General features: G+C 71.9%; 51 protein-coding genes (2 of these 51 running past the window's edge). 27 read left to right on the top strand and 24 right to left on the bottom strand.

Annotation, left to right across the window (positions count from 1 at the left end):
* On the bottom strand, window positions 1–1,235 hold the 5' portion of the coding sequence (gene egtB / locus KUF83_RS05015) for an ergothioneine biosynthesis protein EgtB (protein ID WP_217453311.1). Its footprint begins 106 nt before the window's first position; the window shows 1,235 of its 1,341 coding nt (coding positions 1–1,235); the start codon lies at window positions 1,233–1,235; the stop codon falls past the left edge of the window.
* Window positions 1,232–2,548, bottom strand: a complete 1,317-nt coding sequence (gene egtA / locus KUF83_RS05010; RefSeq protein WP_217453310.1) for an ergothioneine biosynthesis glutamate--cysteine ligase EgtA — start codon at window positions 2,546–2,548, stop codon at window positions 1,232–1,234. The genes egtB and egtA overlap by 4 nt, the downstream gene beginning before the upstream one ends.
* Window positions 2,549–2,806: 258 nt before the next feature.
* Here egtA and KUF83_RS05005 point away from each other — a divergent pair, with 258 nt between their 5' ends.
* Window positions 2,807–3,685, top strand: a complete 879-nt coding sequence (locus tag KUF83_RS05005; protein WP_217453309.1) for a TIGR02452 family protein — start codon at window positions 2,807–2,809, stop codon at window positions 3,683–3,685.
* Here the strand turns inward: KUF83_RS05005 and KUF83_RS05000 are convergent.
* The 6 genes from KUF83_RS05000 to KUF83_RS04975 form a co-directional block, all read right to left on the bottom strand.
* Window positions 3,670–4,116 (bottom strand): type II toxin-antitoxin system PemK/MazF family toxin, encoded by a 447-nt coding sequence (locus KUF83_RS05000; protein WP_217453308.1) that lies wholly within the window; start codon window positions 4,114–4,116, stop codon window positions 3,670–3,672. The genes KUF83_RS05005 and KUF83_RS05000 overlap by 16 nt on opposite strands.
* 214 nt (window positions 4,117–4,330) lie before the next feature.
* A complete protein-coding gene (locus KUF83_RS04995; protein ID WP_217453307.1) occupies window positions 4,331–5,821 on the bottom strand; it encodes a flotillin family protein in 1,491 nt (496 codons plus the stop codon).
* A gap of 145 nt (window positions 5,822–5,966) precedes the next feature.
* The gene (locus KUF83_RS04990; RefSeq protein WP_217453306.1) at window positions 5,967–6,185 is read right to left on the bottom strand and encodes a hypothetical protein; all 219 of its coding nucleotides are present in this window, start codon (window positions 6,183–6,185) and stop codon (window positions 5,967–5,969) included.
* A 27-nt stretch (window positions 6,186–6,212) separates the two neighbouring features.
* On the bottom strand, window positions 6,213–7,667 hold the full coding sequence (locus KUF83_RS04985; RefSeq protein ID WP_217453305.1) for an amidase: 1,455 nt from the start codon (window positions 7,665–7,667) through the stop codon (window positions 6,213–6,215).
* Window positions 7,668–7,829: 162 nt separating this feature from the next.
* Window positions 7,830–8,684, bottom strand: a complete 855-nt coding sequence (locus tag KUF83_RS04980) for an HAD family hydrolase (RefSeq protein WP_217453304.1) — start codon at window positions 8,682–8,684, stop codon at window positions 7,830–7,832.
* Window positions 8,685–8,821: 137 nt separating this feature from the next.
* Window positions 8,822–9,385, bottom strand: a complete 564-nt coding sequence (locus tag KUF83_RS04975) for an NADPH-dependent FMN reductase (RefSeq protein ID WP_217453303.1) — start codon at window positions 9,383–9,385, stop codon at window positions 8,822–8,824.
* A 115-nt stretch (window positions 9,386–9,500) separates the two neighbouring features.
* Between KUF83_RS04975 and KUF83_RS04970 the strand changes: the two genes are divergently transcribed.
* The 3 genes from KUF83_RS04970 to KUF83_RS04960 all read left to right on the top strand — a co-directional run bounded on the left by KUF83_RS04970 (window position 9,501) and on the right by KUF83_RS04960 (window position 12,565).
* Entirely contained in the window at window positions 9,501–10,163 is a 663-nt protein-coding gene (locus KUF83_RS04970; protein WP_217453302.1) for a TetR/AcrR family transcriptional regulator, read from the top strand.
* Between the two features lie 98 nt (window positions 10,164–10,261).
* Window positions 10,262–11,308, top strand: a complete 1,047-nt coding sequence (locus tag KUF83_RS04965; RefSeq protein ID WP_217453301.1) for a LacI family DNA-binding transcriptional regulator — start codon at window positions 10,262–10,264, stop codon at window positions 11,306–11,308.
* Between the two features lie 18 nt (window positions 11,309–11,326).
* A complete protein-coding gene (locus KUF83_RS04960; RefSeq protein WP_217453300.1) occupies window positions 11,327–12,565 on the top strand; it encodes a 4-hydroxybenzoate 3-monooxygenase in 1,239 nt (412 codons plus the stop codon).
* Window positions 12,566–12,602: 37 nt separating this feature from the next.
* Here the strand turns inward: KUF83_RS04960 and trxA are convergent, their stop codons facing one another.
* Window positions 12,603–12,977, bottom strand: a complete 375-nt coding sequence (gene trxA, locus KUF83_RS04955; protein ID WP_217453299.1) for a thioredoxin — start codon at window positions 12,975–12,977, stop codon at window positions 12,603–12,605.
* A gap of 123 nt (window positions 12,978–13,100) precedes the next feature.
* On the opposite strand from trxA, the gene KUF83_RS04950 reads away from it, so the two are divergent.
* A complete protein-coding gene (locus KUF83_RS04950) occupies window positions 13,101–14,537 on the top strand; it encodes an NAD(P)/FAD-dependent oxidoreductase (RefSeq protein ID WP_217453298.1) in 1,437 nt (478 codons plus the stop codon).
* A gap of 156 nt (window positions 14,538–14,693) precedes the next feature.
* Here KUF83_RS04950 and KUF83_RS04945 read toward each other — a convergent pair whose 3' ends face one another.
* Window positions 14,694–15,335 carry a peptide deformylase gene (locus KUF83_RS04945; RefSeq protein WP_217453297.1) on the bottom strand — a complete coding sequence of 214 codons (642 nt, stop codon included), beginning with the start codon at window positions 15,333–15,335 and terminating at the stop codon, window positions 14,694–14,696.
* Window positions 15,336–15,650: 315 nt separating this feature from the next.
* On the opposite strand from KUF83_RS04945, the gene KUF83_RS04940 reads away from it, so the two are divergent.
* The 3 genes from KUF83_RS04940 to KUF83_RS04930 all read left to right on the top strand — a co-directional run bounded on the left by KUF83_RS04940 (window position 15,651) and on the right by KUF83_RS04930 (window position 19,591).
* Window positions 15,651–17,060, top strand: coding sequence for a PepSY domain-containing protein (locus tag KUF83_RS04940; RefSeq protein WP_217453296.1), 1,410 nt, complete (start codon window positions 15,651–15,653; stop codon window positions 17,058–17,060).
* Between the two features lie 207 nt (window positions 17,061–17,267).
* Window positions 17,268–18,572, top strand: a complete 1,305-nt coding sequence (locus KUF83_RS04935) for a hemolysin family protein (RefSeq protein WP_217453295.1) — start codon at window positions 17,268–17,270, stop codon at window positions 18,570–18,572.
* The gene (locus KUF83_RS04930) at window positions 18,569–19,591 is read left to right on the top strand and encodes a hemolysin family protein (RefSeq protein ID WP_217453294.1); all 1,023 of its coding nucleotides are present in this window, start codon (window positions 18,569–18,571) and stop codon (window positions 19,589–19,591) included. The genes KUF83_RS04935 and KUF83_RS04930 overlap by 4 nt, the downstream gene beginning before the upstream one ends.
* A gap of 185 nt (window positions 19,592–19,776) precedes the next feature.
* On the opposite strand, the gene KUF83_RS04925 is transcribed toward KUF83_RS04930, so the two are convergent.
* Entirely contained in the window at window positions 19,777–20,124 is a 348-nt protein-coding gene (locus KUF83_RS04925; RefSeq protein WP_217453293.1) for a tetratricopeptide repeat protein, read from the bottom strand.
* 228 nt (window positions 20,125–20,352) lie between these two features.
* Here KUF83_RS04925 and KUF83_RS04920 point away from each other — a divergent pair, with 228 nt between their 5' ends.
* Window positions 20,353–21,318, top strand: a complete 966-nt coding sequence (locus KUF83_RS04920; RefSeq protein WP_217453292.1) for a pirin family protein — start codon at window positions 20,353–20,355, stop codon at window positions 21,316–21,318.
* Window positions 21,319–21,598: 280 nt separating this feature from the next.
* Window positions 21,599–23,059 carry a DUF1996 domain-containing protein gene (locus tag KUF83_RS04915; protein WP_217453291.1) on the top strand — a complete coding sequence of 487 codons (1,461 nt, stop codon included), beginning with the start codon at window positions 21,599–21,601 and terminating at the stop codon, window positions 23,057–23,059.
* 236 nt (window positions 23,060–23,295) lie between these two features.
* On the opposite strand, the gene KUF83_RS04910 is transcribed toward KUF83_RS04915, so the two are convergent.
* The gene (locus tag KUF83_RS04910) at window positions 23,296–24,237 is read right to left on the bottom strand and encodes a squalene/phytoene synthase family protein (RefSeq protein WP_217453290.1); all 942 of its coding nucleotides are present in this window, start codon (window positions 24,235–24,237) and stop codon (window positions 23,296–23,298) included.
* 92 nt (window positions 24,238–24,329) lie between these two features.
* Entirely contained in the window at window positions 24,330–25,250 is a 921-nt protein-coding gene (locus KUF83_RS04905) for a lytic polysaccharide monooxygenase (protein ID WP_217453289.1), read from the bottom strand.
* 138 nt (window positions 25,251–25,388) lie between these two features.
* Here KUF83_RS04905 and KUF83_RS04900 point away from each other — a divergent pair, with 138 nt between their 5' ends.
* The 3 genes from KUF83_RS04900 to KUF83_RS04890 are packed head-to-tail and all read left to right on the top strand — an operon-like array spanning window position 25,389 to window position 27,663.
* A complete protein-coding gene (locus KUF83_RS04900; protein ID WP_217453288.1) occupies window positions 25,389–26,069 on the top strand; it encodes an ABC transporter permease in 681 nt (226 codons plus the stop codon).
* Window positions 26,066–26,731 carry an ABC transporter permease gene (locus tag KUF83_RS04895; RefSeq protein WP_217453287.1) on the top strand — a complete coding sequence of 222 codons (666 nt, stop codon included), beginning with the start codon at window positions 26,066–26,068 and terminating at the stop codon, window positions 26,729–26,731. Before KUF83_RS04900 ends, KUF83_RS04895 begins: the two co-directional genes overlap by 4 nt.
* Window positions 26,728–27,663, top strand: coding sequence for an ABC transporter substrate-binding protein (locus KUF83_RS04890; RefSeq protein WP_217453286.1), 936 nt, complete (start codon window positions 26,728–26,730; stop codon window positions 27,661–27,663). The genes KUF83_RS04895 and KUF83_RS04890 overlap by 4 nt, the downstream gene beginning before the upstream one ends.
* Before the next feature lie 46 nt (window positions 27,664–27,709).
* On the opposite strand, the gene KUF83_RS04885 is transcribed toward KUF83_RS04890, so the two are convergent.
* The 7 genes from KUF83_RS04885 to rhaI all read right to left on the bottom strand — a co-directional run bounded on the left by KUF83_RS04885 (window position 27,710) and on the right by rhaI (window position 36,770).
* Window positions 27,710–28,864, bottom strand: a complete 1,155-nt coding sequence (locus KUF83_RS04885; protein WP_217453285.1) for an ABC transporter ATP-binding protein — start codon at window positions 28,862–28,864, stop codon at window positions 27,710–27,712.
* Between the two features lie 22 nt (window positions 28,865–28,886).
* Window positions 28,887–29,534 carry a lactate utilization protein C gene (locus tag KUF83_RS04880; protein WP_217453284.1) on the bottom strand — a complete coding sequence of 216 codons (648 nt, stop codon included), beginning with the start codon at window positions 29,532–29,534 and terminating at the stop codon, window positions 28,887–28,889.
* Window positions 29,531–30,997, bottom strand: coding sequence for a LutB/LldF family L-lactate oxidation iron-sulfur protein (locus KUF83_RS04875; protein WP_217453328.1), 1,467 nt, complete (start codon window positions 30,995–30,997; stop codon window positions 29,531–29,533). The genes KUF83_RS04880 and KUF83_RS04875 overlap by 4 nt, the downstream gene beginning before the upstream one ends.
* A gap of 52 nt (window positions 30,998–31,049) precedes the next feature.
* Complete coding sequence (locus KUF83_RS04870; RefSeq protein WP_217453283.1) at window positions 31,050–31,805, bottom strand: (Fe-S)-binding protein; 756 nt, start codon at window positions 31,803–31,805, stop codon at window positions 31,050–31,052.
* Window positions 31,806–31,934: 129 nt separating this feature from the next.
* Window positions 31,935–33,428 carry a rhamnulokinase family protein gene (locus KUF83_RS04865; protein WP_217453282.1) on the bottom strand — a complete coding sequence of 498 codons (1,494 nt, stop codon included), beginning with the start codon at window positions 33,426–33,428 and terminating at the stop codon, window positions 31,935–31,937.
* Entirely contained in the window at window positions 33,425–35,464 is a 2,040-nt protein-coding gene (locus tag KUF83_RS04860; protein ID WP_217453281.1) for a bifunctional aldolase/short-chain dehydrogenase, read from the bottom strand. Before KUF83_RS04860 ends, KUF83_RS04865 begins: the two co-directional genes overlap by 4 nt.
* Before the next feature lie 145 nt (window positions 35,465–35,609).
* Window positions 35,610–36,770 (bottom strand): L-rhamnose isomerase, encoded by a 1,161-nt coding sequence (gene rhaI / locus KUF83_RS04855; protein ID WP_217453280.1) that lies wholly within the window; start codon window positions 36,768–36,770, stop codon window positions 35,610–35,612.
* A gap of 282 nt (window positions 36,771–37,052) precedes the next feature.
* Here rhaI and KUF83_RS04850 point away from each other — a divergent pair, with 282 nt between their 5' ends.
* The 10 genes from KUF83_RS04850 (at window position 37,053) to KUF83_RS04805 (ending at window position 47,933) form a co-directional block, all read left to right on the top strand.
* Window positions 37,053–38,570, top strand: coding sequence for a sugar ABC transporter ATP-binding protein (locus tag KUF83_RS04850; protein WP_217453279.1), 1,518 nt, complete (start codon window positions 37,053–37,055; stop codon window positions 38,568–38,570).
* On the top strand, window positions 38,567–39,607 hold the full coding sequence (locus KUF83_RS04845) for an ABC transporter permease (protein WP_217453278.1): 1,041 nt from the start codon (window positions 38,567–38,569) through the stop codon (window positions 39,605–39,607). Before KUF83_RS04850 ends, KUF83_RS04845 begins: the two co-directional genes overlap by 4 nt.
* A complete protein-coding gene (locus tag KUF83_RS04840; protein ID WP_217453277.1) occupies window positions 39,600–40,637 on the top strand; it encodes an ABC transporter permease in 1,038 nt (345 codons plus the stop codon). The genes KUF83_RS04845 and KUF83_RS04840 overlap by 8 nt, the downstream gene beginning before the upstream one ends.
* Window positions 40,638–40,671: 34 nt before the next feature.
* Window positions 40,672–41,757 carry a rhamnose ABC transporter substrate-binding protein gene (gene rhaS / locus KUF83_RS04835; protein ID WP_217453276.1) on the top strand — a complete coding sequence of 362 codons (1,086 nt, stop codon included), beginning with the start codon at window positions 40,672–40,674 and terminating at the stop codon, window positions 41,755–41,757.
* 29 nt (window positions 41,758–41,786) lie between these two features.
* The gene (locus KUF83_RS04830; RefSeq protein WP_217453275.1) at window positions 41,787–42,107 is read left to right on the top strand and encodes an L-rhamnose mutarotase; all 321 of its coding nucleotides are present in this window, start codon (window positions 41,787–41,789) and stop codon (window positions 42,105–42,107) included.
* Window positions 42,108–42,174: 67 nt separating this feature from the next.
* Entirely contained in the window at window positions 42,175–43,596 is a 1,422-nt protein-coding gene (locus KUF83_RS04825; RefSeq protein ID WP_217453274.1) for a BNR repeat-containing protein, read from the top strand.
* Window positions 43,597–43,679: 83 nt separating this feature from the next.
* Entirely contained in the window at window positions 43,680–44,705 is a 1,026-nt protein-coding gene (locus tag KUF83_RS04820; RefSeq protein ID WP_217453273.1) for a LacI family DNA-binding transcriptional regulator, read from the top strand.
* Between the two features lie 138 nt (window positions 44,706–44,843).
* A complete protein-coding gene (locus tag KUF83_RS04815; protein WP_217453272.1) occupies window positions 44,844–46,145 on the top strand; it encodes an alpha/beta fold hydrolase in 1,302 nt (433 codons plus the stop codon).
* A gap of 162 nt (window positions 46,146–46,307) precedes the next feature.
* Complete coding sequence (locus KUF83_RS04810; protein ID WP_217453271.1) at window positions 46,308–47,042, top strand: PIG-L deacetylase family protein; 735 nt, start codon at window positions 46,308–46,310, stop codon at window positions 47,040–47,042.
* A 51-nt stretch (window positions 47,043–47,093) separates the two neighbouring features.
* Entirely contained in the window at window positions 47,094–47,933 is an 840-nt protein-coding gene (locus KUF83_RS04805; protein WP_217453270.1) for a pentapeptide repeat-containing protein, read from the top strand.
* Here the strand turns inward: KUF83_RS04805 and KUF83_RS04800 are convergent.
* Entirely contained in the window at window positions 47,901–49,442 is a 1,542-nt protein-coding gene (locus KUF83_RS04800) for a cytochrome P450 (protein WP_217453269.1), read from the bottom strand. The genes KUF83_RS04805 and KUF83_RS04800 overlap by 33 nt on opposite strands.
* 108 nt (window positions 49,443–49,550) lie before the next feature.
* Between KUF83_RS04800 and KUF83_RS04795 the strand changes: the two genes are divergently transcribed.
* Together KUF83_RS04795 and KUF83_RS04790 are read left to right on the top strand one after the other, a co-directional pair.
* Window positions 49,551–50,159: a TetR/AcrR family transcriptional regulator gene (locus tag KUF83_RS04795; RefSeq protein WP_217453268.1), complete on the top strand. Its 609-nt coding sequence runs from the start codon at window positions 49,551–49,553 to the stop codon at window positions 50,157–50,159.
* A 98-nt stretch (window positions 50,160–50,257) separates the two neighbouring features.
* Window positions 50,258–50,983: a DUF2470 domain-containing protein gene (locus tag KUF83_RS04790; protein ID WP_217453267.1), complete on the top strand. Its 726-nt coding sequence runs from the start codon at window positions 50,258–50,260 to the stop codon at window positions 50,981–50,983.
* A 33-nt stretch (window positions 50,984–51,016) separates the two neighbouring features.
* Here KUF83_RS04790 and KUF83_RS04785 read toward each other — a convergent pair whose 3' ends face one another.
* Entirely contained in the window at window positions 51,017–52,093 is a 1,077-nt protein-coding gene (locus KUF83_RS04785) for a hypothetical protein (protein WP_217453266.1), read from the bottom strand.
* Window positions 52,094–52,168: 75 nt separating this feature from the next.
* Window positions 52,169–53,416 carry an aromatic acid exporter family protein gene (locus tag KUF83_RS04780; protein ID WP_217453265.1) on the bottom strand — a complete coding sequence of 416 codons (1,248 nt, stop codon included), beginning with the start codon at window positions 53,414–53,416 and terminating at the stop codon, window positions 52,169–52,171.
* Window positions 53,417–53,648: 232 nt separating this feature from the next.
* On the opposite strand from KUF83_RS04780, the gene KUF83_RS04775 reads away from it, so the two are divergent.
* Window positions 53,649–54,143: an FBP domain-containing protein gene (locus tag KUF83_RS04775; protein WP_217453264.1), complete on the top strand. Its 495-nt coding sequence runs from the start codon at window positions 53,649–53,651 to the stop codon at window positions 54,141–54,143.
* Window positions 54,144–54,289: 146 nt separating this feature from the next.
* Here the strand turns inward: KUF83_RS04775 and KUF83_RS04770 are convergent, their stop codons facing one another.
* Complete coding sequence (locus KUF83_RS04770; protein WP_217453263.1) at window positions 54,290–54,676, bottom strand: hypothetical protein; 387 nt, start codon at window positions 54,674–54,676, stop codon at window positions 54,290–54,292.
* 200 nt (window positions 54,677–54,876) lie between these two features.
* On the opposite strand from KUF83_RS04770, the gene KUF83_RS04765 reads away from it, so the two are divergent.
* A protein-coding gene (locus KUF83_RS04765; RefSeq protein WP_217453262.1) for a phosphotransferase family protein crosses the window boundary here: on the top strand, window positions 54,877–55,597 show its 5' portion. Its footprint extends 281 nt past the window's final position; only the first 721 of its 1,002 coding nucleotides appear in the window; the start codon lies at window positions 54,877–54,879; its stop codon lies off the right edge, out of view.

Genomic DNA, 55,597 nt, shown 5'->3' with positions numbered 1-55,597 from the left:
TCCACCGCGAAGGAGCCGCCGCGCAGCACCTTGTGCTCCGACCCGAAGAAGACCTCCGAGTACTCCCGGTAGGGAAAGGCCGAGAAGCCCGGGTAGGGGAGCAGGTCGCTGGACGTCCACTCCCACACGTCACCGATCAACTGCCGTACGCCGAGGGGCGACTGGCCCTCCGGGTAGCTGCCGGCCGGTGCCGGACGCAGATGACGCTGGCCGAGGTTGGCGTGCTCGGGGGTGGGGTCGGCGTCGCCCCACGGGTAGCGGGTGGAGCGGCCGGTCTCCGGGTCGTGGCGGGCCGCCTTCTCCCACTCGGCCTCGGTGGGCAGCCGCCGCCCCGCCCAGCGCGCGAACGCGTCGGCCTCGTACCAACTGACGTGCAGCACCGGCTCGTTCGGCGGCACGATCTCGGTGACGCCGAAGCGCCGCCGCAGCCAGTCGCCGCCCTCGCGGCGCCAGAACAGCGGTGCCTCGATGGAGTGCGCCCGGATGTGCGCCCAGCCCTCGGACGCCCACCAGCGCGGATCGCCGTAACCGCCGTCCGCGATGAACGCCTGGTACGCCTCGTTCGTCACCGGGGTGGTGTCGATGAGGAACGGCGGCACCAGGCGCTGGTGCGCGGGCCGTTCGTTGTCCAGCGCCCACGGCTCGGTGGAGGTGCCCATGGTGAACGGGCCGCCGGGAACGAGTACTTCGGCCGGCCCCCGGTACGCCGGGTCGGGTATCGGGTCCGGAGCCGTCAGGGCGGTCGGGCCCCGGCGGAGCTGATGGGTGATCAGCATCGTCTCGTCGTGCTGCTGTTCGTGCTGGGCGATCATGCCGAAGGCGAAACCCGCCTCGGTCAGGCGGTCGCCCCGGCCCTGGAAGGCGGCGCTCTCCAGGATGTCCAGCGCGCGTTCGCGTACCTCGGCGGCGTAACTGCGGGCCTCGGCGGGCAGCAGCAGCGGCAGTGACGGCCGCTCGGAGCGCGGATGCTCGAACGCGTCGTACAGGCCGTCGATCTCGGGCCGCATCGCGTCGCGGCCGGCGAGTGTCCGCAGCAGCCACAGCTCCTCCTGGTTGCCGATGTGCGCGAGGTCCCACACCAGCGGGGACATCAACGGCGAGTGCTGTGCGGTCAGTTCGGGGTCCTCCACGCAGGAGGTCAGGAGCGCGGTGCGGTCGCGGGCCGTGGTCAGCGCCGCCAGCGCACGCTTCCTGAGCGTCTCCGGGTCGTCGAGCGAGGTGCCGGGGTCGGTCATGGGCGGATGTCCTTCCCGTGGAGCAGGTCTTCCGTGCCGTGCGGCGGGCGGCCGGTGCCGGCGACGTGGTCGAGCAGGTCGTCGGCGGGGCAGCGGCCCCGGGCCACATAGCGGTCGGTGAACTCCGCGACGGCCTTCCGCACCCCGTCGCTCGCGCCGATCCGGGGCAGGGCGTCGGCGGCCGCCGCGAAACAGGTGACGGCCGCCTCCCGCAGTTCGGGGTCGGCCAGGCCCGAGCGGGCGGCGGCCGTCCACAGCGGGTTGCACGGGGCGGGCGCCGAGCCGGCCCGTTCGGCGAGCGGTTTCACCGTCCGGTAGGCGGTCTCCGCGGCCTCCGGGTCGTCGAACAGCGCCGCCGTCACGGCGAGCGGCACGATCCAGCCGTCGTCGCCCGGCTGCGCGTCGATCATGCGCAGCTCCAGGTGGCCGCGCGGACGCACCGGCGGGAACAGGGTCGTCTGGTGGTAGTCGAGATCATCCCGGCCGGGTGGTGCTGCGGACCGGGTCCACGCGCGGAAGGTCAGGCCTTCCGGTACCTCCCAGGGGCCGCTGGGTGCCCGTACGCACATCACCGGCGCGTCCAGCACGTGCCGCGCCCACGCCGTCCGCGGGTCGCCGTCGAGGGACGGGGAGCTCGTGCGGCCCGGGTCCATCGCGGCCCACAGGGACTGCCGGGTGGAACGCCAGCCCGTGAGCCGGCCCCCGGCCATCGGCGAATTGGCGAACGCGCCCACCAGGACCGCGCCCAGCTGGTGGGCCAGCAGCCAGCGCCGCCCGTGGCCGAGCGGGCCGGGCTCCTCGTACCCGGCGTCCAGGCAGACCTGGACGGAGGCCGAGGAGCACATCATGGCGCGGCCCTCGGGGCCCGCACGGTCGAGGCAGGTCTCCATGGCGTCGTAGCGCGGCTCATGAAGGAACCGGGTGGGTTCGTTCCAGGGTTCCTGGCCCAGTCCGTGGAGAGCGAGACCCCTGTCGCGCAGTACCGTGCGCACGGCGTCGAGGTCCGCGGAGACGGATCCGACGCACTCCATCAGGGAGTCGGCGGGAGCGGAGCTGAGCTCCAGCTGGCCGCCCGGTTCGACGGTGAGCGCCGAACGCAGGGACAGGGCCCGCAGAGCGGCGTAGGCCGCTTCGAGACGTTCCGGTGGTACGGGGAGCCGCGGGGAGCGCGGCTCGTGGACAAGCCATTCGAGTTCCACACCGAGGCGGCGGGGCGGTCCGGTCTTGAAGCAGATGCCACGGACCAGCGCCTCCACTTCGGCCTCGGTGACGGCGGAGCGGCGCTCCGAACAGTCACTCACCGAATCTGACATGTCGGGATCCTCCTGAGACTCCATCCATGCCGTCGGTCCGGCGTCGGTTGGGCCGGGCCGACAGTCGCTCGTCCCACCCAAGACCACTTACGCCGGTTCGCACAAGGGTGCGTATCGTCGCTTATGGGGTCGGGAAATCCTGTTGCGGCGCAGTACCAGGATCGCTCACCATGCGTTCATGAGCACGACGGGGGACGCCACGGGGGCGTCGGGGGAGATCGCGCGGGACGCGGTCATGGCGCCTACAGGGGTGGCGCCATGAGCGCCCGCCTGCGGGGCATCGCGCGGCAGACGCAGGAGATCGTCGCGGCGGGTTCGTACCGCGCGTCCGACGGACGCGAGGTGTCGATCGCCGCGGCGGTGGCCGCCGCGCGGGAGGGCACGCGGATGTACGGGCCGGGGCCCGTGGAGACACCGCGTTCCGGCCCCGGCTCCGGCGGCGCGTCGCCGCCCGCTGCCGCGGACACGGCCCGGATGGGCCCGGTGGACACGCTCTTCGAGGTCACGGGCGAGAGCAGCCTGGAGGCCGCGCATCGGCTGACCGGCCCGGTAGCGGTGCTGAACTTCGCCTCGGCACGCAATCCGGGCGGCGGCTATCTGAACGGCGCGCAGGCCCAGGAGGAAGCCCTGTGCCGGGCCTCGGCGCTCTACACGTGCGTGGTGGAGGCCCGTGAGTTCTACGACCACCACCGGGCACACCGCGACCCCTTCTACACCGACCGGGTGATCCACTCTCCGGCTGTCCCGGTCTTCCGCGACGACCGGGGACGACTCCTCGACGAGCCGTACACCGCCGGATTCCTGACCGCCGCCGCGCCCAACGCGGGAGTAATCCTGCGCACGGCGCCCGAGCGGGCGCCCGACCTGCCGCGTGCCCTCGCGGCCCGCGCCGAGCGGGTCCTGGAGACGGCGGCCGCGCACGGCTACCGACGGCTGGTGCTCGGCGCCTGGGGCTGCGGCGTCTTCCGGAACGACCCGGCACAGGTGGCGGGCGCCTTCCACGCCCTGCTCGGCGACGGCGGCCGGTTCGCCGGCTCCTTCGATCACGTCGTGTTCGGCGTCCTCGACCGGACGACGGGCGCCGTGGTCCGCAGCACCTTCGAACAGACGTTCAGGACTCTTCAGCGCCAGCCGTAACGCTCCCGCAGCCGGTGCACCACCGAGTTGAACCGCATCCGGTCCAGCGCGCACGCCTCCCGGCGCATCCCCTTCTCGTGCAGCCGCAGCACCCGGTCCACGTCCACCCACGAGTCGCGCCCCGACCGGTCCCACGGCCCGCTGCCGATCGGCACCCACTCCCGGTCGTTGGCGTGCCGCTTGCTGGACAGCTGCACGGCGAGGAACGTACCGGCGTCCTCCCGGGCGACCACCAGCACCGGGCGGTCCTTGCCCCGCCCGTCGTTCTCCTCGTAGGGCACCCACGTCCAGACGATCTCGCCCGGATCCGGATCCCCGTCGTGCGCGGGGGAGTACTCGGTACGCACCTGGCCGACCCGGCGCGGATCCGCCTCGGTGGTGGCGGAGGGGCCTGAGCGGCCAGGGACGTCTTGCTCGGCGAAGGCAGTCACGGGCACACGGTAGCCCGCGCCTCTTCGGCCGGAATCCGCGCCCCGTCAGGTCGCAGGACGCGGACAACGGCCTCTGCACAGCGACGAACTGCCTCTTCACAGGGCCGGGGAGGAACCGGGCGACCGGCCGAACGCGATCCGCGGCCGACCGGGCGACCGGCCGAACGCGATCCGCAGCCGACCGGCCGACCGGTCACCGCACCGTTCCACCGTTCTACGACTCCCCGTCCACCGGCACCTTCTGCGGAGCGGGCGGCGCCGCCGGAAACCCGTTCACCGGCGAAGTGTCCTTTCCGGCCTGGCCGTTCTGGTTCATCGACGCCAGCAGCTGCCGGGCCAGCCCGAGTCCCGTGCCGCCCATGGTGAGCGCCTTGGCGAACATGTCGGACATCCCGTCGGCGCCGTTGAGCAGCACCATGTGCTCGACGTTCCCGAACGCGCTCGCGCCCGCCTTGACGATCTCCGGCCAGTTCTCGGCGAGTTGCTGTGCGACCACAGCCTCCTGGTTCTCCGCCAGCGCGGCGGCCCGCGCCTTGATGGTCTCCGCCTCCGCCAGTCCCTTCGCCCGGGTCGACTCCGCGATCGCGAGGCCCTTGGCCTGCTGGGCGGCGGCCTCCGCCTCACCCGTTGCCCTGGTCGCGGTCGCGGTGGCGGAGCCGCGCGCCCTCGTCGCCTCGGCCTCGGCGCCCGCGGCCGTCGTGACCCGCGTCGCCTCCGCCGCCGCCGCGAGCTCCGTCTCCTTCGCCTTGGCCTGCGCGGCGGAGATCCGGACGTCGCGCTCCGCCTCGGCCAGCGTGCGCTTCTCGTACGCCTTCGCGTCGGCGGGCTTGCGGACGTCCGCCTGGAGCTGCTGCTCACGCCGGTGCGCCTCCAGCTCGGCGACGCGTGTCTCCTGGACCACGACCTCCTGCCGGGCGGCCGCGTCGGCGAGCGGGCCTGCCTGACGGGCCTTGGCGGATGCGTTGTCGCGCTCCGCCTGGTATCCGGCCTGCAGGATCTCGCTGTCCCGGGTCGCCTCCGACATCCGGGCGGCGGCCTGCTGTTCGGCCTCGGTGGCCAGCCGGTTGGCCTCGGCCTGCGCGATCCGGGCGTCCCGCTGCACGGCCGCCGCATGCGGCATGGCCAGGTTCTTGATGTAGCCCGTCGGATCCTCGATCTCGTGGATCTGCAGCGAGTCGACGATCAGGCCGAGCTTCTCCATCTCCGTACCGCACGCGGCACGGGTCTGGCCGGTGAGCTTGTCGCGGTCGCGGATCATGTCCTCGACGGTCAACCCGCCCACGATGGACCGCAGATGACCGGCGAACACGTTGTGCACCCGCTCCGACATCAGCTTCTGCTGGTCGAGGAAGCGCCGGCCCGCGTTGGCGATCGACACGAAGTCGTCGCCCACCTTGAAGATGACGACGCCCCGCACCCTGAGCGGAATGCCCTGGTGGGTCACGCAGTCCACGGACAGCTCGGTCTCGTTGAGGTCGAGCGAGAGTTTGCGCACCGCCTGGACGCCCGGCATCACGAGCGTCCCGCGCCCGGTGACGATACGGAAACCCATGCCTTCCTCAAGGCCTTCGGTACGGTGCTTCGAACCGGAGATGATCAGTGCTTCGTTGGGCTCCGCGACCCGCCACATGAGCTTGAAGACCACAACGACGAAGATGAGCGCGAGGACCGCTGCCCCCGCGACGACGCCGACAACCATCGGCATGCGCCCCCTGTTGGATGGTGCCCTGTCGGCACCGAACGAAGGGAGTGTGCGCCCGCGCGGACCCGTGGGTACAGACGTGGCCGCGTCCTTGGTACAGCCTTGACACACACGACACGCTCACATGACGCAGACGCCCCTGGCGGCTTCAACCGCCGTACGCGGGCGACACGTACACCGTCCGCGGCGGCAGGTACTCCACCACCATCACGACCGTGCCCGTCTCGATGCGGTCCTTCGCGGCGGCGGGGTACGCGAGGAAGTGCTCGGCGCCGCCACGGACCCGGACGATCACCTCGCCGACGAGCCCGGGCCCCACCGTGCCGGTGACCCGCCCCATCAGCCCCACCATCGACGCGTCGTCCATGGTGCCAAGACTACGGGCCCGCGGGGACTACGGGCCCGCGGGCGGACCGAACTCCGGTACGGCGCCGTCCTGTTCGCCGGCCGGTTCGCCGTCCGGCCACCGCTCGTACCACCGCTGGTCCGCCTCCACCTGCGCGGCGAGCGAGACGAGCAGCGGCTCACTGTTCGCCGGGCCGAGCAACTGCGCGCCCACGGGCAGCGAGCCGTCGACGAAGCCCGCGGGGATGTTCACCCCGGGCCAGCCCAGTACGTTCCACGGCCAGGCGTACGGGCACGCGGCGATCATGGCCCGGTCGGTGCCGAAGCCGCTCAGACCGTGCAGGGCGCCGATCCGCGGCGGGGGAGCGGCCGTCGTCGGCGCCAGGATCACGTCGTACCTCTCGAAGAGCGCGCCGATCCGCCGGTGCAGGCGTGCCTCGGCGCGCCGGGCGGCCCGCAGCGGGGCGCCCCCGAGCAGCCGCCCCAGGCGGGCCGCCTCGCGGGTGCGCCGGTCCAGGAGAGCCGGGTCGGGCACCTCCCGTACCCGCTCGGCGATGCCCGCGGTGGCGCGCGGCACGAAGGCCAGCCCGATCTGCCCGTACCGCGGGTCGGCCTCCTCGACCTCGTGCCCGAGCGCGGCCAGCCGCTCCGCGAGGGCGACGACCCGCGCCCGTACGTCGGGGCGCAACCGCGCGGGCAGCGCCGTGAACGGAGGCTTCAGGGAGAGCGCGATCCGCAGTCGCCCCGGATCCCGGCCCACCGCGTCCGTCGCGCGCAGCGCGGGCGGGCGGTGCAGATCGCGGGCGTGGCTGCCGCTCGCCGCGTCCAGGAGCAGCGCGGCGTCCTCGACCGTACGGGCCAGCGTGCCGTTGACCGTGATGCCGTGGAAGGACTCCGGGCGCGGCCAGGTCGAGATGCGACCGCGCTGCGGCTTGATGCCGATCAGGTGGGTCCAGGAGGCGGGGATGCGCACCGAGCCCGCGCCGTCCGAGCCCAGTGCGGCGGGGACCAGGCCCGCCGCGACGGCGGCGGCCGAACCGCCGGACGAGCCACCCGGTGTGTGCGCGGTGTTCCACGGATTGCGGGTCTCACCGAAGGCCGGGCCCTCGGTGAAGGGCCACTGACCCAGCTCGCAGGTGTTGGTCTTGCCGACGACCACGGCTCCGGCCGCCCGCAGCCGGCGTACCGCCTCGCCGTCCTCGGCCGACGGCGGGAACTCCCCGCAGCAGCCGAAGGCCGTCGGCTCGCCCGCCACGTCCATGTCGTCCTTGACCGCCACCGGCACCCCGAGCAGCGGCCGGTGTCCGCCCGCCGCCAGCTCCTTGTCGGCGGCGTCGGCCTCGGCGAGCGCCGCCTCGGCGCGCACCAGCCGGAAGGCGTTCAAGGTGCCCTGCGTGGCCTCGATCCGGGCGAGGGCCTCCTCCACCAGCGTCCGAGAGGACACCGAGCCCTCGGCCAGGGCGCGGGCGCGCTCCGCGAGACCCGCGGCACGGTCGGGAGTCATACGGCCACCTCCGGAAGCACGATGTCTACCGAACGGTAACGTCCAGCGGGCGTCCGCGGTACGGGAAGGGCAACTTCCTTGGTGCAGGCGGCGATCGCCTGCCTTCGCACCGTCCCCGCCCGTCCGGCACCGGCCGAACCACCGGGACCGCGGCCGCCGGGACTACGCGGGACGGCGGCGGGTCCGTGCGGCGACGAACTGCTCCAGCACCCGGGCCACACCGTCCTCGTCGTTCGAGGCGGTGTGGAACCGCGCGGCCCGTTTGACCTCGGGGTCGGCGTTCGCCATGGCGTACGGGCGGCCCACCACCCCGAGCATGGGCAGGTCGTTGGGCATGTCCCCGAACGCGGCGATGTCCTCCGGGCGCAGGCCGAGCCCGGCGCTCCATGCCATCAGCGCGCTGGCCTTGGTGACGCCCGGGGCGCTGAACTCGACCAGCGCCAGCCCCGTGGAGTGCGTGGTCTCGGCGCCTGTGCCCGCCGCGCTCCGTGCCCGCACGTGGAAGTCGCGCAGTGACAGCTCCGGATGACGGGCGAGGATCTTGAAGACGGGACGACCGGCGGAGCGCGCGAGCAACTCCTCTGCGGTACCGATCAGTTCGACCGCCGGCTCCCCGTACGACCAGGCCGGGTAGCCCGGTTCGTGGCCGAAGTCCCGCTCGTACTCTAAGGCGAAGGACACGCCGGGGACCGCCGCGCGCACGCGTGCCACGAGCGCGGCGAGCGGGGCCTCGGGGAACGGCGACAGCCGTACGGCCGTGCCGTCGGGGGCGTACACGGCGGCGCCGTTGGCGGTGATCGCGAAGTGGCGTCCGATGTCCTCGTGCAGCACCGGAAGGCTGCGCGGGGGACGGCCGGTCACGAGCACGAGACGGATGCCGGCCGCTTCGGCCGCCACGAGCGCGGCCGCCGTCCGCCCGGACACCGTCCCGTCGCTGCGCAGCAGTGTCCCGTCCAGGTCGGTGGCCACGAGCTTCGGCGGCGCGGTGTGGGCGGGGGCGGGGGCGGACGTGGTCATGGGCAACCGGCACCTTCCGGAGGAACCGGTGGCGGTGGAGGTGCACACCGGTCGGGGCGGGCTGCCGGAGGGGGCCGGAGCTCTCGGCTCCGGCCCCCTCCGGCAGATGCGACGCGCGGCCGCGGAACGTGTCGTGATCAGGCGGCGGCGGGCTCCGTCGTCAGGCCGTGGATCCGCCCGATGACCTCGGTCAGCTGGGCGGCGACCTCGGCGTCGTCGACGGGGTGCGTCTCCGCGAAGCGGACGACCGAGCCGGGGATGGAGAGCTTGATGTCCTCGAGGACCTTGGCGCCGGCGATACCCGCGGCCTTGCGGGCCTCGTCCTGCGCCCAGACTCCGCCGAACTGGCCGTAGGCGGTGCCGACCACGGCGAGCGGCTTGTCGTTCAGGGCGCTCGCACCGAACGGGCGGGACAGCCAGTCGATGGCGTTCTTCAGGACGGCCGGGATGGTGCCGTTGTACTCGGGCGAGAAGAGCAGCAGGGCGTCGGCGCCGGCCGCGACCTCACGCAGCCGGGCTGCGGAGGCGGGGACGCTGCCCTCGACGTCGATGTCCTCGTTGTAGAAGGGGATCTCGGCCAGGCCCTCGAACAGGTCGACCTCCGCGCCCTCCGGCGCGAGCTTGACGGCGGCCTCGGCGAGCTGACGGTTGTGGGAGCCGGCGCGGAGGCTGCCGACGAGCGCGAGGATGCGAACAGACATGGGAACTCCAATGGGCTGAAACAGTGCCGTTACGATCCGGACCGGGGTCCGTTTAAAGTTGTAGCACCTAAACGGACCGCGGTCCATTTTTCTTCCCTGGCGTTACGCTGTCTTCATGTCCGCCTCCCTGCCACCCCTTCCCATGTCCCAGGAGCCGACCGACGGGCCGGTCCTGCTGGAGCTCACCAACGGGGCCGACGAGCCCTGCCTGCGTGCCGACGCGGCGCGCAACCGTGCCCGGCTGCTGGAGGCGGCCACACGCCTGGTCGAGGAGCACGGCGCGGCGGGCGTGACGATGGAGGCGGTGGCCGCCGCGGCCTCGGTCGGCAAGGGAACCGTCTTCCGGCGCTTCGGCGACCGGACCGGCCTGCTGATGGCACTGCTGGACCACTCCGCCAAACAGCTCCAGGCCGCCTTCCTCGGCGGGCCGCCGCCGCTGGGGCCCGGGGCGCCGCCGGTGGACAGGCTCCGGGCGTTCGGTCTGGCCGTGCTGCGCCAGGCCGCCGATCATCTGGAACTGCAGATGGCGGCGCAGCCGGAGGGGGCCCGCCGCTTCTCCAACCCGCCCCACCGTTTACTGGCCGGCCACGTCACCCTGCTGCTGCGCCAGGCGGTGCCCGGCGCCGACAGCGCCCTCCTCGCCCAGACCCTGATGAGCTGTCTCGACCCGGCCCTGATCCACCACCTGACCAAGGACTGCGAGATGCCGCTGGAGCGCCTGGAGGCAGGATGGATCGACCTGGTCGCACGCGTGACACGTACGGAACTTCCCCAGTAGGCAAGCGACTTGGGCCGCGCCGTGCCCGGCGCGGCCGCGCCGCGTGTCCGGCGTTCACGACGCCCCCGGCCCCGAGCGGGCTCCCGGCTTCTGCAAAGATGCCGTACGTCATGGTGCAGATACCGAAAACATCCGCCCCTGCGTCGCCCGCGCCGCGCTCAGTGCCGACGAGCGCCGATGTGGCCCGCCTGGCGGGTGTCTCGCGCGCGACCGTCTCCTACGTCCTCAACAACACCAGCGCCGTACGGATCAGCGAGCCCACCCGCCGCCGCGTCCACGAGGCGGCCAAGGAACTCGGGTACGTGCCGCACGCCGCGGCCCGCAGCCTGCGCGCCGGGCACAGCCGCATGGTCCTGATGCCCGCCCCGGACGTGCCCGTGGGCCCGCTCTACAGCCAGTTCTTCAACGAACTCCAGTGGGCGCTCAGCCGCCTCGAGTACACCGTCGTGCAGTACGGCGGCCTCGGCCTCCGGGGCGACGAGGCGGCCCGCGCCTGGGCCGAGCTGCGACCGGTCGCCGTACTGGCGCCCGGCGGCGGCCTCGGTCCCCAGGGGGTGTCCGTCCTCAAGCGCTCCGGCGCCCGGGCCGTCGTCACCCTCGGCCCCGAATCCGTCGAGGGCGCCCACGCGCTGATCATGGACCACCGCGGGGTCGGCCGGAGCGCCGGCGCCCACCTGCTCACCCGGGGCTACCGCCGCGTCGGGGTCCTGGTACCGGAGGACCCCGGCCTGGAGATCTTCTCCAGGCCGCGCCTCGAAGGCGTACGGCAGGCCCTGACCGGCACGGACGCGACGGTGACCGAGGTGCCGCTCGCCTACGACGAGAAGGCCGCGGCCGACCTGGCCACGCGCTGGCGGTCCCTCGGCCTGGACGCCGTCTTCGCGTACAACGACGAGTTCGCGATGCTGCTGATGCGCGCGCTGCAGGACGAGGGGATCGGCGTACCGGACGAGACGGCCGTCATCGGCGCCGACGACCTGATGCTCGGCCGGCTGCTGCGTCCACGGCTGAGCACGGTCCACATCGAGCTCCCCTCCGGACGCGAACTCGCCGAGATGGTCGACCGGGCGGTGCGCGAGCCCGTCGCGGTGCCCGGGACGCATGAGGTACTGGGAGCGAAGGTCGTGCACCGCGAATCGAGCTGAATGCCTGGGAGGCGTGTCATGCGGACGACGGTCGGCATCATCGGCGGGGGCCCGGCCGGGCTCCTGCTGGCCCGCCTGCTCCACCGGACGGGGATCGACTGCGTCGTCCTGGAGAGCAGGACCCGCGCGTACGTCGAGCAGCGACAGCGCGCCGGAATGCTGGAGCAGGGCACGGTGGACGCCCTGCGCGAGTGCGGCGCCGCCGACCGGCTGGAGACCGAGGGGCTGGTCCACCACGGCATCGAACTGCGCTTCGACCGCGAGCGGCACCGCATCGACTTCCCCGTGCTCACCGGCGGCCGCACGGTCACGATCTACGCCCAGACGGAGATCGTGAAGGACCTCGTGGGGCTCCAACTCGCCGACGGGGCGCCCCTGTTGTTCGAGGCCGAGGCCCTCGCCGTCGAGAACGCCGACGGGGACCGGCAGAGCGGTCCGCCGGCCGTGCGCTTCGTCCACGAGGGCCGCGAACAGCTGCTCACCTGTGACTACGTGGTCGGCTGTGACGGCTTCCACGGCATCGCCCGCGACGCCTTCCCGGCCGCCGTCAGTCGTACGTACACGCACGACTACCCCTACTCCTGGCTCGGGATCCTGGCGGATGTGCCGCCCTCCTGCGAGGAGTTGATCTACGCGCGCGGTCCGGGAGGCTTCGCGCTGCACAGCATGCGCTCGACGTCCGTGTCGAGGCTGTACCTTCAGGTCCCGAACGGCACGGACGCCGACGACTGGCCGGACGACCGCATCTGGGACGAACTCGACGCCCGCTTCGCGATCGACGGCGACTGGCGGCTGGAGCGCGGCCCGATCACCGCCAAGTCCGTGACCCCGATGCGCAGTCACGTCCACGAGCCGATGCGGCACGGCCGGCTGTTCCTCGCCGGGGACGCCGCGCACATCGTGCCGCCGACGGGCGCCAAGGGGCTGAACCTCGCCGTGTCCGACGTCCGCGTACTGGCCCGTGGCTTCGCCGAACTGCACCTGACCGGCTCGATGCGGCTCCTGGACGCGTACTCACGGCTGTGTCTCGACCGGGTGTGGCAGGCGACGCGCTTCTCCTACGACATGACCACGATGCTCCACGAACGACCGGACGGGGACACCTTCGAGGACCGGCTGCAGCTCACGCGGCTGCGCCGGATCACCGCGTCCCGTCCCGCGGCCGCCGAACTGGCCGCGAACTACACGGGACTTCCGCTGGCGGCCGCCGTACACGCCCCGGGCCGGACCTCAGCCCCCGGCCGGCCCAGCCGGTGATCACCACCGGGCAGGGGCGTCACCGACGGGTCCGGGACTACTTGGCCTGCTCCTGCTGTTCGGCGACGGACTTGCGGACCTCGTCCATGTCCAGCTGCCGGGCCTGACCGATGACGTCCTCCAGCGCGGCCTCGGGCAGCGCCCCGGGCTGGGCGAAGACCGCCACCTGGTCGCGGACGATCATCAGCGTCGGGATCGACTGGATGTTGAAGGCCGCGGCCAGCTCCGGCTGCGCCTCCGTGTCCACCTTGGCGAAGACCAGGTCGGGATTGGCCTGCGCCGCCTTCTCGTAGACCGGGGCGAACTGCCGGCACGGACCGCACCAGGACGCCCAGAAGTCGATCAGGACGAATCCGTTGTCCGTGACCGTCTGGTCGAAGTTCTCCTTGGTGAGCTCCACGGTGCTGCTCATGGCGTTGATTCCCTCTTCCTTGGGGTCGGGGCGGGGCCGCTGTCGACAACGGTGACGGCCGGCGGCGTATTCCGCGCACGTACCCGTGTGGCCACGGCCCACACCAACGACCAGACTGACCCCATGACGGAAACGGAAACCATCGCGTACGACGTCGTGGTGCTCGGGGCCGGGCCCGTGGGGGAGAACGTCGCCGACCGCGCCCGCGCGGCGGGCCTCTCCACCGCGATCGTGGAGAGCGAACTGGTCGGCGGCGAGTGCTCGTACTGGGCCTGCATGCCCAGCAAGGCCCTGCTGCGCCCGGTCATCGCCCGCGCGGACGCACGCCGCGTACCCGGCCTGCGCCAGGCCGTGCAGGGCCCCCTCGACGCCGCCGCGGTCCTCGCCCACCGCGACTACTACACCTCGAACTGGAAGGACGACGGCCAGGTCCAGTGGCTCGACAGCGTCGGAGCCGACCTCTACCGAGGACACGGCCGGCTCGACGGGCCGCGCCGGGTCACGGTCGAGGGCTCCGACGGGGAGCGGCGCGTACTCACGGCCCGGCACGCCGTGGCCGTGAGCACCGGCACCCGCGCCGTGCTGCCCGACCTGCCGGGAATCGACGAGGTCAAGCCCTGGACGAGCCGTGAGGCCACCAGCGCGCAGGCCGTGCCCGGCCGCCTCGTGGTCGTCGGCGGCGGTGTCGTCGGTGTGGAGATGGCCACCGCCTGGCAGGCCCTCGGCTCCCGCGTCACCGTCCTCGTCCGCGGCAAGGGCCTGCTGCCCCGCATGGAGCCCTTCGCCGGGGAACTGGTCGCTGAGGCGCTCACGGAGGCGGGCGCTGACGTACGCACGGGTACCTCGGTCGAGTCGGTGACACGAGAGGGTGCGACCGTCGTGGTCACCACGGACACCGGCGACCGCATCGAGGCCGACGAGATCCTCTTCGCCACCGGACGGGCCCCGCGCACCGACGACCTCGGACTCGAGACGGTCGGCATCGACCCCGGTTCCTGGCTGCCGGTCGACGACAGCTGCCGGGTCACGGGCAGCGAGTGGCTCTACGCGGTCGGCGACGTCAACCACCGCGCCCTGCTCACTCACCAGGGCAAGTACCAGGCCCGTATCGCGGGCGCCGCCATCGCCGCCCGCGCGGCCGGCGTCCCGCTCCTGGAGACCGACCCCTGGGGCGCCCACGCGGCGACCGCCGACCACGCCGCCGTCCCCCAGGTGGTCTTCACCGACCCGGAGGCCGCCTCGGTGGGCCTCTCCCTCGCCGAGGCCGAGCAGGCGGGCCACCGGGTGAGGGCGGTCGACGTGGACCTCTCCTCGGTCTCCGGCGCCGGCCTCTACGCCGACGGCTACCGGGGCCGCGCCCGGATGATCGTCGACCTGGACACCGAGACGCTGCGCGGTGTCACGTTCGTCGGCCCGGGAGTCGGTGAGTTGATCCACTCCGCCACGATCGCGGTGGCCGGCGAGGTCCCGGTGAGCCGGCTCTGGCACGCGGTGCCGTCGTACCCGACGGTCAGCGAGGTGTGGCTGAGGCTGCTGGAGGCGTACCGCGACGGGAAGTGACGGCCCGCACGCACCCCATGCCCGCACGCACTCCGGCCCCGGAGCTGAGCGCAGCCCTCGCCGGACAGGGGCGGGGTGCGGGCGTCCGGGGCCGCCTCGCCGGGCGTCGGCCGCACACCTCGGTGGATCCGGTGCGAGGGTCCGTCCGGAGCGGAGTCAGAGAGGGAAGCCCAGGGCCCTCGCCGCCTGCGCCGGGGTCGGCTGTGCCCACCGGGCCGCCATCGCCTCGTTGGAGGACAACGACCGCAGTTCCGCGCGGTCGAGGTAGAGCGTGCCGTCCAGGTGGTCCGTCTCGTGCTGGACGATGCGCGCGGGCCACCCCGTGAACACCTCGTCCACCCGGTTCCCGTGCTCGTCCTGAGCCGACAGCCGCACCTCGGCCGGCCGGGCCACCACCGCCTGCCAGCCCGGCACGCTCAGGCACCCCTCGAAGAACGCGGCACGAGCCGGGCCCACGGGCTCGTACGACGGATTGACCAGGACGCGGAACGGCAGTGGCACCCGGCCGCGCACCTCGCGGATCTCGTCCGGGACCGGCGCCGGGTCCTCGATCACCGCCAGGCGCAGCGGGACGCCCACCTGGGGTGCGGCCAGGCCGACCCCCGGCGCCGCGCGCATCGTCTCGCGCAGGGCCACGACGAAGCGGGCCAGGAGCGCCGGGTCCAGCTGGCCGTCGAAGGGCTCGGCCGCGTGCCGCAGCACGGGATCACCGGCGGCGACGATCGGCAACGGCCCCGTACGGGAGAGGAGTTCCTCCACTCGGGCGCTGAGGGACGTGGGTTCACTGGAGGATGCCATCGCGCCAGCATGCCAAGCCGGCACCGGGGCGTGCGAGGCGGCTCTCTGAGGGAAGCGCGGCGGCTCCCCGGTGTCACGGGGCCTCGCAGGCGCGGGGCGTCGCCCTTCCGCACCCGTCCAGCGCCCTCCTGCCGCCGCACGGACCGGGACCGCCGGGCCCCGGTCGCCCCGCCCGCCTCCGGCGCCCGGGAGTCGTGACCCACGTGACCCACGTCACACGAATCTCCGGGAACTCGACTGCCCCGCTCACCGACCACTGCACCGCAACGGCCGAGTACGGCCCGTCGTCCCCTGCCCGACCGGAGAAGCCAGCCGATGTCCATCGCTCCCACGACCGAGACGGACGAGTCCACACGACCCGTCACCCCCGCCCCCGGACGCGGTGCCTGGGCGCCGCTGCGCCCGCTGGTGCTTCGGCTGCACTTCTACGCCGGAGTGCTCGTCGCCCCGTTCCTGCTGGTCGCCGCCACGACCGGATTCCTGTACGCGGCGTCGTTCCAGGCCGAGAAGATCCTGTACTCGCACGAGATGACCGTCCCGGTGGGGGACGAGAAGCTGCCGATATCCGAGCAGGTGGCCGCCGCCCGCAAGGCCCACCCGGAGGGCACGGTCTCCGCCGTGCGCCCGTCGCCCGAGGACGACGAGACCACCAGGGTGATGCTGTCCGGTGTCTCCGGCATCGGCGAGACCCACACCCTCGCCGTGTTCGTCGACCCGTACACCGCCAAGGTGCGCGGCGCGCTCGAACAGTACGGATCCACCGGGGCCCTGCCGCTGCGCACCTGGATCGACGAGTTCCACGCGAACCTGAAGCTCGGCGACAACGGGCGGCTCTACAGCGAGCTCGCCGCCAGCTGGCTGGGGGTCATCGCGGCGGGCGGCCTGGTGCTCTGGTTCGGCCGCCGTCGCTCGCAGCGCAAGATACGCGGGACCAGCGGCCGCCGCCGCACGCTCGGGCTGCACGGCACGGTCGGCGTCTGGGCCGCACTCGGCTTCCTCTTCCTCTCCGCGACAGGCCTGACCTGGTCGACGTACGCCGGAGCGAACATCGACGAGCTGCGCACCTCGCTCCGTCAGGCGACCCCGTCGGTGTCGGCCGCCACGGGCGGCGAGCACTCCGGCCACGGAGCCGGTGCGGCAGAGGGCGGTGTCGAGCACGGCGTCGGCCTCGACAAGGTGCTGGCCGCCGCGCGTGCCAAGGGCCTGGGCGACCCGGTGGAGATCGTCCCGCCCGCCGACGCCTCGTCGGCCTACGTCGTCAGGCAGGTCCAGCGCAGCTGGCCCACCAAGCAGGACGCGGTCGCGGTCGACCCGACGACCGGCGAGGTGGCCGACACCGTGCGCTTCGCCGACTACCCGGTGCTGGCGAAGCTCACCCGCTGGGGCATCGACGCGCACACCGGCGTCCTCTTCGGCATCGTCAACCAGCTGGTCCTGATGGCCCTCGCCCTCAGCCTGATCCTGCTGATCCTGTGGGGCTACCGCATGTGGTGGCAGCGGGGCCGCGCCTCGGCCTTCGGCCGTCCCGTCCCGCGCGGCGCCTGGCAGCAGGTCCCCGCGCACGTCCTCGTCCCGCTGATGGCGGGCATCGCCGTCCTCGGGTACTTCGTCCCGCTCCTCGGTATCCCGCTGGCGGCCTTCATCGCGGTGGACGTGGTCCTGGGCGAGATCGCGTACCGCCGTGGCAAGCGCACCTACGGGCCGTCCAAGGAGGCCGTGAAGTAGCCGGCACCGGGCCTGCCGCCGGTGGGCCCGGGCCGGGCGGTCCGCCGGTGGCAGGGGAACCGGCGGACGACGAGAATCGTTCCTCCAGGACAGAACGACCCTGAGGAGCCCTTTCTTGTCCGCCAGACCGACGGACCCCCCGGGACACAGTCCCGGACCATCCCGCCCTTTCTTCCCTGAACACGGCACTCGGCGGGGTGGTGCTCGATGAGTGCCGCTCTCGGCCTGCTGGCCGTCCTTCTGCTCACGGCCGGCACCGGCTACTTCGTCGCCCAGGAGTTCGCGTACGTCGCCGCCGACCGGCTCGCCCTCGCGCGTGAGGCCGCGGCGGGCGACCGCCGGGCCGCCCGCGCCCTGACGGTCCTGGAGCGGCTGTCCTTCATGCTGTCGGGCGCCCAGCTCGGCATCACCGTCACCGGCCTGGTCGTCGGCTTTCTCGCCGAGCCCTCCGTGTCCGCGCTGCTCAGGCCCGTGCTCACCGGCATGGGCATCCCGGACGGGGCGGTCACCGGCATCTCCGTGGTCCTCGCCTTCGTCGCGGCGACCGTCCTGCAGATGGTCCTCGGCGAGCTGGCCCCGAAGAACCTGGCGCTCGCCGTGCCGGAGCGCCTCGCCAAGTCGCTGGCCGGCTCCACCATCGCGTATCTCAAGGTCGTCGGCCCTGTCGTGCGCCTCTTCGACGGCGCCGCGAACCGGCTGCTGCGCCGGGTCGGCATCGAACCGGTCGAGGAACTGCACCACGGCGCGACCCTGGAGGAGCTCGGCCACCTCATCGGCGAGTCCCACGAGCAGGGGCGGTTGCCCCGCGAGACCGCGGACCTGGTCGACCACGTCCTGGAGTTCTCCGAGCGGACGCTGGACGAGGTGATGGTGCCGCGCACCAAGGCGGTGTTCGTCCGCGCAGACGCCACGGCCGCCGAGGCGATCGAGCTGATCGCCGTGCACGGGCACTCCAACTACCCGGTCCTCGGCGACCATCCGGACGACATGACGGGCGTCCTCGGCGTACGCGAGCTGACGCGCGCCGAGGACAACGCCAGAGCGGCTGAACTGGCCCGCGTCCCCCTGGTTCTGCCGGACACGCTGCCCCTGCCGGACGCGGTGGCGAGGATGCGGGAGCGGGACGACGAGTTCGCCGTCGTGCTCGACGAACACGGCGGCGTGGCCGGCATCGTGACGTACGAGGACATCGCCGAGGAACTCGTCGGCGACATCGCCGACGAGTCCGACACCGTGACCGAGGTGGCCGTCGCCGACGGCGACGGCTGGATCGTGGACGCCCGGCGACGGCTGGACGAGGTCGCCGAGGCCACCGGCGTCGAGCTGCCCGAGGACGACGACTACGACACCGTGGCGGGCCTCGTCGTGGACCGTCTCGGGCGCTTCCCGGCCATCGGCGACCGGATCGTCGTCGAACTGCCCGCGGGCGGCCGAGCGGTGATCGACGTACGGGCCCTGGACCGGCACGTGCCGGAACGGGTGCGCCTCGCCCTCGGGGAGGACCGCGCATGAGCTTCCCCATGGCCCTCTTCGTCACCGTGCTGCTGCTCGTCGGCAGCGGGTTCTTCGTCGCCGCGGAGTTCGCTCTGGTGGCCGCCAAGCGGCACCGGCTGGAACAGGCCGCGGCGGCCGGCCAGCGAGGCGCCAAAGCCGCGCTGGCCGGGATGCGCGAGCTGTCCCTGATGCTCGCCGGCGCCCAGCTCGGCATCACCATCTGCACGCTGGGCCTCGGTTCGGTGTCCAAGCCCGCCGTGTCGCACGAACTCGACCCGCTGCTGCAACGGCTGGGACTGCCGAGCGGACTGAGCTACGGCGTCTCCTTCGCCCTCGCGATGGTCGTCGTGGTGTTCCTGCACATGGTGCTCGGCGAGATGGCGCCCAAGTCCTGGGCCATCGCCCACCCCGAGCGCTCCGCCATGCTGCTCACACCGTCCTTCAGGGCCGTGATCCGGGTCGTACGGCCGTTGATCTCGCTGCTCAACCGGGTGAGCAACGCGCTGGTGCGGCTCTGCAAGGTCACCCCGCGCGACGAGCTGGCCTCCGTGCACGACCGGGAGCAGCTCACGCACCTGGTGGCCGAGTCGGAACGGCTCGGCCTGATCAGCGGGGAGGACTCCCGGCTCATCACCAGTTCGCTGACCGCACCCCAGCAGCCGGTCCGCGACCTCCAGGTGCCCGCGGAACGGATCGCGTCGGTGGCCCCGGAGGACGACGTCGAAGCGGTGCTCCAGGTGTCGGGCGACAGCAACCGGACCAGGCTGCTCGTGCGGGACGGCGGCACGGTCCTCGGTTCGGTGCACGCCCGTGACGCGCTCATCGCCCGCTCCCGTGGCCGCACCGCGAGCGCCCGAGACCTGGCCCGGCCGGTGCCGGAACTCGCCCCCGACGACACGCTCGCGCAGGCCGTCGAGCAGCTCAGACAGCACCGGGCCTCACTGGCCGTGGTCCGGGACGCGGACGGCCGGCTGACCGGCCTGGTGAGCCTCGACGACCTGCTGGCCCACCTGATGGAGCCCCGGGCGGGGGTGTAGGCGAGGGGCCGGGGTCCCGCCTGTCGCGGCGGCCCCGGCCCCTGCCCGGCTCCTGCCCGGCTCCTGCCCGGCCCCTGCCCGGCTCCGGTTCGTCGGCCTGTGGCCGGGCCCCGGGCTCCCGCGATGCGGAGACGGCAGCGGCCTTCGCCACCTCGGGAGACGGCCCCCGTCCGGCCCTCAGCCGCTCACAGCGAGTCGAAATCCCCCGTGAGGGCCGAGGCGAGCCGCAGGTGGGGCTCGGCCTCGTCGCCGCGGCCCTGGCGCTGCAGGGTGCGGCCGAGCATGAGGCGGGCGTAGTGCTCCACGGGGTCACGCTCGACGAGCTCACGCAAGTGTGCTTCCGCCCGGCCCAGTTGGGCCGAGTGGTAGTACGCGCGGGCCAGCAGAAGGCGGGGCCCCACCTGCTCGGGCACCTCCTCGACCAGGCCGTCGAGAACGCGCGCCGAGGCGGCGTAGTCCTTGGCGTCGAAGAACATCCGGGCGCGCTCCCAGCGCTCCGCGGCCGTCCCGTGGTCGTAGTACGTCGTGTCCACGTCTGACCTCCTTCGACGGGCAGAACCGCCCGCATTCGTTGAATATTCCACGACTGGCGGGTGGCGGTGGAGGGTGTACGTCGAGTGGGTGTCCGAGGGGAGCCGACGCCCTGGGGGCGACGGCCGGAGCGGGTTCCGGGGCGTGTGCGCCGGTTCCCGGCCGGGCGACCGCCGACGGGCGCGGGGACGGCCTGACGGACCCTCCCCGGCAGGGCTAGGTTGTCCGCCATGAGCAATCTTGATCGCGAGGCGGTTCCCGCTCCGTGCGGCGGCCGGGGTTTCGTCGTGGCCGAACCGGTGCGCGAACTCCTCAGCCCCCGCCGCGTCAAGCTCGGCGAGTCCAGCGAAGTCCGTCGTCTGCTGCCCAACCTGGGCCGACGCATGGTGGGCGCCTGGTGCTTCGTCGATCACTACGGTCCCGACGACATCGCCGACGAGCCCGGCATGCAGGTCCCGCCGCATCCGCACATGGGCCTGCAGACCGTCAGCTGGCTGCACGAGGGGGAGGTGCTGCACCGCGACTCCACGGGCAGCCTGCAGGCGATCCGCCCCCGCGAACTGGGCCTGATGACCTCCGGTCGGGCCATCAGCCACTCGGAGGAGAGCCCCAGGCCGCACGCCCGTTTCCTGCACGGCGCGCAGCTGTGGGTCGCCCTGCCCGACAGCGACCGCCACACCGAGCCGCGTTTCGAACACCACAGCGAGCTGCCCGTCGTGACGGCCCCCGGCCTGCGGGCCACGCTCATCCTGGGCGGCGTCGACGGGGCGGTCTCACCCGGGACGACGTACACGCCGATCGTCGGGGCCGATCTGACGCTCGATCAAGGTGCCGACGTACGACTGCCGTTGGAGCCGGACTTCGAGTACGCCGTGCTGTCCATGTCCGGCGAGGTCCACGTGGACGGGGTGCCGCTGCTGCCCGGTTCCATGCTCTACCTGGGCTGCGGCCGCTCCGAACTGCCCCTGCGGGCCGAGTCGGACGCCGGCCTGATGCTCCTCGGCGGCGAGCCGTTCGAGGAGGAGCTGATCATGTGGTGGAACTTCATCGGGCGCTCCCAGGAGGAGATCGAGGCGGCCCGTCGGGACTGGATGGAGGGCTCCCGCTTCGGCGAGGTGAAGGGGTACGACGGTGGTCCGCTGCCCGCTCCCGAACTGCCGCCCCTGCCGTTGAAGCCGCGCGGAAGGGTGCGTTGACCTGAACGCTGCCCGCACACGGCCGGACCCGGTCGTGTGCGGGCAGTTCTGTTCGGTCCGAAACCGTTCCGCCCCGGGTTTTTCTGACGCTTCGTCAATATTTCTGCGGGCATGCCGCAGCCGCCCGCTGCTCAGCCAAGTGCGGCCAATGCCCCTTTTGCGTGTAGAGAAACCTACGAATCTGTGAATTCGGTGAACATCCTGTGGGCGCATACGTATCGAAGGGAGCTACGCCCACAGCGGAAGTCCTGCCGGCTCCGAAGATGTTTAGAGAGGCCTCATGAGACGCAACACGCGAAAGAGATCGAGGACTGCCGGTCGGACGGTAGGCGCGGTCGCCGCACTCGCCCTGGGAGCCGGCGGGCTGGCTGTTGCCAACATCTACGCCTCGGCCGACGAGAGCGGTACGTCCAAGGGCACCGCGCAGAACCAGGCGGCGGCCGGATCCTCCACCATCGACTGTCCCGACGTCGGGCAGCAGTTGAAGGACGTTCCCGCCCAGGCCCGCGCTCAGGTCGACCGGGAGCTCGCCCTGCTCGACAAGCAGATCTCCGAGGCCTACCAGCGTCTTTCCACGTCGCAGAGGGCGATCCAGCAGGACGCCAACTTCGCCCAGAACGCGATCGTCGGCCCGCTGAAGGACAAGCGGAAGGCGACGATCGACCGGATCGCCACCGCCATCGGCCGCGTGGCCGCCAAGCCGCAGGGTCTGGACGCCCTGGCGCCCTGCACGCTGCGCGCCACCGGCAACCAGCCCGCCGCCGGCCAGCCCGCGGGCGGCAACGGCAACCAGGGCGGCAACAACACCAACGCCGGACAGACCGGCAACGGCCCCGTCGCCGCCGACTTCGTCGACATCACCAAGGTCAAGGCGAACGTGAGTACGCCGGCCAGGTCGAAGAAGGCCTCGAAGGGCGTCTTCGTCAGCAAGTGCGGGGTGAACGCCAACAAGCTCTACAACAGCGACAACGTCATCGTCGCGCCCGGTGTCACCAACGGCGCCCACCACATGCACGACTACGTCGGCAACCAGGACAACGACGCCTTCTCCAGCGACCAGGACTTCGCCAAGGCCGGGACGAGCTGCCAGAACAAGGGCGACAAGTCCTCCTACTACTGGCCGGTGCTGCGCCTGCAGGACGGCACCAAGGAGTTCGACGCCGACAAGCTGGGCGGCGGCGCCGAGGGCAACACGGGCCGCATCCTGACGGCCAAGAAGGCCACGCTGGACTTCGTGGGCAGCCCGCGCGGCAAGGTCGTGGCGATGCCCAAGTTCCTGCGCATCATCACCGGTGACGCCAAGGCGTTCACCAACGGCACGGCCAACGCCAACGCCTCCTGGAGCTGCACGGGCTTCGAGAACAAGGTCCAGCTCAAGGACAAGTACCCGCTCTGCCCGGCGGGCAAGGACGTGGTGCGCACCTTCAAGTTCCAGAGCTGCTGGGACGGCAAGAACATCGACAGCGCCAACCACCGCACGCACGTGGCCTTCGCCGACGCGGCCGGCAACTGCCCGAGCGGCTTCCGGGCCATCCCGCAGCTGGTGCAGCGCCTGGTCTACGACGTCGACGCGCCCAGCCTGAAGGACAACGGCAAGACCCGCCCGCTGTTCGCCCTGGACGGCTTCCCGGAGCAGGCGCACAAGCCCGGCACCGACCACGGTGACTTCATCAACGTCTTCGACGGGAAGGTGACGAACAAGATGGTCCAGTGCATCAACACGGGACGCAGGTGCAGCTGAGCCCCCGAGGGCGGTCGGCGTCAGCATGTCGGACGGCGGCCGCCCGAGCGCCTCAACGCCTCCACCGGGCACCAGAGCCGGTGAGGTGAGGGGCAACGGCCGACGGCCACCGCCTGCTCCGTGAGTCCCGCAGGCGGCGCTGTCGCTGTGAGAGGTCTCGGTCATCCCCCTGGGCCGGACCGGTCGAGGGGGATGACTGCGTCCGGGGGCGATGCGCCCGGCCCTCCGCCCGGCAGCTATCGGACGGAAGTACCGCCGGGCGCCCCGGCGAGCTCGTCCCGGTGGCCGCCCGTCGACCGCCGGGCCAGCAGGCGCAGACACGCCACGGGCCGGTCCCGCACGGGGCGCCGGACCACCGAGGCGCCTCGGGCCGTCACCGACTCCAGCCGCTGATGGTGCAGGTCCAGCACGAAACGCATCAGCCGCCGGTGCTCGGCGGGGCAGTGCTCCAGCAGTACGCCGGCCTCGCGGAGCGTGGCACGCGCGGTCCGGGCGGTGGCCGCGATCAGCGCGCGTACGCCGGGCAGGTCGCGGCCCTGTTCGAGATCCTCGCGCGCGATATCGTACCGCTCGAGATCACTGACGGGCAGATACAGGCGCCCGCCGCGCAGGTCCTCGGACAGGTCGGTCAGGATGTCCGTCCGCTGGGCCGCGTCGGCGAACAGGCGGCAGCCCGCTGCGAACTCGGCGCTGCCCCCGCCGTGGTGGGCCAGACCCGAGGTGATCATCAGGAACGGCCAGGTGAGCTGTTCCACGTACCGCTGGTAGTCGTCCTCGGTGGCGAAGCCGGGGAAGTCGAGGTCGATCCGCGCGCCGTCCAGGTACGAGTCGACCCATCGGCGCGGCAGCTCCCGGGCGGCCGCGGTGTGCAGGAACGCCCGCAGCAGGGGATGCCCGGCGCTTCCCGAGTCCAGCGCGGTGCGCACCTGGGCGTCCCACGCGTCGTAGCGCCGGGTGCGCTCCGCGACCGTGCCCCGGTCACAGATGTCGTCGGTGAACGACGCGAACGCGTAACCGGCGAGCGCATGGGGCTGATGGGCCACGGGCACCATCAGGCGCACCGCCAGATATCCGGCCGCCTCCCGCCGCCACATGAACCGCGCGACCTTCGTGTAGTCGTCACGCAACACGCCCTGGTGCACCCCGGCCGCTTCCAGGCTCCTCCGCCAGGTCCGCACGTATATCTCCCCTGAGACAGCCACTTTTCACAACCAAAGCGACGCGCAGGCTATCAGTCACGTGATCTTCCAAGGACGGCAGGTCCTCGCCGTCACCGTCGCCTGCGGAGGGTGAACGCGGCGCCCGCCGTGATCAGGAGTCCCGCCGCGCCGCCCGCGATGAGGGGCAGGGCCAGGGCCTGGCTGCCGTTCCCGGAGGTGGGGGAGGAGACCGCCTCGCCGGGGGCGCTGGTCACCGTCTCGGACGGCTGCACGGGTGTGACGGCGACGTCGTCCGGAGCCTTCGAGGGCGTGGGAGTGGGGGTGGGAGCCGCCGTGGTCCGCGCCGCGGGGGATTTCGTCGGCGGCTCCACCGGCTTCGGAGTCGCGGAGCCGGCGGCTCCCGCGTTCTCCTTCGCGCCGGGGAAGACGACGTCCGAGCACGAGTAGTACGTGTCCGGTGTGCTCGAGTTCTGCCAGATCGTGTACAGCAGGTGGCGTCCGGTGCGGTCGGAGGGCAGCTTGCCCCTGATCCGGTAGGCGCCGTTCACGAGCGCGGGGTCGGTGGCCGTCGCGAAGGGCTGCGACGCCAGGTCGGACCACTTGAGCGGTGCGGCCGGGTCGTAGCCCTCCTTCGTCAGGTACAGCTTGAACGTGCCGGTGTGCGGGATCGTCGACCGGTAGGTGAGCGTCAGGTCCGCCCCGGCGCCGAGCCGCGTCGCGGGCCAGTCGGTGCGGGCCAGGTCCAGGCCCCGGTAGGCGGCGATGCCCGCACTGCACAGCTTGCCGTCGGGGACGACCTGCCGGTCCCGGCCGTCGACGCCCGCCAGCCGCAGGTTGTCGAAGGCGGCGATGCCGGAGGCGGCGGCGGCCCGGCAGGCCGCCGACCGCTCCTGCTGCCCGCCGGGGGAGCAGGCCGCCACCCTGCTGACCGGATCCGTCGGCGCCCCGTGCGCGGCGGCGGGCCCGGCGGCCCACACCGCGAGCAGGAGCGGGGCCAGCCCGGCGAGGGCGGCGGTGCGGTGTGCGGTCATGGGCGGAACTCCTCCTGGCACGGCAGACGGGTCGGGCCCGCTGCCCAGGAAGTACGGGGGAGGCGCGAAGACCGTTCAACTCCCCCGTACGGGCCATCACTACGCGCCGCCGGCCGCCCGCCCCGCTGGAATGGACCCGTGACCGCGCCCCCGGACGACTGCCTCGCGCGCAACGAGTGGATCTGCGGCGAATACCTGAGCACCCGCCGCGAGATTCTCCTCGACGCGGTCGGCCAGCACCTCCAGCTGACGGCCCTCTCCGTCCTCATCGGCCTGGCCCTCGCCCTCCCGCTGGCCGTACTGGCGCGCCGCTGGAGCTGGGCGGCGGGTCCGGTGCTCGCCGTCACGACGGTCCTCTACACGATCCCTTCGCTGGCCATGTTCTCGCTGCTCCTGCCGGTGTACGGGCTGTCGGCGGCCCTGGTCGTCGCCGGGCTCGTCCTCTACTCGCTGACCCTGCTCGTACGGAACATCCTGGCCGGCCTGCGAGCCGTACCCGAGGACACCCGGCAGGCCGCCCGCGGCATGGGATACGGGCCCGTCCGGCTGCTGCTCACCGTGGAACTGCCGCTCGCCCTGCCCGCCGCCATGGCGGGCCTCAGGATCGCCACGGTCTCGGCGGTGTCGCTGGCCACGGTCGGCGCGATCGTCGGCTTCGGAGGGCTCGGCAACCTCATCTACTCCGGGATGAACACCTACTTCAAGGCCCAGGTCCTCGCCGCGTCCGTGCTGTGCGTGGTCATCGCCGTGGCAGCCGACCTGCTGCTGCTCGGTCTTCAGTGGCTGATCACCCCCTGGACGAGAGCGAAGCGCGGATGACGGTCCTCACCGACGCCTGGGACTGGCTCACCGACCCGGCGCACTGGGCGGGCGACGACGGAGTCTGGCACCGGCTCGCCCAGCATCTCGTCCTGACCGTGGTCTGCCTCCTGATCAGCTGTCTGATCGCGCTGCCCGTCGCCCTCGTCCTCGGTCATCTCGGCCGGGGAGGCGCGCTCGCCGTCAACCTCTCGAACGTCGGCCGGGCCGTCCCCACCTTCGCGGTCCTCGTCCTGCTGCTGCTCACGCCGGTCGGTGACTGGGGCGAGGGCCCGACCGTGGTCGCCCTGGTGCTGTTCGCCGTACCCCCACTGCTCACCAACGCGTACGTCGGGATGCGGGAGGTCGACCGGGACGTGGTGCGGGCGGCCCGGGGCATGGGGATGACCGGACGGCAGATGCTGTGGCGGGTCGAGGCGCCGCTCGCGATGCCGATGATCCTCACCGGCGTGCGCATCGCGGCCGTGCAGCTGGTGGCCACCGCCACGATCGCCGCGCTGGCGGGCGGCGGCGGACTCGGACGGATCATCACCGCCGGCTTCAACCTGGCGAGTACACCGCAGGTCGTCGCCGGAGCCGTCCTCGTGGCCGTCTTCGCGCTGCTCGTCGAAGGGGTCTTCGAGGTCGCCGAGCGGCTGGCCCCGGGGCGGGGCACGCGGTGAGGCGCCGCGTCGCGTTCGCGGCCCTGCTTCTGCTGACCGGCTGTGCCTCCGGGCCGTCCCTGGAGAACCGTGGGGAGGTCACCGCACCTCCCGGCGACAGCAAGGACCTGACCATCGGCTCGGCGGGCTTCACGGAGAGCGACCTGCTGGCCACCATGTACGGGCTGCTGCTCGACCGGGCCGGCTACCGGACGACGGCGCTCACCGTCAACAACCGGGAACTGTACGAACCCGCCCTGGAATCGGGGCAGATCGACGTGGTCCCCGAGTACGCGGCGACCTTCGCCGACTGGCTGGGCGCCAAGACCAACGGGCCGGACGCCCCCGCCGTGGGCTCGCCGGACCTCGACTCCACGATGAAGGCCCTGCGGAAACTGGCCGAGCCCCGCGGACTCACGGTTCTGGACCCGGGCGAGGCGGTCGACCAGAACGCCTTCGCCGTCACCCGGGCCTACGCTCGCCGCCACGGCCTCAGGACACTCAGCGACCTGGGGAGGTCGGGCCTCGCGGTACGGCTCGCCGCGGGTGACGAGTGCGTGCAACGGCCGTACTGCGAACCGGGACTGAAGAAGACGTACGGCATCGACATCACCGCCGTCGACCCGAAGGGCGTGGGCACCACCCAGGCGAAGCGGGCCGTCCAGAGCGGCCGGGACCAGATGGTGCTCACCACCACGACGGACGCGACACTGGACGACTTCGGCCTCGTGCTCCTCGCCGACGACAGGCACCTGCAGAACGCCGACCACATCGTGCCGGTCGTCAACCGCTCCCGGGCGGGCGGCGAAGGCGTCTCCAAGGCACTGGGCCGGCTCAACCACGTCCTCACCACCGCCGACCTGGCATCCATGAACCAGCAGGTGGACAGCTGGCGACGGCTCGCCGAGGACGTGGCGCGGGCGTACCTGGAGAACAAGGGCCTGCTGAAGTGACGGACACGCGACGGCGGTGACGGCGGTGGCGCGGGCGCGGGAGCGGTCAGGCGTCCGCCACGGAGTCGAACTCCACCTGGCCCCGCGGCACACCGAGCGCGTCCGCGTCCACCGAACGCCGCAACGCCTCATGCAGCTTGGCCGGGGTCAGTACGCCGAGGAAGCGTGCCCCGTCCAGCACCGCCACCCATCCGGCGTCGTGCTGGAGCATCACACCGAACGCCTGCTTCAGCGGCGCTCCCACCGGAACCCAGGAGTTCATGCGGTGGGCGAGGTCGCCGACCGCACCACCCGCGGCGAGCCCCTCGGCACCCACCCAGCCGTGCAGATCGCCTCCGGAGTCCAGCACGACAGCCCACCGGGCACCCTCCGCTCGCAGCCGGGCAGCCGCCCGCTCGGCGGGCTCGTCGAGGCGGACGACCGGCGGCTGCTCCAGGTCGTCGGGCTCGATCTCCGTGACGGACAGCCGCTTCAGCCCACGGTCGGCGCCCACGAATCCGGCCACGTACCCGGTCGCGGGCCTGCCCAGCACCGCCCCGGGCGTGTCGAACTGCTCGATGCGTCCCTGCCCGTACACGGCGATGCGGTCACCGAGCCGTACGGCCTCCTCGATGTCGTGCGTGACCAGCAGCACCGTCTTGCGCACGGCCGCCTGCATCCGCAGGAACTCGTCCTGCAACTGCTCGCGCACCACCGGGTCCACCGCTCCGAAGGGCTCGTCCATCAGCAGCACGGGCGGGTCGGCGGCCAGCGCCCGCGCCACCCCGACCCGCTGGCGCTGACCGCCCGACAGCTGGTCCGGATAGCGCGAGCCGAACGTGCCGGGGTCCAGTCCCACCAGGTCCAGCAGCTCGGCGGCCCGCTCCCGGGCTTTCGCCTTCTTCCAGCCCACGAGTGTCGGTACGGTCGCCGTGTTGTCGAGGACGGTGCGGTGCGGGAAGAGGCCCACCTGCTGGATGACGTATCCGATCCGTCGCCGCAACCGCACCGGGTCGACCGTCGCGATGTCCTCGCCGCCCAGGAGGATCCGGCCTGAGGTCGGCTCGATGAGGCGGTTGACCATCATCATGGTCGTCGTCTTGCCGCAGCCGGACGGGCCCACGAGCGTGACGAGTTCGCCCTCGGACACCTCGAAGGAAAGCCCGTCCACGGCGGTCGTACCGTCCGGATACCGCTTGGTGACGTCTTCGAACCGGATCATGACCTCACGCTAACCGCGTCGGTCACTCTCCGCTCACCAGCACCACCTCCAGGGTGCGCGGACCGTGCACCCCCTCGACGCGGTCGAGTTCGATGTCACTGGTGGCGGAGGGCCCCGAGATCCAGGTCAGCGGGCGGGCCGGGTCGACGCGCTCCAGCCCCTGGGGCACGGAGGACACGACCTGGCCGGGCACGCGTACGACGCAGATGTGGTGGTCCGGGACCAGGGTGAGCCGGCGGCGGCCCTGGTCCGGGCCCCCGTCCAGCACGATGGTCCCGGTCTCCGCGATGGCGACGGCGCAGGCCGTCACCACGCTGTCGACGCGGTCCAGTTCGGCCGGGGTGTCCGCGGCGCTGTCGGGCACCCGCGTGACGTCGGTGGCCGCGAGCCACTCCGGATCCAGGCCCGTCGGTACGGCGACCGACGCCGAGCCCCGCCCGGCCAGCAGCCGGGCGATCGTCGCCGCGAGTTCGCCCGCCGCGCAGCGGTGCACGATCGCCCGGTAGTCCGCCAGGTTCTCCGCCAGCAGATCCACCGTCTGCTCGGCACTCCGGTTCCCGTGCTCGCGCAGATACCCGCGCTCGACGGCCCGGTCGTACGGCGTGTCGTCCCGGGGCACGTCCGCGAGCGCGCGTCGCACCCGGGCCAGGATCAGGTCCCTGCTGCTCACTTCGACGAGTCCTTTCCGCCGTTCGTCCGCTGCCACCAGTCACGGAACGGCTCCGCGGGCACCGTGGGCAGCGCACGGGTGTCACTCCACGCCTTGCCCGGCCCGGGCAGCGACCGTGGATGGAAGCGACGCGTCCGGGACGCGAGCCGCTGGCCGGTGCGCATCGCGCCCGGGCGGCCGAAGGCCCACCGGGCGGCGCGCATCGCCGCCCGCTCCGCGGCGTGCCCCTTCGCGGGCTTGACCATGACTCTGGCGCCCTCGCGGGTCACGGGACCGCCCTGGACGATCCGTTCCCGCAGGTGCACCAGTACCTCCGGGATGTCGATCGCCACCGGGCACACGTCGTAGCAGGCGCCGCACAGCGACGACGCGTACGGGAGCGAGGCGTCGATCTCGCTCTGCGTGCCCCGGAGCTGAGGGCTGAGGATCGCGCCGATCGGGCCCGGGTAGACCGACCCGTACGCGTGGCCGCCGGCCCGCTCGTACACCGGGCAGACGTTGAGACACGCCGAGCAGCGGATGCAGCGCAGGGCCTGGCGGCCGACCTCGTCGGCGAGGGTGTCGGTGCGGCCGTTGTCGATGAGGACCAGGTGGAAGGTCTGCGGGCCGTCAGCCGTCGCGGAGTCCGTCGTGCCCGTCCAGGTGGAGGTGTACGGGTTCATGCGCTCGGCGGTGGAGGAACGGGGGAGGGTCTGGAGGAAGACCTCCAGGTCCTGCCAGGTCGGCACGATCTTCTCGATGCCGACGACCGAGATCAGCGTCTCGGGGAGGGTCAGGCACATCCGGCCGTTCCCCTCGGACTCCACGACGACCAGGGTGCCGGTCTCGGCGACCATGAAGTTGGCGCCGGAGATGCCGACCTTGGCGCGCAGGAACTTCTCGCGCAGGTGCAGTCGCGCGGCGTCGGCCAGTTCCGCGGGTGTGTCGGTCAGTCCCTCGGGCGCCGGGCGGCCCCACTCGCCCATCTCGCGCGCGAAGATGTCGCGGATCTCGCCGCGATTGCGGTGGATGGCGGGGACGAGGATGTGGGAGGGCCGGTCCTTGCCCAACTGCACGATCAGCTCGGCGAGATCGGTCTCGTAGGCGCGGATGCCCTCGGCTTCGAGCGCCTCGTTGAGTCCGATCTCCTGCGTGGCCATCGACTTGACCTTGACGACCTCGCTCTCGCCGGTGGCCTTGACGAGGTACGTGACGATCCGGTTGGCCTCGTCCGCGTCGGCCGCCCAGTGCACGGTGCCGCCCGCCGCCGTGACCGACTCCTCCAACTGCACCAGGTACCGGTCGAGATGACGGAGCGTGTGGTCCTTGATCTGCTTGCCGGCTTCCCGCAGCTCGGCCCAGTCGGAGACCTCCGCGACCGCGTTGGCCCGCTTGGCGCGGATGGTGTGGGTGGCGTGACGCAGGTTTCCGCGCAGGGTCTCGTTGTGGACGGCTTCGTGCGCCGCCTTCGGGAAGGCCGGCATCCCGACGAAAGTTCCACCGCTCATGAGCCCGGCTCCTGTCCGCAGTCCCTGTTCATGCCGCCGGCTCCTCCTCCGTGCTCGCCAGGATCTCCGCGATGTGCACCGGGCGCATGCCCGTCCTGAGCCGGGTCATGGTGCCACCGATGTGCATGAGGCAGGAGTTGTCGGCGGCGCACAGGACGTCGGCGCCCGTCGACTCGGCGTTGCGGACCTTGTCCGCGCCCATCGCCGCCGATACGTCGGAGTTCTTGAGGGCGAAGGTGCCGCCGAAGCCGCAGCACTCGTCCGCGCCCGGCAGCTCCTTCAGGTCGAGGCCCTTCACGGACCGGAGGAGCCGGTGCGGCCGGTCGCCGAGGCCCAGACCACGCAGGCCGTGACAGGTCGGGTGGTAGGTGACGGTGTGCGGGTAGTACGCGCCCACGTCCGTCACCCCGAGCACGTCCGCCAGGAACTCCGTGAGCTCGTACGTCCTGGGCACGACCGGTGCGAGGGCGGCGGCGAGGCCGTCGCCGCGGCCCTCGGCGCGCGCCCGCTCGCCCATGCGCGGGTACAGCTCGCGCACCATCGCGCCGCACGACCCGGACGGGGTCACGATCGCCTCGTACTCACCGAAGACATCGGAGAAATGCCGGGCCAGCGGTTCCGCCTCGTGCCGGTATCCCGTGTTGTAGTGCGCCTGCCCGCAGCAGGTCTGCGCCATCGGGAAGTCGACGTCGACGCCCAGCCTGGTCAGCAGTTTCACCACGGCACGGCCCGTGTCCGGGTAGAGCGTGTCGTTGACACAGGTCAGGAACAGGGCGACACGCATCGCAGCTCCTTGGGGTCGGTCATCGGATGAGTGCACGATACGCGGCGCTTGGCCCGCTGGACATGCTGTTCGACAGCTGCGGGTCGTCCGCGGTTGGGCGCGCAGTTCCCCGCGCCCCTGTGGGGCGCGTCATCGCCCGGCCAGCCTGGCCTCGGCCGCCTGCCACGCCGCGGTGCTGCCCTGCGGCTCGTAGCGGGTCAACGGCTGCGTACGGGCCAGCAGTTCACGCATCGACGCGCGGTCGCCGACCTGGCCGTGCGCCCGGGCCTGCACGAGCACGTTGCCCAGGGCCGCCGCCTCCGCCGGGCCCGCCACGACCGGCAGGCCGCAGGCGTCGGCGGTGAGCCGGCACAGCAGGGCGTTGCGGGTGCCGCCGCCGACGATGTGCACGACGTCCACCGGGTGGTCGGCCAGCTCCTGCGCCTGCGCGACGGCCCGCCGGTGGGCGAGCGCGAGCGAGTCGAGGATGCAGCGGGTGATCTCGGCGGGCGACCCGGGCACGGGCTGGCCCGACTCCCGGCAGGCGTCGGCGATCCGGGACGGCATCCGGCCGGGAGCCAGGAAGGCGGCGTCGCCCGCGTCCACGACGGACCGCAGCGACGGCACCTCGGCGGCGGCCGACAGGAGGTCCCCCAGATCGGGGTGCCCCCATTCCCGTACGCACTCCTGGAGCAGCCAGAGCCCCATGATGTTGCGCAGATGACGGACCGTGCCGTCCAGGCCCAGTTCGTTGGTGAAGTTCGCCGCGCGGCTCGCCTCGGTGAGGACGGGCGACTCCAGCTCCAGGCCCACGAGGGACCAGGTGCCGGTGCAGATGTAGGCGAAGCGCTCGCCGCCCGCGGCCGGAACCGCGGCGACCGCCGAGGCGGTGTCGTGCGAGCCGACCGTCGTCACCGGCACCGGGCCCGTCAGCCCGGTCTCCTCCAGCACGCTCCGCCGGAGCAGCCCCGCCGGGTCGCCGGGCCGCCGCAGGGGCGCGAACAGCTTCAGGTCGATGCCGAGCCGCTCCGCGACGTCGTACGACCAGTCGCCCGTACGCGGGTCGATCAGCTGCGTGGTGGAGGCGTTGGTGAGCTCGGTGCCCGCCTCCCCCGTGAGCCAGTACGTCAGCAGGTCGGGGATCAGCAACAGGCGTTCGGCGGAGGCCAGTTGAGCCGAGGAGCGGGCCGCGACCAGCTGGTACAGGGTGTTGAAGGGGGCGTACTGGAGCCCGGTCGCCGCATAGAGGTCGGCGGCGGGCACGGTGGCCCACACCTTCTCCGCGACGCCCTCGGTGCGGCCGTCGCGGTAGTGCACCGGGTTGCCGAGCAGCGCCCCGTCGGCGTCGAGCAGGCCGTAGTCCACGGCCCAGCTGTCGATGCCGACCGAGTCGACCTGCCCTGCCGCGCGCAGGCCGTCGAGGACCCCCGCATACAGCGCGAGAATGTCCCAGCGCAGCCCTTCGGGCGTACGCACCGGACGGTTCGGGAAGCGGTGGGCCTCCGTCAGCTCCAGCGAGTCGGGGCCCACCCGGCCGACCATGACGCGTCCACTGGACGCGCCGAGGTCGACCGCCGCGTAGGACTTCCCGGCCGTCCCCCCGGGCCCCCGGGACGTCCGGGACCTCCCGGACACGTGCGTCATCGGAGGAACGCGGCGGCGACGCCGGCGTCGACCGGCACGTGCAGACCGGTGGTGTGCGTGAGGTCGCCGCCCGTCAGGGCGAACACGGCGTTCGCGACGTGCTCGGGCAGGACCTCGCGCTTGAGGATGGTCCGCTGGGCGTAGAACTCGCCGAGCTTCTCCTCCTCGATGCCGTAGGTCGCCGCGCGCTGCGCGCCCCAGCCGCCCGCGAAGATGCCGGAGCCGCGGACGACCCCGTCGGGGTTGATGCCGTTGACGCGAATGCCGTACTCGCCCAGCTCGGCGGCGAGGAGTCGCACCTGGTGGGCCTGGTCGGCCTTGGTCGCCGAGTAGGCGATGTTGTTCGGACCGGCGAAGACCGCGTTCTTGGACGCGATGTAGATGACGTCCCCGCCGAGCTCCTGCGCGATCATCACCCGGGCCGCCTCGCGCGAGACGAGGAACGAACCGCGGGCCATGATGTCGTGCTGCAGGTCCCAGTCCTTCGCCGTGGTCTGCAGGAGCGGCTTGGAGATGGAGATGCCGGCGTTGTTGACGACCAGGTCGACGCCGCCGAAGGCGAGGACGGCCGCCTTGAAGGCCTCGGCGATCTGCTCCTCTGACGTCACGTCGACGGTCACGGCGACGGCCTTGTCGGGGCCGCCGAGCGCGGTGGCGACGTCGGCCGCGTTCTGCGCGTTCAGGTCCGCGATCACGACACAGGCGCCCTCGGCGACGAGCCGTTCGGCGATGGCCCTGCCGATGCCGCTGCCCGCGCCCGTCACCAGCGCCACGCGCGTGGCGAGCGGCTTGGGCTTCGGCATCCGCTGGAGCTTGGCCTCCTCCAGGGCCCAGTACTCGATGCGGAACTTCTCCGACTCCTCGATCGGCGCGTACGTCGAGACGGCCTCCGCCCCGCGCATCACGTTGATCGCGTTGACATAGAACTCGCCGGCCACGCGCGCCGTCTGCTTGTCCTTGCCGAAGGAGAACATGCCGACTCCGGGGATCAGCACGATCGCCGGGTCCGCGCCGCGCATCGCGGGGGAGTCGGCGTCGGCGTGCCGCCGGTAGTAGGCGGCGTACTCCTCGCGGTACCCGGCGTGCAGCTCCTTCAGCCGGGCGACCGCCTCGTCCAGCGAGGAGGTGGGCGGCAGGTCGAGGACGAGCGGCCTGACCTTCGTACGGAGGAAGTGGTCGGGGCAGGAGGTGCCGAGGGCGGCGAGGCGCGGGTGCTCGGCGCTCGCGAGGAAGTCGAGGACGACCTCGGCGTCGGTGAAGTGCCCGACCTGCGGACGGTCCTTGGAGGCCAGGGACCGGATCACCGGCGCGAGGGCGGCGGCGCGCTCCCGGCGCTCGGCGGCGCCGAGCGCCGCGTACCCCTCGACGACAGGACCGAACGGCTCGGGCTTCCCGCGCTCCGCGAGGAACTCCTCGGCCCTGCGGATGATGTGCAGCGAGTTGCGCTCGCACTCCTCGGCGGTCTCGCCCCAGGCCGTGATGCCGTGACCGCCGAGGACACAGCCGACGGCCTGTGGGTTGGCCTCCTTCACCGCCGCGATGTCCAGCCCGAGCTGGAAGCCCGGCCGGCGCCACGGCACCCACACCACGCTGTCCCCGAAGCACTCGGCGGTCAGCTTCTCCCCGTCGGCCGCACAGGCGAGCGCGATACCGGAGTCCGGGTGCAGGTGGTCCACGTGTGCCGCGTCCACCAGTCCGTGCATGGCGGTGTCGATCGACGGAGCCGCCCCGCCCTTGCCGTGCAGGCAGTAGTCGAACGCGGCGACCATCTCGTCCTCGCGCTCGACGCCCGGGTACACGTCCCTCAGCGCCAGCAGCCGGTCGATCCGCAGCACGGCGAGCCCGGCCTCGGTGAGGGTCCCCAGGTCACCACCGGACCCCTTGACCCACATCAGCTCGACGTCCCCGCCGGTCACGGGGTCGGTGCCGGTCCCCTTGGCGGAGGTGTTGCCGCCCGCGTAGTTGGTGTTACGGGGGTCGGCACCGAGCCGGTTGGACCGCCCGAGCAGAGCGGCGGCTTCAGGATGCGTTGCCATGTTCCAGTTCCTTAAGAGAAGAGAGAGGGGAGAAGCCCCGTGAGGGGCGCGGGGAACTGCGCGACCGGCCGAAGCGGACCCGCAGCCGGCCCCGGGCCTCCGGCCCGACGGCGAGGGGGCCGCGGTGCCCGGGCGGAGGGCGAGGCTAGGCGCCCCAACCGGCCTGCTGTCCCCCCACCCGCTCCGCAGCGATCTTCTGCGCCCACCCGGAGGCGTGGTACGCCGCGATCGGGTCGGGGTCGAGCCCCAGCTCACCCCGGACCTCGGCGACCAGCGGCCGCACGTCCGTGTTGTACGCGTCCATGACGACGGCGTTCGCGGCGAGCACGTCACCGGAGCGCTGCGCGGCGGTCAGGGCCTCCCCGTCGACGAGGAGCGCCTTCGCCGTCGCCTCCTGCACGTTCATCACCGAGCGGATGATCGCGGGGATCTTCGCCTCGATGTTGTGGCACTGGTCGAGCATGAACGCCACGTCCGCGGTGAAGCCGCCGCCCCGGATGACCTCGTACATGATCCGGAACAGCTGGAAGGGGTCGGCGGCACCGACCATCAGGTCGTCGTCCGCGTAGAACCGCGAGTTGAAGTCGAACGCCCCGAGCTTCCCCTCCCGCAGCAGGGTGGCGACGATGAACTCGATGTTGGTGCCCGGAGCGTGGTGCCCGGTGTCGACGACGACCTGGGCCTTGGGCCCGAGCTTGAGGCAGTGGGCGTAGGCGGTGCCCCAGTCGGGGACGTCCGTCGCGTAGAAGGCCGGCTCGAAGAACTTGTACTCCAGCAGCATCCGCTGGTCGTCCCCGAGCCGCTCGTACACGCGGGCGAGACCTTCGGCGAGGCGGTCCTGGCGCTCGCGGATGTCGTCCTGGCCGGGATAGTTCGTACCGTCCGCGAACCACAGCTTCAGGTCCTTCGAGCCCGTGGCATCCATGATGTCGACGCATTCGAGCAGGTGGTCCACCGCCTTGCGGCGCACCGCGGCGTCCGGGTGGCAGATGCTGCCCAGCTTGTAGTCGTCGTCCTGGAAGGTGTTGGAGTTGATCGCGCCGAGCTTCAGGCCGCGCTCCTCGGCGTGCTTCGCCAGCGCCGCGTAGTCCTCGACCCTGTCCCAGGGGATGTGCAGGGCCACGGTCGGCGCGGCCCCCGTGAACTCGTGCACCTTCGCCGCGTCGTCCAGCTTCTCGAAAGGATCGCGCGGGACCCCGGGCTGCGCGAACACCTTGAAGCGGGTTCCCGAGTTCCCGTACGCCCACGACGGCGTCTCTACTGCCTGGGTCCTGAGGGCGGCCTTCACCGCGGCGAGCTCGGTCACTTCGGGGCTCCTGTGACTTCCGTTGTGGCATCGGGTCTGAACGACTTCTGAACCCATGGCTCTGAAACGATTCAGAAGGCAGAAGCTATGAGCCGCCCGAAAGGCTGTCAACCCCTGCGGCGATTACGCCTTGCCGTGACTCGGTTGTGACCTTTGGCTATCGAAAATTTCGGCCTGTACCCATTGACGTGACCTGGGCTACCTGCCTAACGTCCCGGCAACCTAGTTGAAACCTTTCACGACGTCGTGAGGCCGCATCGCCCGCGTCGTTGAGGAGCCCTCATGACCCACCGGTCCGACGCGGATCCGGCCCCCGTGCTGGCACTCGAGGACATCTCGAAGTCCTTCGGTGCCGTACGCGCCCTGCGGGACGTGTCCCTGGAACTCTTTCCCGGCGAGGTGCACGCACTCGCCGGTGAGAACGGCGCGGGCAAGTCGACCCTCATCAAGACGCTCGCCGGCGTGCACCGACCGGACGCCGGCCGGGTGCTCCTGGACGGCGAGCCCACCGTCTTCCACGGTCCGGCCGACGCCCGGGACGCGGGCATCGCCGTGATCTACCAGGAGCCCACGCTCTTCCCCGACCTGTCGATCGCCGAGAACATCTTCATGGGCCGCCGGCCCCGGCGCTCGCTCGGCCGCATCGACCACAAGGCCACGCACGCCGCGACCCTCGCCCTCATGCAGCGGCTCGGCGTCGAGCTCGACCCCGACCGCCCGGCGCGCGGCCTGTCCATCGCCGACCAGCAGATCGTCGAGATCGCCAAGGCGCTCTCCTTCGACGCCCGTGTACTGATCATGGACGAGCCGACCGCCGCTCTCACCGGCAGCGAGGTGGCCCGCCTCTTCGGCGTCGTCCGCACGCTGCGCGAACAGGGCTCGGCCGTGCTGTTCATCTCGCACCGGCTGGAGGAGATCTTCCAGATCTGCCGACGTGTCACGACCCTGCGCGACGGCGCCCTGATCTCCAGCGAACCGATCGACGGCATGACCGAGGAGGATCTCGTACGCCGCATGGTCGGCCGCGACCTCGACGAGCTCTACCCCAAGCAGGACGTCCGGCCGGGCGAGGTCGCGCTGAGCGTACGGCGGCTGACCCGCGAGGGTGTCTTCACCGATGTCTCCTTCGACGTCCGGTGCGGCGAGATCGTCGGCCTCGCCGGACTCGTCGGCGCCGGGCGCACGGAGGTCGCCCGGGCCGTCTTCGGAGTCGACCGCTGGGACGCCGGAGAGGTCGAGGTCGTCGGCAGGAAGCTGACGAACGGAGCGCCCTCCACGGCCATGGCCGCAGGTCTCGCCCTCGTCCCCGAGGACCGCCGCGCGCAGGGCCTGGTGATGGACATGTCCATCGAACGCAACATCGGCCTCACCGGACTGCGTACGACCGTCAGGGCCGGCCTGATGGACCGCGGCGCCGAGCGCAGCCGGTCCCTCGACTGGGCGGTCAAGCTCCAGGTCAAGTACGCCCGGATCGCCGACACCGTCAACACCCTGTCCGGCGGCAACCAGCAGAAGGTCGTCCTCGCCAAGTGGCTCGCCACCGGCCCGAAGGTGCTGATCGTCGACGAGCCCACCCGCGGCATCGACGTCGGCACGAAGGCCGAGGTGCACCGGCTGCTCAGCCAGCTGGCCGCCGACGGGGTGGCCGTCCTGATGATCTCCTCCGACCTTCCCGAGATCCTCGGCATGGCCGACCGGGTCCTCGTGATGCACGAGGGCCGGCTCACCGCCGAGATCGCACGCACCGACGCCACCGAGGAATCCGTGATGGCCGCAGCCACCGGGAGGGCCGCCGCATGACGGTGACCGCCCCCAACCCGGCCCCCGCCGCCGAGGTGTCCAAGTCCAGTGGCACCCGGCTGGTGGACCGCGTCTTCAAGATGCGCGAACTCGCCATCCTGCTGGTCTTCCTGGCGATGATCGTCATCACCCAGATCGGCAACAGCGACTTCCTGTCCGAGCAGGGCATCAAGGACCTCCTGCTCAACGCGACCATCCTCGTGCTGGTCGCCACCGGCCAGTCGCTGGTCGTCATCACCCGCAACGTCGACCTGTCGGTCGGCTCGACCCTCGGCATCAGCGCCTTCGCGGCCGGCACCTATCTGCAGGGCGGCGGCAACTCCGTCGTCGCCGTGGCCCTCGCGGTCCTGCTCGGCATCGGCTGCGGCCTGGTCAACGGACTGCTCGTCAGCCTCGGCCAGGTGCCCGCGCTCGTCGTCACCCTCGGCACGCTCTACATCATCCGCGGCATCGACTCCATCTGGGTCGGCTCCCGGCAGATCACGGCGGCGAACCTGCCCGACGGGTTCATCGACTTCGGATCCGGCGGCCTCTCCGCCGTCCCGTGGCTCGCGATGATCGCGCTGGTGGTGCTGGTTGCGACGGCCTACTACCTCAAGCACTTCGGCAGCGGCCGCGAACTGTACGCGCTCGGCTCCAACCCGGAGGCCGCCCGCCTCGCCGGCATCCCGGTACGCAAGCGGATCCTCGCCGCGTACACCTTCTGCGGCGCCCTCGCGGGTCTCGCCGGAGCGCTGTACCTCGCCCGGTTCGGCAACGTCGACTCCGGTACGGGCAACGGCTACGAACTCACCGTCGTCAGCGCGGTCGTGGTCGGCGGCGTCGTCTTCACCGGCGGCTCCGGCAGCGTCTACGGAGCGGCCCTCGGTGCCCTGCTCCTCACCTCCGTCAACAGCGTGCTGCCCGCGCTCGGCGTCAGCTCCGTCTGGGTGCTCGCCATCAACGGCATCCTGCTCATCCTCGCCATCGCGGTCGACCGGATCGTCGCCCTGCGCGTGGCGACCGCACTGAAGAAGAGGAACGCCCGCCATGGCTGACTCCGCTCTCACGCGCGCCGTCCGCCGGTCCGCGTCCCTGAGGTGGGACGGAGCCGTCGGCGCCCTCCTCGTCATCGTCCTGCTGCTGTCCTTCACCACCGTGGACGGCTTCGGCAACGCCCTCAACCTGTCGTTCCTCATCGGCAACACGCTGCCCATCGCGCTGATCGCCCTCCCGATGACCATGCTCGTGGTGTCCGGCGAGATCGACCTGTCGGTGGCCTCCACGGCCGGCCTGTCCGGCGCGGTGATGGGCGCCCTGTGGAACCAGGGCATGACCATCGAGACGATCATCCCGATCTGCCTGCTCCTCGGAGTGGTGTGCGGGCTGATCAACGGCCTGCTGGTGACCCGGCTCGGCCTGCCGTCCCTCGCCGTCACCATCGGCACCCTCGCCGCCTACCGGGGCATCGCACAGATCGTGCTCGGCTCCGACGCGGTGACCGACTTCCCCACCCAGTACCTGGACTTCGCGTCCGGACGCATCGGCGACACCTTCGTCCCGTACGCGCTGCTGCCCTTCCTCGTGCTGCTCGCGATCGCCGTCGTCGCCCTGCACGCCACCCCGTTCGGGCGTTCGCTGTTCGCGACCGGCGCCAGCGAGGAGGCGGCGCGCTTCGCCGGCATCCGCGTCAAGCGGCAGAAGCTGATCCTGTTCACCGTGACCGGGTTCATGGCTTCACTGACCGGCATCTTCTGGGCCCTGCACTACGCCAGCGCCCGCTTCGACAACGCCACGGGGCTCGAACTGTCCGTCGTGGCGGCCGTGTTGCTCGGAGGCGTCGACTTCGACGGCGGCAAGGGCACGCTGGGCGGCGCGATCGCCGGAGTGTTCCTGCTCGGGGCGCTCCAGAACGTCATGAGTCTGCAGGACGTCTCGGCGCAGTCACAGATCGTCGTCACCGGTGTCCTGCTGGTCCTGTCCGTGCTCGGTCCCCGGGTCGCACGGCAGATCTCCCTCGCGAGGGCGGGCCGCAGAGCGGCTTCCGCGCCCACCTCCGCACCCACTTCCGCACCCACCTCCTCGTAACTCCTCGTCACTCCCGTCGAAAGGCTCCACCACCATGTCCTCCACCAAGCTCCGCCGGGCCTGTGCGGCCCTGGCCGCCGTCACGTCCTTCGCCCTGGCCGCCACCGCCTGCGGCGGCGGAACCTCCAAGGACGACGTCAAGGAAGACAGCGGCTCGAACGCCGCCGCCGGCAAGGCCGACCCGAACGCGGCCACCAAGAAGGGCCTGACCGTCGGCTTCCTGCCCAAGGCGGTCAACAACCCGTACTTCACCACCGCCGACAAGGGCGGCGAGAAGGCGCTCACCGAGCTGGGTTCGAAGTACAAGGAGGTCGGCACCAGCAGCGCCACGGACACCTCCGGCCAGGTGAGCTACGTCAACACGCTCACCCAGCAGCAGGTCGACGCGATGGCCGTCTCCGCCCAGGACCCGGGCGCCCTGTGCACCGCGCTCAAGCAGGCCATGAAGAACGGCGTCAAGGTCGTCACGTACGACTCCGACACCAAGCCCGACTGCCGCAACGCCTTCGTGTCGCAGGCCAGCGCCGAGGCCCTCGGCCGCACCGAGGTCCAGCTCCTCGCCGAACAGCTGGACTACAAGGGCGAGATCGCGATCCTGTCCGCCGCGCAGACCGCGACGAACCAGAACACCTGGATCGAGTTCATGAAGGACGAACTCAAGGACCCCAAGTACAAGAACATGAAGCTGGTCAAGGTCGCCTACGGCAACGACGACGCCCAGCAGTCGTTCCAGCAGACCCAGGGCCTCCTCCAGGAGAACCCGAAGCTGGCCGGCATCATCTCCCCGACCACCGTCGGCATCAAGGCCGCCGCCCAGTACCTGTCGGGCTCCAAGTACAAGGGCAAGGTCAAGCTGACCGGCCTCGGCACCCCGAACGACATGCGCAAGTACGTGAAGAACGGCACCGTCGAGGCCTTCGAGCTGTGGGACCCGGCGAAGCTCGGCGAGCTGGCCGCGCGGACCGCCGTGGCGCTGTCGTCCGGTCAGATCACCGGCAAGGAGGGCGAGACCTTCAAGGCCGGTGACATGGGGACCTTCACCATCGGCAAGGACGGTGTGATCGACCTCGGCAAGCCGACCGTCTTCGACAAGAAGAACATCGACCAGTTCGACTTCTGATCCCCTTCGTCCACCGGGAGTTGCCCTTCATGCAGCGCGTCTGTTTCCTGCTCAAGGTCCGCGAGGACCGGCTCGACGAGTACCGCGAGCGGCACGCCGCCGTGTGGCCCGAGATGCTCGCGGCACTCTCGGCCACCGGCTGGCGCAACTACTCGCTCTTCCTTCGCGAGGACGGCCTGCTGGTCGGCTACTTGGAGACCGAGGACTTCGCGGCCGCGCAGGCAGGCATGGAAGCCGCCGAGGTCAACACCCGCTGGCAGGCCGACATGGCGCCGTTCTTCGAATCGCTGGACGGCGCCAGGCCCGACGAGGCCATGAAGCCCCTCACCGAAGTGTTCCACCTCGCCTGACCGATGCTCTCACCCGCTCTTCCCCTCGCTCGTTCTCCTCCTCCCCGCACGTCCAGGAGCCCTGAACATGAAGAGACGCACCCTGCTCGCGACCGCCCTGCTCGGCACCGTGGCCGCCCCCGGCCTCGCCGGCACCGCCCGGGCGGCCGACCCCGGTCCCTCGGTCACCCAGACCGGCATCACCACGCTCGACAGCCAGGCCATCTTCTTCGTCTCCTACGACGGTCTGGTCAACAACAACTCGTTCCAGAAGAACGGCCTGCTGACCTACAAGGGCTACCAGTACGCCGTCTGGTACACCGCCGACCGCAACGCCGTCGTCGGCCGCCGCGTGCTCGGCGCGAGCACCTGGTCGACCGTCAAGGTCGGCCACACCCTGCGCTACAACGACTCCCACAACGTCATCTCGATGGGCGTCTCCAAGACCGATGGCCGCCTCCACCTCAACATGGACTCGCACAGCGACGGCTTCACCTACGTCAAGTCGGTCGCCGGGCTCATGGACAACCCCGCGGGCCTGACCTGGACCACGAGCCGGTTCGGCGCGCCGCAGTCCACCCTCGACGGGCTCGCGCTCACCTCGCAGTTCACGTACCCGCAGTTCGTCTCCATGCCCGACGGAAAGCTCCAGCTCAGCTACCGCGCGGGGATCTCCGGCAACGGCCGCAACGCCATCGCCGAGTACGACGGCACGTCCTGGACGAACCTCGGCGAGTGGAGCAGCTCCACCGGCACGTACACCAGCGAGCACGGCTCCAGCACCGTCCGCAACATGTACCTGCACGGCATCGACTACGACAGGAACGGGCGGCTGCACTCCTTCTTCACCTGGCGTGAGCAGAACGGCGCGGTGATGTGCAACGGCGGAGGCATCACCAACCACGACACGGGCTACGTCTACTCGGACGACCGCGGCCGCACCTGGCGCAACGACGCGGGCACCGTCGTCGGCACGACCGGCGCCTCCGACAAGGTCGCCGTCACCGACAGCGGTCTCGTGGTCGACGCCCTGAACCCGGACCACTCCCTGATGAACCAGGAGAGCCAGGCCACCGACTCCGCGGGCCGGCCGCACGCGATCATCAGCTACGTGCCGGGCCGCTTCGGCCAGTGCACGACGAACTACGTCACCAACCGGACGGCGAACGGCCGCGCCTTCCACGTGCGCAGGACCGCCACCGGCACCTGGCGCAAGACCGAGATCCCGGTCGCCCTGAACTCCAGCCAGCGCACCCGGCTGATCCTCGACAAGTACGACAACGCCTACGCGATCATGCCCTTCGGACGCATAGTCGCCGCGTCCGCCGCCTCCGGTCACACGGACTGGACGACGCTGTTCGATGCCAGCGGGCTGAACGCCTTCGGCGAGGTCGTCGTCGACGAGACGCGGATCGCCCAGGACGGCGTGCTGTCCATCCTGTACCAGGTGAAATCCAGTGGGACGACGCCCTCGGCGCTGCGCGTGGTCGACTTCCGACTGCCTGCGTGACGCCGGTCCGTCCCGGGTGGGCACGCGGGTTAATGTGACTGCGTGCCCACCACTCTCCCCGTTCCCCCGGAGGTAACCGCCTGATGGCCCAGTCGGTGGGTATCAAGGACGTCGCCCGAGTCGCCGGAGTCTCCGTCGGCACGGTCTCGAACGTCATCAACCGCCCGGACACGGTCGCCTCCGAGACCCGCGCCCGCGTGCTCTCCGCCATCGACCGGCTCGGCTACGTCCGCAGCGAGTCGGCCCGGCAGCTGCGCGCCGGACGCAGCCGCATCATGGGCCTGCTCGTCCTCGACATGGGCAACCCCTTCTTCGTGGACGTGGCACGCGGCGCCGAGCGGGCGGCCCGCGAGACCGGGCTCGGCGTGATGGTCTGCAACAGCGCGCAGAGCGCCGGCGAGGAGGCCGACTACCTGTCGCTCTTCGCGGAGCAGCGGGTACGGGGCGTCCTGCTGACCCCCGCCGACGCGACGGGCCGCAACATAGAGGCGTTCCGGCGCCACGGCATCCCCTTCGTCCTCGTCGACCGGGTCGCCGAGGGAACCACCGAGTGCTCGGTGTCCGTCGACGACGTCGCGGGCGGCGCACTGGCCGTACGGCACCTGGTCGACGCAGGCCACCGCTCCATCGCCTACGTGAGCGGGCCGCCCGGACTCAACCAGGTCACGGACCGCCGCACGGGCGCCCTGAACGCCCTCGCCGAGGCGGGACTCGGCCCGGAGTGCCTGCGTGAGCTGCCCACCGAGCGTCTCGACGTGGCCGCGGGCCGCGACGCGGGCGCCCGGCTCCTCGGCCTCGCCGACCGCCCCACCGCCGTCTTCTGCGCCAACGACCTGCTCGCCCTCGGCGTCCTGCAGGCGATGTTCGCGGCGGGTGTGAGCGTCCCGGACGACCTCGCGATCGTCGGTTACGACGACATCGAGTTCGCGGCGGCAGCGGCGGTCCCGCTGACCTCCGTGCGGCAGCCCGCCGTGACCATGGGCGCGCTCGCCGCGGAACTCCTCCTGGAGGAGACCGAGGCCGAGACCGCTCCCACCCCGCACGAACACCGGCGCGTGGTGCTCCAGCCGGAGCTGGTGGTCCGGCGCTCCAGCCTCCCGCCGCGCTGAGCGGTCGTTCAGTACGTACCCGGCGGTCGGCCTGATCGGCCGTTCAGTACGGATTTCTTGATCCGCGGTCTCGGCTCACCGGAGAACTTGTGCTGAACTGGGTCGCGGCCAGGAACCCGTCCGTCTCAGGAGCCTCTTTTGAGCACCAGTTACCGTCAGCCCGGTGTCGTCCTCAGCGACCGCCGCTTCACCGTGCCCCTCGATCACGACGCCCCCGCCGGCGAGACGATCGAGCTGTACGCCCGCGAAGTGGCCGGGAGCGACAAGGCGCACCAGGACCTGCCCTGGCTGGTGTATCTGCAGGGCGGCCCGGGCTTCGGCGCCAACCGCTTCGTCGGGAAGCAGGCCTGGCTCGGCCGTGCCCTGGAGGAGTACCGCGTCCTGCTTCTCGACCAGCGAGGCACCGGCAGCTCCACGCCCGCGAACCGGCAGACGCTCCCGCTGCGCGGCGGCCCCCGCGAGCAGGCCGACTACCTCGCGCTGTTCCGCGCCGACTCCATCGTCCGCGACTGCGAGGCGATCCGCCCGGCCGTCACGGGCGGCGCCCCCTGGGCGGTCCTCGGCCAGAGCTTCGGCGGATTCTGCGCGACCCACTACCTGGCCACCGCGCCCGAGGGCCTCAGCACGGCGCTGATCACCGGAGGGCTGCCCACCCTCGACGGGCACGCCGACGACGTCTACCGGGCCGCCTACCCGCGCATCGAGCGCAAGGTCGCCGCCCACTACGCGCGGTACCCCCAGGACGTCGAGCGGGCCCGGCGCGTCGCCGAACACCTCCTGCGGCACGAGCCCGTCCTGAACGGCGGCTACCGGCTCACCGTCGAGGCCTTCCAGTCCCTCGGCATCCTCCTCGGCGGCAGCGAGGGCAGCCACCGCCTGCACTACCTCCTGGAGAACGCCTTCGTCCGCACCGCCCAGGGCCCGGCCCTGTCCGACGCCTTCCAGGAGGACGTCCAGTCCCTCCTCTCGTTCGCCGGGCATCCCCTGTACGCGCTGGTCCACGAGGCCTGCTATGCCCAGGGCGAGCGCCCCACGGCCTGGTCCGCCGAGCGGGTCCGCGCCGACTTCCCGCAGTTCGACGCGGCCAAGTCCCTCGCGGGTGACGGCCCGGTGCTCTTCACCGGCGAGTCCGTGCACCCGTGGACCTTCGACTGCGACCCGGCCCTGCGTCCCCTGCGCGAAACGGCCGACCTCCTCGCCGAGCGCACCGACTGGCCCTCCCTGTACGACGCCGGCCGCCTCGCCGCCAACGAGGTCCCGGTCGCCGCGGCCGTCTACCACGACGACATGTACGTCGACACGGAGCACTCCCTGCGGACGGCCCGCACGATCCGCGGCCTGCGCACCTTCGTCACCGACGAGTTCGAGCACGACGGGGTACGGGCGGGCGGCCCGCGTGTCCTGGACCGTCTGCTGGCACTCGCCCGCGACGAGGCCTGACGGGGACGAGGCCCGGGCAACGGAACGCACTCCTTCACTTCGAGGGCTCCCGCCGGGGGCGCGGGGCCGTGACGTGCGCGGCTCCGCCGGGTGGGCACGACCGGTGCGGGGCGGCCCGCATTCCGCCCCCGGCGAGGTCACATAAGCGCATAATCTGGGGTCATGACCGAGCCGACGAACGACCAGCTCAAGCCCATGCCCGACGACTGGACGCGGGCCCTCGCGGTGGTGGCCCACCCTGACGACCTGGAGTACGGCTGCTCCGCGGCGATCGCCGCGTGGACCGACGGCGGCCGGGAGGTCGCGTACGTGCTCGCGACGCGCGGCGAGGCGGGCATCGACACCCTGGAGCCGGAGAAGTGCGCCCCGCTGCGCGAACGCGAGCAGCGGGCCAGTGCGGCGGTCGTGGGCGTCAGCGAGGTGGAGTTCCTCGACCACAAGGACGGCGTCGTCGAGTACGGCACGGCCCTGCGCCGGGACATCGCCCTCGCGATCCGCAGGCACCGGCCCGAGCTGGTGATCACCCTCAACCACCGTGACACGTGGGGCGGGGTCGCCTGGAACACCCCCGACCACGTGGCCGTGGGCCGAGCCACCCTCGACGCGGCCTCCGACGCCGGCAACCGCTGGATCTTCCCCGAGCCGGGCCTGGAGCCCTGGGACGGTGTGCGCTGGGTCGCCGTCGCGGGCTCCAGCAGCCCCACCCACGCGGTGGACGCGACCCCGGGCCTGGAGCGCGCGGTGCTCTCCCTGCTCGAACACCGCACCTACATCGAGGTGCTGACCGACGAGGACCCCGAGACGTACGTACGGTCCTTCCTGACCGGTTTCGCGCAGAGCACGGGGGAGCGGTTCGGCGGCAGGCCCGCCGTGTCGTTCGAGCTCTTCAGCAGGTGAGCGTCCCCGGCCGGTGATCAGCACGGGCGCGCGCTGCGTAGGGTGGGGGACATGCGAGACGAACCCGGCAGCACAGCGCCCGCCCGTGGCGAACTCCAGGCGGACTGTGCCCAGTGCTTCGGGCTGTGCTGTGTCGCGCTGCCCTTCTCCGCCTCCGCGGACTTCGCCGTCGACAAGGCCGCCGGCAGCCCGTGCCGGAACCTGCGGACGGACTCCCGCTGCGGCATCCACACGGAACTGCGGCAGCGGGGCTTCAACGGCTGCACGGTCTACGACTGCTTCGGCGCCGGCCAGAAGGTCTCACGGCTGACCTTCGGCGGCGAGGACTGGCGCGCGGGTCCGTCCGAGCGCGCCCGGCTGATGTTCGACGTGTTCCCGGTGGTACGGCAACTGCAGGAACTGCTCTGGTACCTCACCGAGGCGCGGGACCTCCCCGCGGCCCGCCCGATCCGGTCCGAGCTGGGCCGCGCGCTCGACCACGTCGAGGCACTCACCCGCCAAGGCCCCGAGCAACTGGTCGAGTTGGACGTGCCCGCGGTCCGCCAGGAGGTCAACGTCCTGCTGCTGCGCACCAGCGAGCTGGCGCGGGCCGAAACCGGCGGAGGCAGGAAGAAGGACCGCCGGGGCGCCGACCTGATGGGCGCCCGGCTCAAGGGCGCCGATCTGCGGGGCGCCAACCTCCGTGGCGCGTACCTGATCGCCGCCGACCTGACGGGCGCCGACCTGCGCGGGGCGGACATGATCGGCGCCGACCTGCGGGACACCGACCTCACGGACGCCGACCTGACCGGCGTCCTCTTCCTCACCCAGCCGCAGGTCAACGCCGCCAGGGGGAGTGCGGGCACCCGGCTTCCGGCGTCATTCACCCGCCCCGGTCACTGGACACCCTGAGGCCCGCGCACCTTCGGGCACGTCCCGCGCCTGCCGCGCCTGCGGGGCCTGAGGCTCCGCGGGCGCGGCGGGTGAGCGCCGGTCCAGGCGCAGCGTCAGGCCCTCCGGCATCAGGGTGAGCCGTTCGGCGACGCGCAGCCGGTACGCGGGGTCCGGCCGCAGCTCGTACCGGCGCAGGATCAGCCCCAGGACCAGGGTCGCCTCGTGCAGCGCGAACTGCCGCCCGATGCACGCCCGGGCGCCCGTGCCGAACGGCTTGAAGGTGTGGGCGGGCCGGGCCCGTATCGCCCCCGGCTCGAAGCGGTCCGGATCGAACCTCTCCGCGTCGGGCCCCCAGGCCTCCGGATCGCGGTGCAGCAGCGGGATGAGGACGAGCGCCCACGCGCCCGGGCGCATCGGATGGACACCGCCGAGGACCGTGTCCTCGCGGGCCTCGCGCGCGAAGGCGGGTGCCGTCGGCCACAGCCGCAGCGACTCGTCGAGTACACGCCGCACGTAGCGGAGTCTGGCGACCTGGTCGTAGGCCGGTTCCGGGGTGTCTCCCCAGACGCGGTCCACCTCGGCGCGGGCCCGGGCCGCGATCTCGGGGTGCCGCGCGAGGTAGTGCAGGGCGAAGGAGAGCGCGCCGGACGTCGTCTCGTGGCCCGCGATCAGGAAGGTGATGACCTGACGGCGGACGTTCTCGGGCGTGAGCCGCTCCCCGGTGTCCGGATGGGCGGTCTCCAGCATCCGGTCCAGCAGGTCGCCCTCCCCGGCCGGGCCGCCGAGCCGGGCCTCGACCACGGCGTCGACCGTGCGGTTGAGAAGCGCCACGTCGGCCGCGTTGCGGCGGGTGGCCGTACGCATCAGTACCGGCGCCAGCGGTACGGGCACGACGTTGAGGCGCTGTGCGTACAGCAGGGCGCCCACCATGGCGGTGACGAAGGGGTGGGGCCTGGTGCGTTCGAAGGAGTCGAAGTCGTGGCCGAAGCCGGTGCGGGCGATCGTCTCCAGCGTCAGCTTCGTCATGTCACCGGGTACGTCGACGGCCCGCCCCGCGGCCTGTTCGCCGTCCCAGCGGTCCGTCAGCCGGGCGGCCACGGCCAGCATCATCGCGTGGTAGCCCTCCATGGCCTCGCGGCTGAAGCCGGGCGCCAGCACGTCGTGCGCCAGCTGCCAGTTGGGCTCGTGGTTGTACGCCGTGAACAGGCCGTCCCCCGCGACGGGCCGGAGGTTGGCGACGCCCAGGCCCACGTGCTTGGCGAACCGCGACTCGTCCGCCAGCTCGCCCGCCAGCTCCGAGCCCCACACGAAGACGATCTCCTTGCCGAACCCCTTGCGCCGGAAGATCGGTCCGAGCCTTCGCCCGACGGCCAGCGAATCCTGCAACGGCGTACGGAGGTTGGTCCCGAGGGCGTCCCCGATCAGGGGCACGCGATACGGCGGACGCGGGATGCGGCGCAGCTCCGGCCAGCCCAGCTCGGCGCTGCGGAACCCCTTCACCGGCAAGTTCTTGTCCGTGCCCGCCATCACGCCATCTCCCCTGTGCCGTCCGCCGGTTGGGCTTGTTGTACGCGAATTCAATAGCGTCCGTCAGTGTGATCCCGCTGTTGAACCGACGTCAAGTAAGGTGCGGGCATGGCCGCCAACCAGGGGGAGCGCACGCGCCGTCGGCTCAGCACGGGGGAGCGGCGGGAACAACTGCTCACGGTCGGCGCGCGCCTGTTCTCGGAGAGCCCGTACGACGACGTCTGGATCGAGCAGGTCGCCGAACTCGCGGGCGTTTCCCGGGGGTTGCTGTACCACTACTTCCCGACCAAGCGGGACTTCTTCGCGGCCGTCGTGGAGCGCGAGAGCAAGCGGATGCTGCGGGTCACCGCCGCAGTTCCCGGGGTTCCCGTGCGGGAGCAGATCGACGCCGGGCTCGACACCTTCCTGGAGTACGTCGAGAAGCACGCGCACGGCTTCCGCGCCTTCCACCGCGCGGAGGCGGCGGGGGACCGGGCCGTCCGGAAGGTGTACCGGGAGACGCTCGCCGCCCAGCAGCGGCAGATCCTCGAAGCGCTGGCCGCGGACCCCGAGACCGCGTGGACCGAGGAGGACCTGCCCGCGCTGCGGATCGCCGTGCGGGGCTGGCTGGCCTTCATGGCGGCCGCCTGTCTGGAGTGGCTCAAGGAGCCGGGTCTCTCCCGGGAGCAGGTGCGCGATCTGTGCGCACGGGCGCTGCTGGGAGCCGTCAGTCCGTGAGTTCGCCGTCACAAAGGTGCCGCGAGCGGCGCCGCATGGTTGGCGTACACCCCGAACTTCGATAGGTTAGGCAAGGCTTACCTAAGGGAGGTTTTGGGATGGGTGACCGTCACAGCTGGACGGCCGCGCCGACCACGGCGCAGCGTGCCCGGTCGGTGCTCGCCGCGGCGTGGTCCTGCGCGGTGACCGCGGAAGGCGGCCGGGAGGAGTTCATCGGCGTACACACCGTCGCCGACGACGGCCGGGTGCTCCTGCACCTGCCGGACGACAGCATGCTCACCACGGCGGCGATCTGCGCGCCACGCGGAGAGCCGTCCGCCGTCCTCGAGTTCGCCGACGTCGCGCCCGTCCCCGTGCGCAACCGGATCCGCGCGCGCCTGTGGATGGCGGGCTGGTTCGCCGCCGAGGACGGGCATCTGGTCTTCCACCCCACGCGCGCCGTGCTGCGCGAGCCCGGCGGGGCGGTCGTCGTCGACCTCGGCGAGTTCGCCGCGGCCGAGCCCGATCCGCTGGCCCTTGCGGAGGCGCAGCTGCTGACGCACCTGGCCGACTCCCACCCGGACGCCGTCGAGCGGCTGACCCGCCTCGTCGAACGGGACAGTCTGCACGGCGCCGTCCGGGTCCAGCCGCTCGCGGTCGACCGCCACGGACTGACACTGCGCATCGAGCGCGCCCGCGGCCACGGCGACGTGCGGCTGGCCTTCCACCGGCCCGCGGACGACGTCGGACAGCTCACCGAGCGTATGCACGTCCTGCTCACGCAGGCGAGCGCCGCGAGTTGCCCGCGCGCGTTGCAGCGGCAGCGCACGGAAGGCGACGGGTGACGCGAACGCACCCGTCGCGCACCGCGGCAGGGGTCACCAGTCCCCGTCACCGACCGGCTTGCCCGGCGCGTCACCCAGCGGCTTGACCTGCTGGGGCGACGGCGGCTGCCACGGGGTGTGGTCGTCGCCGATCCAGTCGCCGACCGGCGCGACCGCGCCGAGCGCGTCCGTGGGGTCGAGATCCGCGGCGTCCTGGTCGTAGTAGTCGAACCAGGGCAGCCCCGCACGGGTGTAGGCCGCGCGGTCCACGGGAGACGGCGGCGGAGCCTCTCCGGTGATGCGCCGCCACTCGGGCGGGGTCACGAGGTGCACGAAGACACGGCCGGCCGCGGTGGTCGACCAGTCGGACAGCGGGCGGTCGTCCTGGTAGACCTCCTGGCGCATCGAACCGCCGACACCCAGGCCCATCGCCGCCGCGGCCCGGGGTGCGGTCGCCGGGGCGCCCGTCGTGCCACCCGGCTGAGGCATGGCACCGGGCGCGGCCATCGGGGCCGCCATGGGAGCCGCGGCGCCGTAGCCGCCCGTCGCCGTCATGCTCCGTTGACGCGCGGCCGCCTCCGCGAGCCGGCGCTGCTCCTGGCGCCACGCGTGCAGTGCGGCCTCCTTCAGTGGGAACGACTGCAGCTGTACGCCGCCCCACACCTCCTCGCCGGTGACCTGGCCCTCGACGGTGGCGCCCAGCCCGAGCGGGACCGCCACGAACTGACGGACCGTGCCCTTCCCCGAGTTGATGCCGTCGAGCCACGGCTGACGGGGCAGCACCACATAGTTCTGCGGGTCCCGCGCCGGCCGGGAACTCCACGGCTTGCCGGAGACCGCGCACACCTTGCCGACACCCACCTGAAGGGCGGCGGGTTCCGTCGTACCCCCGAAGCTCAGCCACATCGCCTCGCGCAGGTACACCGGCAGCATCACCCCACCGCGCGCCAGCCACTCGGCGGGCACCGTGTCCGGATAGTCCTCCACACGTCGCAGGGGAAAATCGCCCAGCCCCGGAGGCAGCGCGTGCGTACCCGTCTCGGGCAGGCGCAGGGTGCGGATGAACCGGACCCGCACCCCACCCGGCAGCAGCAGTGAGTTCCCATCGATCCGCACGGTGCCGTCGGCCATCCGTACTCCCCTTGTCTCCGCGTGGGCACGTCGCCCGCCGTCGCCGTGCAGCTACGTCACACGGCGCTCAGTACGTCACGTAGCACGACTCGACGGGGCCGGCCGGTTCCGCCGTGAGGGACGCAGACGCCGGCCGAGGCGGTCCAGCCGGGGCATCCGCTCGCGCTGTTCACGGGTGCAGCGGTCCAGTTCCTCCAGGAGCCGGCGCGAGCGGTGCTCCATGTCGAGCTCGTCGAGCATCCGGGTCACCTCGGTCAGTACGGCCCCGTACAGCTGCCACTGCCGTGCGTCCCGCTGTACCTCCTCCAGCAGGAGCTGGGCCAGTTTGTCGCGGGTGGCGGTCGCCGCGATGAGCTCCGAGGCCAGTCGGGCCTCCGCCGACTCCGCGCTGCGGCTGACGTCGGTGGTGACGAGCACGGCGAAACTGACCACCGCGTCACCGACCTCGGACAGGAGCTGCTCGAAGGCAGTCCCGGGCCCCGGCCCGAACAGCGGGTCGGGCGCGCGCTCCTTGGCGAGGTCGGTGAGGGTGCGGGCGAGCACCCGCAGGACCACCGTGCAGATCTCCAGCGTGTCGAGGCCGGTGCGCAGGACGACCCGGTGCAACAGCCCCTCCCGCACGCGCGGATTGAGCCGCACGCTGTCCTCGGCCTGTTTGAGGGCCGCGTCCACGTCGACGATGTCGTGGTCGAGCTGGCGCGCCTCGTGCAGCCTCGCGGCCGCCACGGCCACCGGCGTGCGGCCGGCCGCCTCCTCGCCGACGTGCAGCATCAACCGCCGCATCCGGCGCGCCAGATCCTCGATGGACTCGCCGGCGGCACCGACCCACACCGGGGGAGCGAACAGCAGATTGCAGCCGAGCCCGACCACGGCCCCGATCACCGTCTCCAGGATCCGCGCCCAGGCCGTGTCACCGACCCGGGTGACCCCGAGGACCAGCATCGCGCTGATCGCCACCTCGGGCACGAACTCGCTGACCCGCACCAGGTGCCCGACGGCCAGCGAGGCCAGGATGAGCAGCCCCAGGCTCCACCAGGTCAGCCCCACCAGAGCACTGAAGCCGATGGCGACGAGTACACCGGCCACCACGGCGTTCACACGGCGCACGCCGGTGGTGAGGGTGGCGTAGAGCGTGACCTGGACGACGAGGAGTGCGGTCAGGGGAGCGGTGAGCGGCGCGACTTCGGGGCTGAAACGCAGGGCGACCACGTACGCGACCGTCGCGGCCGCCGCCGATCGGACCGTCTGGACGATCACGGGCTCCTGGCGCCACTTCGCCACCTGGGCACTGCCGGCGGTCCACACTTCACGTACATCTCGCATCCCTGGCCACTTCCCGTTCGACGACCGCACCGAACGTATCCGGAGGGCGCAGCTCCGTGGGTGCCCGGCACCGCCCGGGGCTGCCCAGGAGGAGCAGCGTCATGATCGACTGCCTCCCTCCAAGACTTAACCAAAATCCATTGGCCCTCCATGGATCTGCTACGTAGACTAGGTCATAACCTAGTCACCCTAGGTTTGACTCGGCGCCCACGACCCGTCAGGAGACCCCGCCATGAGGCCGCTCACCGAGCAGGACATCCGCGGTTCCTTCGTCAACTGCTCCAAGGGAGAGGCGAAGAGGCTGGCCATACCCCGGGACCTGGAGGAACGACCGTGGGACGACCTGGACTTCCTCGGCTGGCGCGATCCCGGGGCACCCGACCGCAGCTATCTGGTGACCGAGCGGTCCGGCCGGCTCGTCGGCGTGGCGCTGCGTTTCCCGTCCCGGCAGCGGGGCTTCCTGCACCGCAGCATGTGCTCGCTGTGTCTGACCACCCACCCGGGGAACGGCGTCTCGCTCATGACGGCACGCAAGGTGGGCACGGCCGGGCGCGAGGGCAACTCGGTGGGTGTCTACATGTGCGCCGACCTCGCCTGCTCGCTCTACGTACGCGGCAAGAAGCTGCCCGGTCCGGGATCACGCTTCGAGGAGAGCCTCACCGTGGAGGAACAGATCAACCGCACGACGGACCATCTGTCGGCCTTCCTGGACCGCCTGCAATCCTGACCGGCGGGTCGGCGGGTCGGCGGGTCGGCGGGTTGGCGGGTCGGCGGGTCGGCGGGTCGGCGGGTCGGCGGGTCGGCGGGTCGGCCGGAAGGGCGACGGACGGCGGCGCGTCGGCGCACCGCGGTCCGCCTCGTCCTCGGGCACCGCTACGCGTCGTCGTCGTGCTCCGCGCCGGAGTCGGCGCTCGGGTCCGTGTTCGACAGCCGCAGGGCGAGGGTGCGCAGAAGCTCGGTGCTCTTGATTTCGGAACGGCCCGTGTCATGGATGTCGGCGAGCTCCGAGAACAGGAAGGCGAACGCCCCCACCAGCGAGATCGCCGCGGGCATCAGCGCGTCGATGACGGCCTGTCCCGCCTCGGCGGGGGTCGCGTCACCGGGGACCTCGACCGACGGGAACACCTCGGTCACCAGTCTGCCCAGCTGGGCCTCGCCGGCGTCTATGTCCACCTCAGCGTCCTCGTTGAGCCTGCGCACCATTTCCTGGGTCTCGGTCAGGACGCCGATCGCTCGGAGGATGATCTCGCTCTGTTCCATGCGCCGGAGCCTATGCGCTCCGCTCGGGTTGCGGGTCGAGGTGCGGGGCGTTGTGTCCCGGGTGCGGGTTCGTCGTGACCGGGCGCGCAGTTCCCCGCGCCTTTCAAGGGGCCCGCTTCGCTCGCCCTTTGAAAGGGGCGCGGCATGGAGCCGCCCTCTTTCGTACCCTGTACCGGGGCGACGGGACGGGGTGGGGCGTTATGTCGGAGGAACGGGTCGGACGGATCCTGGAGGCCGCCGGTGTTTCCGCGGGCCGCCTCGTCCAATGCCGTCCCCTCAGTGGTGGGACGTACAACACCGTGGAGGAACTGCTCCTCGCCGACGGCACCCGGTACGTACTGAAGACCCCGCCCCCGCACACCGCCCCCGGTCTGAGTCACGAGCGTGAACTCCTCGTCTCGGAGGCGGAGTTCTACCGGGCGGCCGGCGCGGTCGAGGTGCCCGTGCCGCGCGTGGTGGGTGTCTCCTTCGACGCTGCCGCGCCGACAGGCCGTCATCTGCTCATGACGGCCTGTCCCGGCGACATGTGGGACGAGCGCCCGGCCCCCGACGAACAGGCTCTTCTGCGCGCGGAGTTGGGCCGCCGGGTGGCCCGCCTTCATGAGGTGTCCGGCCCCGGGTTCGGCTATCCGTCCGGCGCGCTCGGCCCGCTGTCCGCCGACTGGCGGTCGGCCTTCACCGGCATGTACGACGCCGTCCTGGACGACGCCCGGCGGTTCGGGGCCTGGCTGCCGCGACCGGTGGACGAGGTGGCCCGCGCGGCCCGGTCCGCGTACGGCGACCTCGACGAGGTCGCCGTACCGCGTCTGGTGCACTTCGACCTGTGGCGGGGGAACATCCTGGTCGAACGCCCGGCGGGCGGCCCGGACCCGGACTCGGCCCGTCACGGTGGACCGAGGATCGGAGGTCTGATCGACGGCG

Origin of the sequence: Streptomyces sp. BV286 (genome assembly GCF_019090165.1) — a bacterium.
In the GTDB taxonomy this organism is placed as follows: domain Bacteria; phylum Actinomycetota; class Actinomycetes; order Streptomycetales; family Streptomycetaceae; genus Streptomyces.
Note: the sequence above shows the minus strand (reverse complement) of the source record. Positions and strands in the feature narration are given on the sequence as shown.

Bases quoted from the DNA above. Each gene is read 5' to 3' on its own strand.
- trxA (WP_217453299.1), bottom strand. From the start codon at position 12,977: ATGAGCAGCACCGTGGAGCTCACCAAGGAGAACTTCGACCAGACGGTC.
- KUF83_RS04770 (WP_217453263.1), bottom strand. From the start codon at position 54,676: ATGGAACAGAGCGAGATCATCCTCCGAGCGATCGGCGTCCTGACCGAG.
- KUF83_RS04840 (WP_217453277.1), top strand. From the start codon at position 39,600: ATGGCTGACTCCGCTCTCACGCGCGCCGTCCGCCGGTCCGCGTCCCTG.
- KUF83_RS04860 (WP_217453281.1), bottom strand. From the start codon at position 35,464: ATGGCAACGCATCCTGAAGCCGCCGCTCTGCTCGGGCGGTCCAACCGG.
- KUF83_RS04895 (WP_217453287.1), top strand. From the start codon at position 26,066: ATGACGGTCCTCACCGACGCCTGGGACTGGCTCACCGACCCGGCGCAC.
- KUF83_RS04865 (WP_217453282.1), bottom strand. From the start codon at position 33,428: ATGACGCACGTGTCCGGGAGGTCCCGGACGTCCCGGGGGCCCGGGGGG.
- KUF83_RS04920 (WP_217453292.1), top strand. From the start codon at position 20,353: ATGAGCAATCTTGATCGCGAGGCGGTTCCCGCTCCGTGCGGCGGCCGG.
- rhaS (WP_217453276.1), top strand. From the start codon at position 40,672: ATGTCCTCCACCAAGCTCCGCCGGGCCTGTGCGGCCCTGGCCGCCGTC.
- KUF83_RS04975 (WP_217453303.1), bottom strand. From the start codon at position 9,385: ATGTCTGTTCGCATCCTCGCGCTCGTCGGCAGCCTCCGCGCCGGCTCC.
- KUF83_RS04795 (WP_217453268.1), top strand. From the start codon at position 49,551: ATGGCCGCCAACCAGGGGGAGCGCACGCGCCGTCGGCTCAGCACGGGG.
- KUF83_RS04985 (WP_217453305.1), bottom strand. From the start codon at position 7,667: ATGACTCCCGACCGTGCCGCGGGTCTCGCGGAGCGCGCCCGCGCCCTG.
- KUF83_RS04960 (WP_217453300.1), top strand. From the start codon at position 11,327: ATGCGGACGACGGTCGGCATCATCGGCGGGGGCCCGGCCGGGCTCCTG.
- KUF83_RS04810 (WP_217453271.1), top strand. From the start codon at position 46,308: ATGACCGAGCCGACGAACGACCAGCTCAAGCCCATGCCCGACGACTGG.
- KUF83_RS04780 (WP_217453265.1), bottom strand. From the start codon at position 53,416: ATGCGAGATGTACGTGAAGTGTGGACCGCCGGCAGTGCCCAGGTGGCG.
- KUF83_RS04990 (WP_217453306.1), bottom strand. From the start codon at position 6,185: ATGGACGACGCGTCGATGGTGGGGCTGATGGGGCGGGTCACCGGCACG.
- KUF83_RS04875 (WP_217453328.1), bottom strand. From the start codon at position 30,997: ATGCCGGCCTTCCCGAAGGCGGCGCACGAAGCCGTCCACAACGAGACC.
- KUF83_RS04950 (WP_217453298.1), top strand. From the start codon at position 13,101: ATGACGGAAACGGAAACCATCGCGTACGACGTCGTGGTGCTCGGGGCC.
- KUF83_RS04845 (WP_217453278.1), top strand. From the start codon at position 38,567: ATGACGGTGACCGCCCCCAACCCGGCCCCCGCCGCCGAGGTGTCCAAG.
- KUF83_RS04830 (WP_217453275.1), top strand. From the start codon at position 41,787: ATGCAGCGCGTCTGTTTCCTGCTCAAGGTCCGCGAGGACCGGCTCGAC.
- KUF83_RS04930 (WP_217453294.1), top strand. From the start codon at position 18,569: ATGAGCTTCCCCATGGCCCTCTTCGTCACCGTGCTGCTGCTCGTCGGC.
- KUF83_RS04980 (WP_217453304.1), bottom strand. From the start codon at position 8,684: ATGACCACGTCCGCCCCCGCCCCCGCCCACACCGCGCCGCCGAAGCTC.
- KUF83_RS04825 (WP_217453274.1), top strand. From the start codon at position 42,175: ATGAAGAGACGCACCCTGCTCGCGACCGCCCTGCTCGGCACCGTGGCC.
- KUF83_RS04995 (WP_217453307.1), bottom strand. From the start codon at position 5,821: ATGCCGATGGTTGTCGGCGTCGTCGCGGGGGCAGCGGTCCTCGCGCTC.
- KUF83_RS04905 (WP_217453289.1), bottom strand. From the start codon at position 25,250: ATGACCGCACACCGCACCGCCGCCCTCGCCGGGCTGGCCCCGCTCCTG.
- KUF83_RS04790 (WP_217453267.1), top strand. From the start codon at position 50,258: ATGGGTGACCGTCACAGCTGGACGGCCGCGCCGACCACGGCGCAGCGT.
- KUF83_RS04885 (WP_217453285.1), bottom strand. From the start codon at position 28,864: ATGATCCGGTTCGAAGACGTCACCAAGCGGTATCCGGACGGTACGACC.
- KUF83_RS05005 (WP_217453309.1), top strand. From the start codon at position 2,807: ATGAGCGCCCGCCTGCGGGGCATCGCGCGGCAGACGCAGGAGATCGTC.
- KUF83_RS04915 (WP_217453291.1), top strand. From the start codon at position 21,599: ATGAGACGCAACACGCGAAAGAGATCGAGGACTGCCGGTCGGACGGTA.
- KUF83_RS04820 (WP_217453273.1), top strand. From the start codon at position 43,680: ATGGCCCAGTCGGTGGGTATCAAGGACGTCGCCCGAGTCGCCGGAGTC.
- KUF83_RS04775 (WP_217453264.1), top strand. From the start codon at position 53,649: ATGAGGCCGCTCACCGAGCAGGACATCCGCGGTTCCTTCGTCAACTGC.
- KUF83_RS04785 (WP_217453266.1), bottom strand. From the start codon at position 52,093: ATGGCCGACGGCACCGTGCGGATCGATGGGAACTCACTGCTGCTGCCG.
- KUF83_RS04965 (WP_217453301.1), top strand. From the start codon at position 10,262: ATGCCGTACGTCATGGTGCAGATACCGAAAACATCCGCCCCTGCGTCG.
- KUF83_RS04940 (WP_217453296.1), top strand. From the start codon at position 15,651: ATGTCCATCGCTCCCACGACCGAGACGGACGAGTCCACACGACCCGTC.
- KUF83_RS04800 (WP_217453269.1), bottom strand. From the start codon at position 49,442: ATGGCGGGCACGGACAAGAACTTGCCGGTGAAGGGGTTCCGCAGCGCC.
- KUF83_RS04805 (WP_217453270.1), top strand. From the start codon at position 47,094: ATGCGAGACGAACCCGGCAGCACAGCGCCCGCCCGTGGCGAACTCCAG.
- KUF83_RS04850 (WP_217453279.1), top strand. From the start codon at position 37,053: ATGACCCACCGGTCCGACGCGGATCCGGCCCCCGTGCTGGCACTCGAG.
- KUF83_RS04935 (WP_217453295.1), top strand. From the start codon at position 17,268: ATGAGTGCCGCTCTCGGCCTGCTGGCCGTCCTTCTGCTCACGGCCGGC.
- KUF83_RS04945 (WP_217453297.1), bottom strand. From the start codon at position 15,335: ATGGCATCCTCCAGTGAACCCACGTCCCTCAGCGCCCGAGTGGAGGAA.
- KUF83_RS04870 (WP_217453283.1), bottom strand. From the start codon at position 31,805: ATGCGTGTCGCCCTGTTCCTGACCTGTGTCAACGACACGCTCTACCCG.
- KUF83_RS04970 (WP_217453302.1), top strand. From the start codon at position 9,501: ATGTCCGCCTCCCTGCCACCCCTTCCCATGTCCCAGGAGCCGACCGAC.
- egtA (WP_217453310.1), bottom strand. From the start codon at position 2,548: ATGTCAGATTCGGTGAGTGACTGTTCGGAGCGCCGCTCCGCCGTCACC.